The organism is Nocardia sp. NPDC003183, from assembly GCF_053590715.1.
This window is the reverse complement of record NZ_JBSFTG010000004.1, coordinates 1-55,380: the sequence shown is the minus strand read 5'-3', so window position 1 is coordinate 55,380 and position 55,380 is coordinate 1. Positions and strand designations below refer to the sequence as shown.

The 55,380-nt window shown below is 64.5% G+C and carries 61 protein-coding genes and 1 tRNA gene; 48 read left to right on the top strand and 14 right to left on the bottom strand.

Annotation, left to right across the window (positions count from 1 at the left end; genetic code table 11):
* Window positions 1-16: 16 nt before the first annotated feature.
* The 12 genes from ACWDXS_RS16200 (at window position 17) to ACWDXS_RS16145 (ending at window position 7,498) form a co-directional block, all read left to right on the top strand.
* A complete protein-coding gene (locus ACWDXS_RS16200; RefSeq protein WP_449966377.1) occupies window positions 17-709 on the top strand; it encodes a hypothetical protein in 693 nt (230 codons plus the stop codon).
* A 750-nt stretch (window positions 710-1,459) separates the two neighbouring features.
* Window positions 1,460-2,029 (top strand): hypothetical protein, encoded by a 570-nt coding sequence (locus ACWDXS_RS16195; protein ID WP_449966374.1) that lies wholly within the window; start codon window positions 1,460-1,462, stop codon window positions 2,027-2,029.
* A 276-nt stretch (window positions 2,030-2,305) separates the two neighbouring features.
* Window positions 2,306-3,073, top strand: coding sequence for an alpha/beta fold hydrolase (locus ACWDXS_RS16190; RefSeq protein WP_449966371.1), 768 nt, complete (start codon window positions 2,306-2,308; stop codon window positions 3,071-3,073).
* Between the two features lie 32 nt (window positions 3,074-3,105).
* Entirely contained in the window at window positions 3,106-3,336 is a 231-nt protein-coding gene (locus tag ACWDXS_RS16185; RefSeq protein ID WP_449966368.1) for a hypothetical protein, read from the top strand.
* 19 nt (window positions 3,337-3,355) lie between these two features.
* Window positions 3,356-3,610 carry a hypothetical protein gene (locus tag ACWDXS_RS16180; RefSeq protein ID WP_063005185.1) on the top strand — a complete coding sequence of 85 codons (255 nt, stop codon included), beginning with the start codon at window positions 3,356-3,358 and terminating at the stop codon, window positions 3,608-3,610.
* A gap of 228 nt (window positions 3,611-3,838) precedes the next feature.
* Complete coding sequence (locus ACWDXS_RS16175) at window positions 3,839-4,615, top strand: peptidoglycan recognition protein family protein (protein WP_449966365.1); 777 nt, start codon at window positions 3,839-3,841, stop codon at window positions 4,613-4,615.
* Window positions 4,616-4,790: 175 nt separating this feature from the next.
* A complete protein-coding gene (locus ACWDXS_RS16170) occupies window positions 4,791-4,931 on the top strand; it encodes a hypothetical protein (protein WP_378870702.1) in 141 nt (46 codons plus the stop codon).
* Window positions 4,928-5,368, top strand: a complete 441-nt coding sequence (locus tag ACWDXS_RS16165; RefSeq protein ID WP_378989177.1) for a hypothetical protein — start codon at window positions 4,928-4,930, stop codon at window positions 5,366-5,368. Before ACWDXS_RS16170 ends, ACWDXS_RS16165 begins: the two co-directional genes overlap by 4 nt.
* Before the next feature lie 93 nt (window positions 5,369-5,461).
* Window positions 5,462-6,403 carry a hypothetical protein gene (locus ACWDXS_RS16160; protein ID WP_449966360.1) on the top strand — a complete coding sequence of 314 codons (942 nt, stop codon included), beginning with the start codon at window positions 5,462-5,464 and terminating at the stop codon, window positions 6,401-6,403.
* 95 nt (window positions 6,404-6,498) lie between these two features.
* The gene (locus ACWDXS_RS16155) at window positions 6,499-6,660 is read left to right on the top strand and encodes a hypothetical protein (protein ID WP_378989175.1); all 162 of its coding nucleotides are present in this window, start codon (window positions 6,499-6,501) and stop codon (window positions 6,658-6,660) included.
* Window positions 6,661-6,695: 35 nt separating this feature from the next.
* Window positions 6,696-7,040 (top strand): hypothetical protein, encoded by a 345-nt coding sequence (locus tag ACWDXS_RS16150; RefSeq protein ID WP_378989174.1) that lies wholly within the window; start codon window positions 6,696-6,698, stop codon window positions 7,038-7,040.
* A 161-nt stretch (window positions 7,041-7,201) separates the two neighbouring features.
* A complete protein-coding gene (locus tag ACWDXS_RS16145) occupies window positions 7,202-7,498 on the top strand; it encodes a hypothetical protein (protein ID WP_378989173.1) in 297 nt (98 codons plus the stop codon).
* Window positions 7,499-7,516: 18 nt separating this feature from the next.
* On the opposite strand, the gene ACWDXS_RS16140 is transcribed toward ACWDXS_RS16145, so the two are convergent.
* On the bottom strand, window positions 7,517-7,921 hold the full coding sequence (locus ACWDXS_RS16140; protein WP_379314741.1) for a hypothetical protein: 405 nt from the start codon (window positions 7,919-7,921) through the stop codon (window positions 7,517-7,519).
* Between the two features lie 364 nt (window positions 7,922-8,285).
* Here ACWDXS_RS16140 and ACWDXS_RS16135 point away from each other — a divergent pair, with 364 nt between their 5' ends.
* Both ACWDXS_RS16135 and ACWDXS_RS16130 read left to right on the top strand, forming a co-directional pair.
* Window positions 8,286-8,489: a transposase gene (locus ACWDXS_RS16135; protein WP_378989171.1), complete on the top strand. Its 204-nt coding sequence runs from the start codon at window positions 8,286-8,288 to the stop codon at window positions 8,487-8,489.
* 53 nt (window positions 8,490-8,542) lie between these two features.
* Window positions 8,543-9,514, top strand: a complete 972-nt coding sequence (locus tag ACWDXS_RS16130; RefSeq protein WP_449966354.1) for a DUF6301 family protein — start codon at window positions 8,543-8,545, stop codon at window positions 9,512-9,514.
* Window positions 9,515-9,662: 148 nt separating this feature from the next.
* Here ACWDXS_RS16130 and ACWDXS_RS16125 read toward each other — a convergent pair whose 3' ends face one another.
* Together ACWDXS_RS16125 and ACWDXS_RS16120 are read right to left on the bottom strand one after the other, a co-directional pair.
* A complete protein-coding gene (locus ACWDXS_RS16125; protein ID WP_378989529.1) occupies window positions 9,663-9,902 on the bottom strand; it encodes a transposase in 240 nt (79 codons plus the stop codon).
* 43 nt (window positions 9,903-9,945) lie between these two features.
* Window positions 9,946-10,383 carry a transposase gene (locus tag ACWDXS_RS16120; protein ID WP_449966351.1) on the bottom strand — a complete coding sequence of 146 codons (438 nt, stop codon included), beginning with the start codon at window positions 10,381-10,383 and terminating at the stop codon, window positions 9,946-9,948.
* Window positions 10,384-10,991: 608 nt separating this feature from the next.
* Between ACWDXS_RS16120 and ACWDXS_RS16115 the strand changes: the two genes are divergently transcribed.
* The 20 genes from ACWDXS_RS16115 (at window position 10,992) to ACWDXS_RS16020 (ending at window position 29,801) form a co-directional block, all read left to right on the top strand.
* Window positions 10,992-13,139 (top strand): hypothetical protein, encoded by a 2,148-nt coding sequence (locus tag ACWDXS_RS16115; RefSeq protein WP_449966348.1) that lies wholly within the window; start codon window positions 10,992-10,994, stop codon window positions 13,137-13,139.
* Window positions 13,140-13,217: 78 nt separating this feature from the next.
* Entirely contained in the window at window positions 13,218-14,690 is a 1,473-nt protein-coding gene (locus ACWDXS_RS16110; RefSeq protein WP_449966345.1) for a hypothetical protein, read from the top strand.
* Window positions 14,677-16,317 (top strand): hypothetical protein, encoded by a 1,641-nt coding sequence (locus tag ACWDXS_RS16105; protein WP_449966342.1) that lies wholly within the window; start codon window positions 14,677-14,679, stop codon window positions 16,315-16,317. Before ACWDXS_RS16110 ends, ACWDXS_RS16105 begins: the two co-directional genes overlap by 14 nt.
* Before the next feature lie 31 nt (window positions 16,318-16,348).
* Window positions 16,349-17,767, top strand: a complete 1,419-nt coding sequence (locus ACWDXS_RS16100; protein WP_449966340.1) for a hypothetical protein — start codon at window positions 16,349-16,351, stop codon at window positions 17,765-17,767.
* A 51-nt stretch (window positions 17,768-17,818) separates the two neighbouring features.
* Entirely contained in the window at window positions 17,819-18,130 is a 312-nt protein-coding gene (locus ACWDXS_RS16095) for a hypothetical protein (protein ID WP_449966337.1), read from the top strand.
* 66 nt (window positions 18,131-18,196) lie between these two features.
* The gene (locus ACWDXS_RS16090; protein ID WP_378989162.1) at window positions 18,197-18,682 is read left to right on the top strand and encodes a hypothetical protein; all 486 of its coding nucleotides are present in this window, start codon (window positions 18,197-18,199) and stop codon (window positions 18,680-18,682) included.
* A 29-nt stretch (window positions 18,683-18,711) separates the two neighbouring features.
* Window positions 18,712-19,242, top strand: coding sequence for a hypothetical protein (locus ACWDXS_RS16085; protein WP_378989161.1), 531 nt, complete (start codon window positions 18,712-18,714; stop codon window positions 19,240-19,242).
* A gap of 128 nt (window positions 19,243-19,370) precedes the next feature.
* Window positions 19,371-19,826 carry a hypothetical protein gene (locus ACWDXS_RS16080; RefSeq protein WP_378989160.1) on the top strand — a complete coding sequence of 152 codons (456 nt, stop codon included), beginning with the start codon at window positions 19,371-19,373 and terminating at the stop codon, window positions 19,824-19,826.
* Window positions 19,827-20,022: 196 nt separating this feature from the next.
* On the top strand, window positions 20,023-21,714 hold the full coding sequence (locus ACWDXS_RS16075; protein WP_449966332.1) for a hypothetical protein: 1,692 nt from the start codon (window positions 20,023-20,025) through the stop codon (window positions 21,712-21,714).
* Between the two features lie 34 nt (window positions 21,715-21,748).
* A complete protein-coding gene (locus tag ACWDXS_RS16070) occupies window positions 21,749-22,138 on the top strand; it encodes a hypothetical protein (RefSeq protein ID WP_378989158.1) in 390 nt (129 codons plus the stop codon).
* Window positions 22,139-22,188: 50 nt separating this feature from the next.
* The gene (locus tag ACWDXS_RS16065; RefSeq protein WP_449966329.1) at window positions 22,189-23,085 is read left to right on the top strand and encodes a phage tail protein; all 897 of its coding nucleotides are present in this window, start codon (window positions 22,189-22,191) and stop codon (window positions 23,083-23,085) included.
* A gap of 5 nt (window positions 23,086-23,090) precedes the next feature.
* A complete protein-coding gene (locus ACWDXS_RS16060) occupies window positions 23,091-24,755 on the top strand; it encodes a Gp37-like protein (protein WP_449966326.1) in 1,665 nt (554 codons plus the stop codon).
* 14 nt (window positions 24,756-24,769) lie between these two features.
* Window positions 24,770-25,177, top strand: coding sequence for a phage gene 29 protein family protein (locus ACWDXS_RS16055; RefSeq protein WP_378989156.1), 408 nt, complete (start codon window positions 24,770-24,772; stop codon window positions 25,175-25,177).
* A complete protein-coding gene (locus ACWDXS_RS16050; protein ID WP_449966323.1) occupies window positions 25,164-26,414 on the top strand; it encodes a glycine-rich domain-containing protein in 1,251 nt (416 codons plus the stop codon). The genes ACWDXS_RS16055 and ACWDXS_RS16050 overlap by 14 nt, the downstream gene beginning before the upstream one ends.
* Window positions 26,414-27,013, top strand: coding sequence for a hypothetical protein (locus ACWDXS_RS16045; protein ID WP_378989154.1), 600 nt, complete (start codon window positions 26,414-26,416; stop codon window positions 27,011-27,013). The genes ACWDXS_RS16050 and ACWDXS_RS16045 overlap by 1 nt, the downstream gene beginning before the upstream one ends.
* A gap of 15 nt (window positions 27,014-27,028) precedes the next feature.
* Window positions 27,029-27,304: a hypothetical protein gene (locus ACWDXS_RS16040; protein WP_378989153.1), complete on the top strand. Its 276-nt coding sequence runs from the start codon at window positions 27,029-27,031 to the stop codon at window positions 27,302-27,304.
* On the top strand, window positions 27,301-27,636 hold the full coding sequence (locus ACWDXS_RS16035; RefSeq protein ID WP_364714266.1) for an LtfC-like domain-containing protein: 336 nt from the start codon (window positions 27,301-27,303) through the stop codon (window positions 27,634-27,636). The genes ACWDXS_RS16040 and ACWDXS_RS16035 overlap by 4 nt, the downstream gene beginning before the upstream one ends.
* 86 nt (window positions 27,637-27,722) lie before the next feature.
* A complete protein-coding gene (locus tag ACWDXS_RS16030; RefSeq protein WP_378989152.1) occupies window positions 27,723-28,085 on the top strand; it encodes a phage tail fiber protein in 363 nt (120 codons plus the stop codon).
* Between the two features lie 13 nt (window positions 28,086-28,098).
* Window positions 28,099-29,295 (top strand): hypothetical protein, encoded by a 1,197-nt coding sequence (locus ACWDXS_RS16025; protein WP_449966316.1) that lies wholly within the window; start codon window positions 28,099-28,101, stop codon window positions 29,293-29,295.
* A gap of 116 nt (window positions 29,296-29,411) precedes the next feature.
* The gene (locus ACWDXS_RS16020; RefSeq protein ID WP_449966313.1) at window positions 29,412-29,801 is read left to right on the top strand and encodes a hypothetical protein; all 390 of its coding nucleotides are present in this window, start codon (window positions 29,412-29,414) and stop codon (window positions 29,799-29,801) included.
* Window positions 29,802-29,921: 120 nt separating this feature from the next.
* Here ACWDXS_RS16020 and ACWDXS_RS16015 read toward each other — a convergent pair whose 3' ends face one another.
* A complete protein-coding gene (locus ACWDXS_RS16015; protein ID WP_449966310.1) occupies window positions 29,922-30,503 on the bottom strand; it encodes a cysteine hydrolase family protein in 582 nt (193 codons plus the stop codon).
* A gap of 74 nt (window positions 30,504-30,577) precedes the next feature.
* Here ACWDXS_RS16015 and ACWDXS_RS16010 point away from each other — a divergent pair, with 74 nt between their 5' ends.
* Window positions 30,578-31,552 carry a GlxA family transcriptional regulator gene (locus ACWDXS_RS16010; RefSeq protein ID WP_449966307.1) on the top strand — a complete coding sequence of 325 codons (975 nt, stop codon included), beginning with the start codon at window positions 30,578-30,580 and terminating at the stop codon, window positions 31,550-31,552.
* Window positions 31,553-31,827: 275 nt separating this feature from the next.
* On the top strand, window positions 31,828-32,091 hold the full coding sequence (locus ACWDXS_RS16005) for a hypothetical protein (RefSeq protein ID WP_194829395.1): 264 nt from the start codon (window positions 31,828-31,830) through the stop codon (window positions 32,089-32,091).
* 54 nt (window positions 32,092-32,145) lie between these two features.
* On the opposite strand, the gene ACWDXS_RS16000 is transcribed toward ACWDXS_RS16005, so the two are convergent.
* Window positions 32,146-32,859 (bottom strand): helix-turn-helix domain-containing protein, encoded by a 714-nt coding sequence (locus ACWDXS_RS16000; protein ID WP_378989147.1) that lies wholly within the window; start codon window positions 32,857-32,859, stop codon window positions 32,146-32,148.
* A gap of 404 nt (window positions 32,860-33,263) precedes the next feature.
* The gene (locus ACWDXS_RS15995; RefSeq protein ID WP_378989528.1) at window positions 33,264-35,099 is read right to left on the bottom strand and encodes an acyl-CoA dehydrogenase; all 1,836 of its coding nucleotides are present in this window, start codon (window positions 35,097-35,099) and stop codon (window positions 33,264-33,266) included.
* A gap of 211 nt (window positions 35,100-35,310) precedes the next feature.
* On the opposite strand from ACWDXS_RS15995, the gene ACWDXS_RS15990 reads away from it, so the two are divergent.
* Window positions 35,311-35,907 (top strand): alpha/beta hydrolase family protein, encoded by a 597-nt coding sequence (locus ACWDXS_RS15990; protein WP_378989146.1) that lies wholly within the window; start codon window positions 35,311-35,313, stop codon window positions 35,905-35,907.
* Here ACWDXS_RS15990 and ACWDXS_RS15985 read toward each other — a convergent pair whose 3' ends face one another.
* From ACWDXS_RS15985 to ACWDXS_RS15975, 3 genes are all read right to left on the bottom strand, one after another.
* A complete protein-coding gene (locus tag ACWDXS_RS15985; protein WP_378989145.1) occupies window positions 35,908-36,579 on the bottom strand; it encodes a class I SAM-dependent methyltransferase in 672 nt (223 codons plus the stop codon).
* A 28-nt stretch (window positions 36,580-36,607) separates the two neighbouring features.
* Window positions 36,608-37,657: a DUF4185 domain-containing protein gene (locus tag ACWDXS_RS15980; protein WP_378989144.1), complete on the bottom strand. Its 1,050-nt coding sequence runs from the start codon at window positions 37,655-37,657 to the stop codon at window positions 36,608-36,610.
* 223 nt (window positions 37,658-37,880) lie between these two features.
* Entirely contained in the window at window positions 37,881-38,630 is a 750-nt protein-coding gene (locus tag ACWDXS_RS15975) for a crotonase/enoyl-CoA hydratase family protein (RefSeq protein WP_449966301.1), read from the bottom strand.
* Between the two features lie 114 nt (window positions 38,631-38,744).
* Here ACWDXS_RS15975 and ACWDXS_RS15970 point away from each other — a divergent pair, with 114 nt between their 5' ends.
* The 5 genes from ACWDXS_RS15970 (at window position 38,745) to ACWDXS_RS15950 (ending at window position 42,641) form a co-directional block, all read left to right on the top strand.
* Window positions 38,745-39,062, top strand: a complete 318-nt coding sequence (locus ACWDXS_RS15970) for a hypothetical protein (RefSeq protein WP_378989142.1) — start codon at window positions 38,745-38,747, stop codon at window positions 39,060-39,062.
* A gap of 93 nt (window positions 39,063-39,155) precedes the next feature.
* Window positions 39,156-40,271 (top strand): dimethylsulfone monooxygenase SfnG, encoded by a 1,116-nt coding sequence (gene sfnG, locus ACWDXS_RS15965; RefSeq protein ID WP_358067178.1) that lies wholly within the window; start codon window positions 39,156-39,158, stop codon window positions 40,269-40,271.
* The gene (locus ACWDXS_RS15960) at window positions 40,271-41,596 is read left to right on the top strand and encodes an acyl-CoA dehydrogenase family protein (protein WP_449966297.1); all 1,326 of its coding nucleotides are present in this window, start codon (window positions 40,271-40,273) and stop codon (window positions 41,594-41,596) included. Before sfnG ends, ACWDXS_RS15960 begins: the two co-directional genes overlap by 1 nt.
* Window positions 41,597-41,623: 27 nt before the next feature.
* Window positions 41,624-42,151 (top strand): NADPH-dependent FMN reductase, encoded by a 528-nt coding sequence (locus tag ACWDXS_RS15955; RefSeq protein WP_378635212.1) that lies wholly within the window; start codon window positions 41,624-41,626, stop codon window positions 42,149-42,151.
* On the top strand, window positions 42,144-42,641 hold the full coding sequence (locus ACWDXS_RS15950) for a flavin reductase family protein (protein ID WP_194829384.1): 498 nt from the start codon (window positions 42,144-42,146) through the stop codon (window positions 42,639-42,641). Before ACWDXS_RS15955 ends, ACWDXS_RS15950 begins: the two co-directional genes overlap by 8 nt.
* Window positions 42,642-42,751: 110 nt before the next feature.
* Here ACWDXS_RS15950 and ACWDXS_RS15945 read toward each other — a convergent pair.
* Window positions 42,752-42,822 (bottom strand) — tRNA-Gly (locus tag ACWDXS_RS15945).
* A gap of 157 nt (window positions 42,823-42,979) precedes the next feature.
* On the opposite strand from ACWDXS_RS15945, the gene dcd reads away from it, so the two are divergent.
* The gene (gene dcd / locus ACWDXS_RS15940) at window positions 42,980-43,579 is read left to right on the top strand and encodes a dCTP deaminase (RefSeq protein WP_067455312.1); all 600 of its coding nucleotides are present in this window, start codon (window positions 42,980-42,982) and stop codon (window positions 43,577-43,579) included.
* Here dcd and ACWDXS_RS15935 read toward each other — a convergent pair.
* Window positions 43,498-44,007, bottom strand: coding sequence for a hypothetical protein (locus tag ACWDXS_RS15935; protein ID WP_378635220.1), 510 nt, complete (start codon window positions 44,005-44,007; stop codon window positions 43,498-43,500). The genes dcd and ACWDXS_RS15935 overlap by 82 nt on opposite strands.
* Before the next feature lie 202 nt (window positions 44,008-44,209).
* Between ACWDXS_RS15935 and ACWDXS_RS15930 the strand changes: the two genes are divergently transcribed.
* The 3 genes from ACWDXS_RS15930 (at window position 44,210) to ACWDXS_RS15920 (ending at window position 48,576) form a co-directional block, all read left to right on the top strand.
* Window positions 44,210-45,469: a helix-turn-helix domain-containing protein gene (locus ACWDXS_RS15930; RefSeq protein WP_449966288.1), complete on the top strand. Its 1,260-nt coding sequence runs from the start codon at window positions 44,210-44,212 to the stop codon at window positions 45,467-45,469.
* A gap of 155 nt (window positions 45,470-45,624) precedes the next feature.
* Window positions 45,625-46,869 carry a pyridoxal phosphate-dependent aminotransferase gene (locus ACWDXS_RS15925; protein WP_378996913.1) on the top strand — a complete coding sequence of 415 codons (1,245 nt, stop codon included), beginning with the start codon at window positions 45,625-45,627 and terminating at the stop codon, window positions 46,867-46,869.
* 435 nt (window positions 46,870-47,304) lie between these two features.
* Window positions 47,305-48,576, top strand: coding sequence for a YibE/F family protein (locus tag ACWDXS_RS15920; RefSeq protein ID WP_449966284.1), 1,272 nt, complete (start codon window positions 47,305-47,307; stop codon window positions 48,574-48,576).
* Between the two features lie 61 nt (window positions 48,577-48,637).
* On the opposite strand, the gene ACWDXS_RS15915 is transcribed toward ACWDXS_RS15920, so the two are convergent.
* Both ACWDXS_RS15915 and ACWDXS_RS15910 read right to left on the bottom strand, forming a co-directional pair.
* The gene (locus ACWDXS_RS15915; RefSeq protein ID WP_449966281.1) at window positions 48,638-49,879 is read right to left on the bottom strand and encodes an Hsp70 family protein; all 1,242 of its coding nucleotides are present in this window, start codon (window positions 49,877-49,879) and stop codon (window positions 48,638-48,640) included.
* Between the two features lie 207 nt (window positions 49,880-50,086).
* Window positions 50,087-51,409 (bottom strand): UDP-glucose dehydrogenase family protein, encoded by a 1,323-nt coding sequence (locus tag ACWDXS_RS15910; RefSeq protein WP_449966278.1) that lies wholly within the window; start codon window positions 51,407-51,409, stop codon window positions 50,087-50,089.
* A 247-nt stretch (window positions 51,410-51,656) separates the two neighbouring features.
* Here ACWDXS_RS15910 and ACWDXS_RS15905 point away from each other — a divergent pair, with 247 nt between their 5' ends.
* On the top strand, window positions 51,657-52,187 hold the full coding sequence (locus ACWDXS_RS15905; RefSeq protein WP_449966275.1) for a YdcF family protein: 531 nt from the start codon (window positions 51,657-51,659) through the stop codon (window positions 52,185-52,187).
* 67 nt (window positions 52,188-52,254) lie between these two features.
* Here ACWDXS_RS15905 and ACWDXS_RS15900 read toward each other — a convergent pair whose 3' ends face one another.
* Window positions 52,255-52,980 carry a hypothetical protein gene (locus ACWDXS_RS15900; protein WP_378996925.1) on the bottom strand — a complete coding sequence of 242 codons (726 nt, stop codon included), beginning with the start codon at window positions 52,978-52,980 and terminating at the stop codon, window positions 52,255-52,257.
* Between the two features lie 457 nt (window positions 52,981-53,437).
* Here ACWDXS_RS15900 and ACWDXS_RS15895 point away from each other — a divergent pair.
* Window positions 53,438-55,380: (Fe-S)-binding protein (locus tag ACWDXS_RS15895; protein WP_449966271.1), on the top strand; the 1,943-nt coding region annotated here is incomplete at its 3' end.

Here is a 55,380-nt window from a genome sequence, read left to right as displayed (position 1 = left end):
TGAGGATTCATGCGGCGTGACCCCCCTGGACAGGTGGGCCGATGACAACCACCTGTACCTGGATCGGGAAGCCGCGCGGGATCTGGCCCGGATGCTCGGTGACATCCCCGACCTGGCCGAGGACCTGTCGGACGCGCGCACGCGCCAGACCCGCTTCGGCGCGGTGGACTACCGCACGCGCAGTGGCTCGCAGGAGCAGCGACTTCCGTTCAATCCCGTCGCTGCTCGCGCGGCCGACCACCTCCAGTCGGTCTTGGTGGCCTGGGTTCGGTTGGTCTGCGAACAGCGCGGCATCGACTACACCGGGGTCGCGACCATCAGTGGCATGGCGGAATGGTTGCAGCGCAACATCGTCGCGCTGGCGATGACGGAAGGTGTGGAGGCCGCGCCCGCTGAGTTCGCCGCGGCGATCGAGGCCGCGGAAGCGGTGGTGTGTCCGCCGGTCGATCTCGCTCCCGCCGATGCGGCTCTGGTCCTGCGCGCCAGGGCGGTTCGCCTCCATGCGGCCGCGATCGGCAAACTCGCCGAAGAGCTGGGTGACGGTTTCCGCAACCTCACCGCTCGGCGGGTGCGCACACTGCGCAAGGCTGGTCTGATCAGTCCCGTCCCGGGGCCCTGGTCGCCGGACTGGCCGGAGCTCTTCATCGTGGGTGAGGTTTTGGATGCGCACCGTGCCCTTCCGGCGCGGCACCGGGCGAAAGATGCATAGCGAACAGAGTGACCCAGCGGGGCGTCGGCAGATTGTTGCCGGCGCCCCGCTGGCGTTGTGGGGACCCGGCACGGCTGGATCCACGTGCCCGAAGTGCTTAGGCCGCATGAAGTTCGGGCTCGTCTCGTCGCGTCGGTGTATCGAAATACCCACGCCTACCTGGGATTTGGCCTCTTGTGAAAGTCGGTGTTGACAAGTTGTGGCCGATGACGCAAACTAGTGCCAGCGGGATTCGTCGTGCCCAAAATCATTTTGGGACAAAGCGATTCGATGTCAGCGAGCGCTGACCCCGCAGATCCTGACCGGGACTCGGTTCACGTCAACGCTAGAATGGGCGCGTGCTCTCGACCGAGAGTCTCGACATTTCGGCTGCTGGGTGAGGTTCTACTTGTGTCAGGTGCATTCGATGCATTTACTCCCGATGAATCCGGTAAGCCGACCGGTGAGAGACCTACTCGCGAAGGCGAGTCCCTCTATCGAGTAGACGACTCGATACCAGGCCGAAGGAACCGTGTCGGCCATGTCGATCTCTCCGACATCTGCGTAGAAGACCTCCAGGTTGTCGCTGGTGCGGTGGATCGCTGGCGCTCGCTCCGGGCGCCGACCACGGTGACGCGTACCACCTCTCGGTGACCTGACACACGGCATCTGACACCGTCTCCGGTGGTGATGATGCGACGGGTCGTGGTCAGTTCCGAGTTGTGAGAGTTGTGTATTGCCATGGGTGATGAAGGTGAGTCGGATGCCTCGATGCCGGACCGACAAGATATCGCGGTGCAGCGCAATGGGTTCAACGCCCAAGAATCTGCGTTCAACCAGGGAATCCGGGTCGATTCGGCCGTGGTCTTCGACTTCGTGTCGTATTGGTCGGTAGTCGACCGCGCAGTCCTTATCCAGGCCGACCTGTCCGGTCACGTACGAAACGAAGTCATCGCCCACGCCGTCGCCCACATCGAGATGGCCGAATCACGCGAACTGGCAGCAGCACTCGACGGCGAGCGATGGCGGGGCCGGATCGAGATGCAGGTGCACGATGTGGTGGCACAACGCCTCATCCCCGTCGCCCACCTGCGTGACGCGCTGGAGGTGGCCGACAACCTCACCGATGTCTCCGCGCTCCTCGGGGTCACCGAGTTCCTGCTCGGTTGGCGATTGCAACACCTGGCGAACGAGGAGTTCGCGGTGATCCCGGTGCACCTGCTGAACCGCCTGGGCTGGCTGCCCGGGATGCCCTCCGAATACCCTTATCGGTGCTTGTGGCCGACATCCAGCTCGGGTGAGATGCTTCGCCAGCTGGCACCCGGCCGACACCACCGGTAGCCACAGTCTTCCTCAGCCCTCGTTCCGTGAAAACGGCACGGGGGCTTTGTCGTTGGCGCGTGCCGCCGATTCAGAACTCATGCGGCAGGCCCCCGGACACGAACACCTCGAGCCAGCGGGTTCAGAGCCCGCCGCATGCCCGCCCCTGACGCGCCCGTCTCCCGCAGCTCGCTGCGGTCGAAAGGCGTTGTCGCAGCGCAGGGGCGCATCGGTCCCGCTCCGGCGGAGCACTCCGTCGGAGCGGGACCTCCACTCACGTCCCAGAGAGGTACGAACATGTCACTGTGGTCTCCGAAAGGATCGCCCCGCACGATCGATGTACTCGTGGTCGGCGGAACCTGGAATCCTGGCGGCGACGGCGTCACAGCTGCCTTCACCGACGCGCTGAACAAGTCGATGTTCACCCCTCGGATGGTCCCGTATCCCGCCGACTACGGGTCGCAGGTGAGCTACGCCGAGAGTGTTGCCGAAGGCAAGCGCGCGCTCCTGGCGGCTGTCGACCGGTCGCCGAACCCTGTCGTGCTGGCCGGATATTCGCAGGGTGCGGCGGTTGCCGGTGACCTCGCGGCGGAGATCGGCTGCGGTGAGCATCCGGGCCGTGCGGTGATCGCCTGCGCGTTGATCGCCGATCCGCGCAGACCGGCGGGCAAGTACCTCGGCGACACCGACCCCGGCGGCTACGGCGTTGTCGGTGAGCGGCCCATCGACGGCATCCCCGCCTATTGGGCCGCGGCGCCCGGCGATCCCATCACCGCACTGCCCGCCGGCAACCCCTTGCGGACCATCGCGGATCTGAGCGCCTTCTTCAGCTTCGCCAGCGCGAACTCGGCGGTGCGCTGGGCACAGCGGATGCTCGACACCGCCACCCGAAATCAACTGCAGCGCTGGTGGTCACCATCCAACTGGAGCCACTGGACCGGCGCCATCGCCTATGCCCGCGGCTACCTGTTCGACGGCAGGCACACCAGTGACTACGTCCGATACGGCCACGCCCGCGCACTCGCCCAGGCACTGAACCGCGATGTCGCCGAAGGGCGCATCTGAGACCCGCGAAAACCTGTGGGAAGGAACACATCATGAGAATCAGCAAAACCCCAGAGCCCGCGCTGGTCCGGTCGGTGCTCGTCGCTGTGACGGGTGTCCTCGCCTATCTGCTCGGTCGCGAGATCGATACGGCATGGATCGAAACACTGCTCACCCTGTACGGATTGGCGACGCCGCTGATCGCGGGCGTGCTCATCAGGCCCGCCGTTACCCCGCTGACCGGATCGGTGGGTGAACCGGATGGCATCGTGGTTAAGCCCTGAACTCGTACAAGCGGCAGGGATGGCCCTTGCGACAGTCATCGGCGCGGTGACCGCATGGCAGGCCCGCGAAGTCGCCAAGTTGCGTGAGCGGGTAGTCGCGCTCGAGGAACAGGCCGCCGACGATCACCTCCGATTCCGCGACGCGATCCGGCTGATCCGCGCACTGCAGCGACACATCGACGAACTGCTCGGCTTCCTGCGCCTGCATGTCCCTGGCATGGAGCCCCCGGTGGCGGACTACAAGATCCCCGCCACCCTCCAAGAAGAAATCTGACGGCGACCCCGCCGTTTCCGAACTGCATGCGGTCGGCCCCCGGAGAACACTCGATACGGTGCGGGATTCGAGCCCGCCGCATGCCGCGCTCCTGACGCGCCCGTCTCCCGCAGGTGGTCTGCGGTCGTAGACGTCGCCGCTGCGTCAGGAGTGACGGTCCCGCCCTCGGCGCTTCCCCTCGTCCACGAGGGCGGGACCCCGAACCTTCACTCACACAAGGAGATACCTATGGCCTGGACAGGCGACCCGGTATGGCTGGCCGATGTGCTGCGCGCTGCCGGGCTGGACGTCATCGAACACGAGGGCTGGCGCGACCGAGGCCACGGCGACTTCCGTGACCTGCGCGGCGTGCTCTGCCACCACACCGCGGGCGGCGGCAAGAACGACTGGCGCATCGTCCAGGACGGCCGCGCCGACCTCCCCGGCCCGCTGGCCCAGCTGGTCCTCGAACGCGACGGCACCTTCCGCGTGATCGCCGCAGGCGTGTGCTGGCACGCGGGCCGCGGCTCCTGGCCCGGCTGGCCCACCGACAACGCCAACTACCACGTGATCGGCATCGAAGCCGTCTCCCGCGGCGACGGAACCGACTGGACCCCAGCCCAACTCGACGCCTACAAGCGCGGCTGCGCGGCCATCCTGGCCCGCATCGGCCGCGACGCCGAGGACTGCGTGGCCCACCGCGAGTACTCCCACGAAGGAAAAATCGACCCCGCCGGCATCGACATGGACGAGTTCCGTCGCGAAGTGCAGGCATTCATCGACGGAGAGGACGCTCCGATGAGCGCATCCGAAGTAACCCAGATCCAGGATTTCATCACCGCGTTCTGCGGCCCGATCGGCACCGATGTCAAAGACATCCGCGAGCAGCTGTGCGGTAGCCAGCAGCGGGATGCGGGCATGTTCGCGGGCTGGGAACAGCTCGACGGGATGACCGTGGTCGACGTCCTCGCCGACATCCTGGACCGCCTGAAGGCCCTCGAAACGCCCGCATCCGAGGGGAGGTGAATCCATTGCTTCCCATCCTTCTCGAACTGCTCGAGCTGGCCATTGTGCTCGCGCCGGTAGTCCTGCCGCTGCTCGGCCTCTGACCCCACAACGGACCGCCTCGATGGCCCGCACCGCCACATCGCGAATGCGGTTGATTCCCAGCGGCATCCGTTCCCAACTCCCGGAGATCACCATGACGGAATTGACTACGTTCGCCGCGAGTTCCGCGCTCGGCGCTGAGGAAGCCACCGCGTCGGAGCCATCGGAATCCTCGACGGGCGTACTTCACGCCGCTGTCGAGATCGCCCCGGCACTCGACGACGGTGTCGCATGACCAGCCCATACGCCGGGCAGTTCCCGGACTTCGAGCAGTTCATGATCGGGCTGCTCACACCTATCGCACCGACCGTGAGTTTCCTGCCTGCGCTGGCGAGCCAAATCACGCTGCCGCTGATCTGGGTTCGTACGACGGGCGGCACGCTCGATCACAACGCGATCACCTACCAGGCGAAGGTGCGGGCGGCCGTTTTTCACAGCAGCAGGCAGCAGGCGCAGACCATGGCGATTCAGGTGCGCGATGCCTTTCTGAACGCCTCGGCCGCACGCTTCAACGGCGTGCTGGTCGATTACGTGGAGGAAATCGCTGCTGCTGAACCGCGTTTCAGTGCCCCGAATCTGCGTCGCAGCCGCGGGACGAGCGAATTCCCAGACCTCGACCCGCTGCACCAGATGGTCGAGCTCGCCTTCGCCATCGACGCTCGCCGTCAGTAGACGGCATATCACCGGCACCCACGCACATATTCGATCGCGTGGGTGCCCTTCCTTGTCCAGCCCGTTTCACCGGGCACATGAATGGAGAAAGTCTTGCCTCCCATCTCGTCCACCCCGTTGACCACGCTGAAGGCCGCCCAGCGCCAGCTGCTGCTCAAGCCGCTGGATGCCGCGGTGTTCCTGGCCCCGTGGCCGAACTCGACCCCCGTCACCCCGGGCAGCATGACCGACGCCACCGGCAACCTGCTCGCGCTGCCCGTGTCGTACCAGTCGGTCGGCCTGATCGACAAGAAGTCCGGTGTCAACTTCGCGCGCGCCGTGACGGCATCGCCGATCGAGGCGTACGGCGAGATGCAGCCGGTCCGCGACGACATCACCAGCGATATCACCACCATCGAGTTCGAGCCGCAGCAGACCAACCTGCTGAATCTGGCGCTGACCAGCAACACCAACCTGGCGTCCACCCAGGCCGCGGCCAACGGTGAGGTCGGCTTCTGGCAGCCCGCGACCCCGCAGATCAACTACTATTCCGCGGTCGTGATCGGCAAGGACGGCACCGACGCCAGCCCGATCTACATCTTCAAGATCATGCCGAAGGTCGCCGTCACAAAGTGGGGTGGTGAGCAGTGGACCCCCACCAACCTGATGGGCGAGAAGCTCACCCTCACCGCCTTCAAGGACGACACCCTCGGTTACGCCGTCGCCCACGGCTTCGGCGGCACCGGCTGGCAGAAGCTGCTGTCGGCGACCGGCATCAAGTACACCGTCTCGGCGATCACGCCCGCGCCGATCAGCGTGACCCGTGGCACCACCACGTCCGCGCCGATCGTGGTGACCGACCAGTTCGGCGGCATCCTGCCGAACGCCAATTGCGCCTTCACCCCGGCCGGTGGTTCGAACATCACCGTGTCGGCGTCCGGTTTCGTGACCGCCGCCGCGAACGCCACCGTGGGCAACACCACCGTCGGCATCGTGTACACCCCGACCGGTGGCACCGCGTTGGCCTCGGTCAACTGCGTCGTCACCGTTGCGTAGTCGACGCCCATGAAACGTGGTCGCGTGCCGTGCTTCTCCGGTCGCGGCACGCGGCCACTTCTTGTCAGCTTCCGGAGAGAAAGCGGGGCTATCCCGTGTCCTTTATCCCCACCCAGTTCCCGGTCACGATGACCGATGGCACCCACGATTACCAGGTGTTCGACGCCTCGGCGTTCGGTGACGCCATGTTCGGTCTCGGCCACCGCGTCAAGGAAGACGTCAAGCAGGCCGTCGCCGCGGCCAAGCCCGCCAAGTAACTACGTTCCACCACTACGAAACCGGAGATCCCCTGATGGCAGCACCCCGCAAAACGTCAACGGCTACGAAGGTGGCCGGCGGTGACGAAGGCCGCTTCTACGAGATCCAGCGCGAGCTCGCAGCCAAGCGACGCGGCCCCTACCACCTGACCGCCGACATCGCGATCCAGCCACTGACCCGCCGTCAGGCGCGCATACTGGCCGAAACCGACGACGAAGAAGACCAGCTGCGGATCCTGCTGGGTGACGTCTACGAGGCGGTCGACGACTTGTTCGCCGACCGCCCCATCGACGAATGGGTCGCCTTCCAGAACGATCTGTACGCCCACTTCTACGGCGAAGGCGCCATGGAGCTGCCGGGGGGATCCGAGGGCTCGTAGAGTTCTGGGACAAGTTCGGTGCCGCGCTCGAATACGACCTACTCGAGCGCGGCATCGACGTCCGAGACTGCTTCGGGCCCATCGAGTTCCGCACCCGCGACTGGCGAACCATCTGGCGCTTCAAGGACCGCCTACCCCGCGGGTCGCACTACAAGACGGCCTTGGCGTTGGACCGTGAACTCGCCGAGTACTGGCTCGACATGGAGGAATCCGACCCCGATCCCGACGCCGAAGAGCCACCGACCCCGGAGGGCTACACCCTCGACACGTATCTGCTCCTGTCGATCATCGACGGGTTGCAGGGCGTCCAAGCGGCCGTGATCGCGGCAGCCGGCGCGGATCCACCCCAGGTGAAGCCGATGCCGCGTCCGCAGACAGCAATGGACGTAGTCCGCGAGGAACGGCGCCTGTCCACGATGAACAGCATCGTCGACATCTTCAAACCGGCCGCCGGCTAGTCCCGCGCCAGCGGTCGATCAGAACGCCCCGCCGGAGAAGCACTTGACGACCGGCGGCTGACCGCTGGCGTCCGCGTCCGGCATCGGAGCGCTGCTGCCGGTACTGCCACCGACCACCCCGCCGATGATCGCGCCGGGAAATGCTCCGATAGCCGAACCTGCGACAAACCCGCCGATGGCGCCCAGGCCCATGCCGATCAAGCCGTTCGTGGTGATGTTCTGGCAGTAGGCCCGTTGCTCGGGCGTCAGCGCGATCGGTGCAGCCTGAACCGGGCTGCTGGTGACTGCGCTGCGATCGAATCCAGGTGCCGGCGCGGCGTGCGCAGTACTGGCGAACGCCGCTGTTGCCGCGATCGCAAGACAGGTCGCGGCAATAAACTTCTTCAATTTTCTCGAACTCCCAGAGAGATAGCCATCAAACATGTTGTCTCCCAAAACATCTCAGCCTTGAGAGCACACGAAGCTTAAGCTGATACGGCCGCGCCGACACAACAACGTCGATCAATTGTGGGGCTCATCACGTTTACTGTGAATTATCCTCGCTACCAGCCAGTTTCGTTGTGATGCTGATGATTCAGTCGAGCGATCGTCCACGCGACCCCTGGCTGATTCCATGATGTGAGGTCGCGGCGCGGGCCACGCCAGCGCAAACCCGCGAAGTTGCACGCGGACAGTGCCTACGACATCGCCGAGTTGCGCCGCTGGGTCGCCGACCCGCAGTATCGGAGTCCGTTTCGCCCGCAGGTGAATCGAGCGTAGTGACCGCCTCGGCCGACACTGGTGGGTCGTGGAACGCACCTTCTCCTGGCTGACCGGCTACCACCGGCGCACCCTGCACTACGACCGCAAAGCCGAACACTTCTTCGGATTCCTGACCCTCGCCGCCGCGCTCACCTGCTTCAAGAAGCTAGCTAAGCCCGATCAGCGACATGAGACGCGATCTAAGGCTCCTGGTGAAGATCATCAGGCACCGAGCCAACGCGCTGAATGACCCTCAATTCTGATGTCGCCAACGCTGCCCTTCACAGGAAGTAGTATCCAATCATGCAAGTTGACGTCGCCGGTGCCATCCGTGTCGCTCGCCTAGCTGTAGATTTTGGCTGGAGCTGGACAACGGAAGATGTGCATCGCTTTTGCGATACCGCTGGCTGGCAACTGGAGCCTTTCGGCTATGACAGTGCTGACCTACGGACCAACCTCGGAACGGCGCAACCCATAGGCCGCGTCTATCGCGATCTTGAATTCTTCGAAGACGAAGGTCTTCCCGAGCAGGAAATCACGCAGATTTTGGTGCGTGTGGCTGATGATGGACCCCGTCACGCTAGTCCCGAATCGCGGGCGGACCTGTCGGATCTTTTCGCCGAACTTGCTGATGGATTCACTGGGCATTTAGGGGATCCAGCAAGGCGGTTTTCTGGCGGCACTCCAATGATAGCTTGGGAGAGGCCGGACGTTGTCATTGTTTTGCGCGCCGTGACGGAATCGATTTCGCTAAGAATTATCAATCCCATATACCAGGCTTCTGCAAAACAATTAAGACGTGGTAGTGATGGTGAGAAGCTAGAACAACCGGTGCGGACGGTTCGCCCTTCCCAGGATAATTGGCTTGATTTCTCCACTGCATTGGCTTCGACGCTTGTTCGCATGGCTAGCGGTGGAAAGCTTCTGTTAGGTGTGCCTGAAGGGCGCGGTGCGCTTTTTTCGATGGGCTGGTTTGATTTGGAGTGCCAAATTGCTCTTGGCGAAGATTTGGCGGTGGCGAAAACAAATTTTGTCCAGCAGCGAATGAATATGACTGAGCAAGGGTGGGAGTCTCCACCTGGCACGAGTTGGTTTCGGTCAATTCGATGGCCGTCGAAATACCAAGAATATGAGTCGATGTCTGATCACGCGATAGATGCCCTTCGAGCGGTGCTTCAGGTGGCTCATCCCCATGATCTTGAAATCAGCGCCTGGCAGGAGTCGCTAGATTCTCCAAGTTCAGTTCCTGACATTACGGCATTTCGCGGCAACTGACGCAGACAATTCCAATTTCTCGTTTGTGTCAGATTGTCAATTGATCTGGCGGAGCGGTTCTCGTCGGCGTCGCGCTCGATTCCAGTAACTTCCTGGGAGATTACGCTCTGCTGGGGAATTCCCCGCTAACGACTATTAGGAGCGTGTTTCATGTGGCGGTCCGTGCCTTGGCAAGATTCTTGTAGCAGGTCAGCGTTGCTGCCAGCGTAAGGAACCCGCAGTAGTGAGTGTCCTTGCGGTCGTAGCGAATCGAGAGCCGGTGATAACCGCCGAGCCGGGCGATGGTGTGTTCGATGACCCACCGGGTTCGGCCAAGGTTTTGGCCGGACTCGATTCCTTTGCGGGCGATACGGACACCGATTCTCCGATCACGCACCCAGCTCCGCAACTTGCGGTGGCCATAGGCCTTGTCCGCGTGCAACTTTCCCGGTTCACGCCGGCGTGGACCACGCCGCGGGGATTGTGCGTACCAACGGTCGAAGGGCCTCGGCGTCGGGGGTGTTCGCGGCCGATACCGCGACCGTGATGGGTATGCCCGAACGGTCGGATAGGACGTGCAGTTTCGAGCCCGACTTGCCTCTATCGACCGGATTCGCCCCGGCTATCGGGCCTCCCTTTGCTTCGAACCTGACGCACCGTCGACCACGACGCGCGACCAGTCGAGCAACCCCTGACTGCCGAGCTCGTCGAGCACGGCGCACTGTAGTCGTCGCCATAGGCCCGCTTCGGTCCATTTCGTGAACCGGCGATGGCAGCATCCGCCACGCACATCCGCTGGTCAGCACGTACACGACTGCGGTGAACGCGGCCCGCTCGTCAGTCGGTGCGGTCCCGCCGCCCTGGCGGCGCGGTGAGAACGCCGGTGACAACGGCTCGACCAGGTCCCACAGCTCATCGGGACCAACCGTAACGACAATTTGTCAGTCACGACCGAACATCATGCACCACAGCCGATTACAGTCAGGCCGCGACTACCCGGCTACGACGTGAGACATCCTCTAGGTGTTGTGTGCTGTGCTCGCAGATTTGATCTGCCGAGACTCTTGGACACGCAGTTGGGCCGGTAATTGCCGAAGCATCGGTTATGCGGTGGATCCCTACCGTGGGGAGCCGAGAAAGGCGCGCGATTATGCCAGCCCGGCGTTCAGATTGCGCCTTTCACCTTCGGGGTGAGACGCACGTCCCTATACCGCACACCCAATTTGGGTGAATTGCGCAATGTGATTCATAGCGCACCGCATTTGGACAAATATTGCCCGTAATTCAGTATGTAAACTATTTGCTTGTCTCGCATTCCCGCGAGACAGTGCCTGAATCGCGAATAATTGCTGACTCAAGGTATCGAGTGCATCCGCAAATAGTTCGTCGGTTTGAATGCGACGCTGCGAGCTGATCAGTTCTGGAACCTGTACAGGTCATGCGTAGGGGTCGTTGACACGGGCTTCGACTGCCTGCAATGACGGTAACGAGGCGATTCATGAATAATCCTAAACAAGATTTTCCTAGGCCAAAAAAGGCCGATAAGATCACACCTGTTGACAGAAAGGCCAACAAGGGTGATCCGGAAGAATTTGAACTCGATCCCGAGGAGGAGGAGCGGCTAAACCAGCAGATTCAAAAGAACGACAGGCGTGCAAGTGTCGCGAATAGCGAAGAGAGGCAAGACGCCCTCGCTTCCAGAGCTGGTGAGCTCAATATAAAATGGGATGCCCTGAAGGGCGTGAAGGAAAATGGAAAGGTTGATGACAAAGGCTATAGAAATACGCTTCGCGATGCGCTGATTAGGGCGCACCGGGCAGACGGCAGCACTCCGCCCGAGAACCAGGAGTTGAAGCGTTCCTGGAGAGGTAAAGATCGAGATTGGATCGCCGACACCCTCGATCTTGACGAGAATGATGGTCCAAATGTGGCAGCCGTCAAAAAATATGGACGTTCTTTCCTTAAAAACAGGGATGATAAAAATGCCAGGGCGACGGGAGGCGATCTCGTTGGTACGAGGATTGCGGAACTCTATCTTGAGAAGCTGATAAAAGATGCTGGTGGCGGCGCAATTGTTGCCACTGGCGCTCGCGGGAATGAGACCTTGGACGTTGTTGCCGTCGTTGGGACCGCAGCTACGGGCTACAAACTTGTCGTTATTGAAGCAAAAGCTGGCTCCAGTCAACTTCAACGGGCCAATGTTCACGATGACCGGGGAAGGTGGTACAAGGTCTGGCAAGGTACCCGTATCTACTTACGTTTCAAGCTTCGTCGGGATCAAGAGCTTCTACATAACCTCAAAACGAAGAATAATGGAGAGTTTAAGCATCTCTACGATGCGCTAGTTGGTGGGAAATCTGTTCCTCTCGAATATAGGCTTCTGGAGGCGCGGTATAACGACGATCGAACATTGGCGACGCCCAGCGTGTCACGATTTAATATCGGTACGAGGCTTTCCCTGATCAAGCGACCTGCCTCGATATATGCAGCGCCCAAAGGACGTCCTCGTAGTGGTGGCGGTCGTTCGCGTACGGGGGCCGTCGTTGGCGTCGTTGGCGTCGCTGGAGCGGCAGTGGCTCTGCATGCGGCTGCTTCGTTCGTCGCCCCATCTCCAGCTAACGCTGCACCCGTGGCTACCCCTCCTGAACGGACGTCATTCGAGCCGTCGACAGATTCTTTGACGGCGTTTTCTGAAATATACGTAAGTGGTTCAGTTGAAGACTCTGTCGACAATGTGATCGTCGCTGGATTGAAGGCAAGTATTGGCGAATTGGCGCGGATGGCAACGTCGTTTACCAATTATGTTCAGAGTGGTTTGAACGAGTTGGTGACAATGGTCGGGGCCGCTGTTTCGGTCGTGTCCGGTTTTGTTTCTGACGTTGTTGATTCGGTCGGAGCGCAGGCGATTATCGATAAGATTTCCGATGACTGGGCATTTGCGCAAGAGCTGTTGAATATTGCGATGTTGTTTTCGCCGGTGGGTACGGTGGCTGCGGCTATTTCGGCTGCAGTGCCGATTATTCAGTTGATCGTTGAGCATTGGGATCAGATTCGGGCCGCGTTCGATTGGGTGTTGAAGAATGTTTTGACGCCGGTGGCTGAGTTCTTCATGACGGCGTTCAAGGTTTATATGACGCCGTACCGCGCGGCTTTCAACGCGGTGATGGCTGGGTTCAATGGGATGGGTGGGGTTGTCGGTACCGCGGTTGGGACGGTGCGGTCGACGGTCGTGGGGATTGTGAAGGCGATCGGTCAGATTTTCCAGCGGCTCGAGGTCAAGATCCCAGGCGTCGGGTCATTCGGGTTGAAGAGTGTCGGTGATGTGATGGTTGCTTGGGCTTCAGAGCGGATGGCCGACGGCGGCTTGGTGGGTGGGCAACGTGGGCCCGCGCCGCGTAGGGCATCCGGTATCGAGGTGATGGCCGTGATCGATCGGTCGGTTTTGCGTGCGGCCCAGGCTGAGGAACGCAAGATCGGGTACGCGTATCGGCCGCCGTTCCTGCACGACGGTGCGTTGCCTCGCACGGATAGCGGGCCTGGTCCGCGCACATTTGATGTCCGGGTCGCTGATGTCGATGCGGCGTTCGCGCAGATTCGAATGTTGCAGGCCGTGCAGGATGCGCGGTTCAGTCCGGTTGGCGTGTAGCCGGGTGATGGCTATTCGGCTGACTCGGTATTGACAGTAGACGTCGGTAATTCACAAGAGATCGGAAGGTTGGAAACGATGAGTGATCCGAAACCGGAGGGTGTTCCGGACCCGTTGGCCGGCTTCGACATCGAGATCCATCCGGTCTCTTTGGACGGGCTCAACGATTCAACGGATCAGAGGCCGAAAAAGGCGGACAATACGAAGGAGCCGAGTAAGAGCAGGAGTCCTTCGCGTCGGCCTTCCGCGTCCAGACCTGCTCGGCAGCAGAAGAATCCGCCCAAGGTCGATGATCACCCTAAGGGCACAAGCCCCACGGCTCGGCCGCCGAAGAAGCCGATTCAGCCGCGTGAGAGCGGCAAGCGAGAGCGTGGCGCTGCGCCGAAGTCGCCACGCGGAGGTGGTCCGGGCGCGAAGCCGCCCGGTGTCGACCGGAAGCAGCCGGCAAAGAGCCAGATACCGGCGTCCGCGAGACCGGAAAGGCCTGCGGCACCGCCGAATAGGAGCAAGCCGGTTGACCTGGCGAAACGTCCACCTGCCAAGGCTCCGCTGGCCGGTAAACCAGGAGGCCCAAAGGGAAGCAAACCCAAGGGCGGCAAGGTCGACACCAAAGGGCTCAAGGATGAGGCGACCGCCCTCAAGAACCTCGGCGGCGCGTTCAAGGACAACCTCGCGGCCATCAAGAACCACACGGGCGCCGGCAAGAAGATGGTCGGCAAGGTCGGCGGCGTCGCCAAGAACCTCAAGAAGCTGACCGGCGCGATTCGCACCGCGTCTGCCGTGCAGAAGATCATCGGTGGCGCGTCCAAGCTGTGGTCAGTGGCGCAGACCGCGTTGAACCTGGTGTGGAACGCGTCGCCGGTCGGCTGGTTCACCCTCGCCCTGGGGGCCGCGATTCTCGCGATCACGCTCATCGTTGAGCACTGGGACGAGATCAAGGCGGCGTTCAGTGTCGTCAAGGAGAAGGTGCTCGATCCGGTCGGTAGATTCTTCCAGGACCAGTTCGGCGAGGTCCTGAAGCCGTTCACCCACATCGGCACGGCTGTTTCCGGCGCGTTCAAGGCGTTGTGTTCGACCGTGGGTGGGGTGTTCCAGAAGATGGTTCACTACATCGCCGTGGTCGTCGGCAAGGTCGCCGATCTCCTCGGCAAGTTCCGAGCGTTCCCAGGTGTGGGCGGCATCGCCGACGCCATGTCCGAATGGGCGCAGGCGCGTATGGCAGACGGTGGTCTTGTCGGTGCGAGTCGTGCCAAGGCACCGGCCGGCTCGACCGATGAGATCGTCGTTGACGCCGGCAGCCCGAAGCGGGCGGTGATGGCCGCGGTCGACAGTGATCACCTGCGGGTAGCCGGCACCGATACGGGCCGGTCAGCGCTGAGCAAGAGTCCGCATATCGCCCCACTGCGCGGCGTGCGGCGGACCGGCGCGACAGTTCGCGCGATCGACCATTCGACCACCATCGCGCTCAACCGCGGGACCGACACCAGTTTCGCGCGGTCGCGCGCCGTGCACGCGCAACGCGCGCTCACCTACGCGGGTGGGTCGCGCTAGCCCAACCTTTCAGACACCTCAGGGAGTGGTTAGAACGATGAGCAGTAAAGGCGACGCGCAGTTCGACGCCGCATTGCGCGCGGCGCTGGCCGCGAGCGATCCACTCGATGCCGGCGACAAGGGTAAAGGCGGCGCGGCCAAGTCCGATGGGAAGGGTTCGGGGGAGTCGTCGAAAGCCGATGTGGCTCACTCCGATCATCCACGGGGCGGCCAGCCGAGCATCGAAAGACACGACGCACCAGCACGAGACGAGAAGGAGCACCGCCCGGCTCCGGCCGAACCGCCGAGAGGTGTGCGACCAACCGCTACACCGCCGATCCGGTCGGTCAAGCCGCGCAGGCCATCGAGGCCTCAGGGCAGACCTCGGGGCGGGCTCGGCTCGAAGGTGCGCGGCGGCGCCGGCCTGGCCGGTGGTCTGGCGATGGGCGCGCTGGCGTCGGGAGTTGACTGGCGCCGAGCCGTCGCCGACCCGAAAGCCGCGCTGAGCGGGCTCGGTAGCGCCGCCCTCTCCCAGGGCAAGGACTATCTCGCCGGAATGGCTGATCCGGCGAATCTGTCGGACGCCGTCTCGCAGGTCAGGGACACGGCGGGTGGGGCGAGGGATAAAGCGTCGCCGGGCAAGTCCAATGACGCCAAACCGATCACCGATGAGACCAAGGCGCTCAAGGATCGAACCTCAGCGCTGCGCGGCGACGTCAAGAACCTCGGCACGCACGCGGCGACCAGCCAGAAGATGACCGAGAACGTCGACAAATCGTCGAAGGGTTTCGACGATCTCGCCAAGGCGCACAAAGACTCAGCGGGTGCCCAGAAGAATGTCGAAGGCGCGTCGAACAAGTGGGACAAGTCCCAGGGCAAGCTCAACAAGGCCGTCGGCAAATCGGTGATCGGCAAGATCGTCGCGGCGATCGAGGTCGCGATTGTCGTGATCGGGCTGCTCATCGAGCATTGGGACTCCGTGAAGAAGGCCTTCGACACGGTGAAGAAGAACGTGCTCGAACCAGTTGGCGACTACTTCAAGAAGGTGTTCGCCGCGTGCCTCGCGCCGTTCACGACGGTGATCGACGAGGTGAAAGACGCGCTCGGCAGCTTGGGGAGCGGGGTCGGTGGCCTGTTCGCCGGGGTGGTCAACCAGGTGGCGGACATCGTCGCCGTGATCGGCTCGGTGGTCGCCAAGATCGAGTTCAGTCTTCCCGGTTGGCTCGGTGGCGCGACGCTCAGCCTGGCCGGGCTCGGTGGGGCGATGACGTCGTGGGCGGCGTCGGCGCGGATGGCCGATGGCGGCGTGGTGCGGGGGCCAGGTGGTCCGCGCGAGGACCGGGTGCCGGTGCTGGCTTCCAACGGCGAGTTCGTGGTCAACGCCGCGGCGACGGCTCGCTACGGGCCACAGTTGGAATCGATCAACAAAGACACTCTCAATGTCGGCGGGCGAGACGCGCAAGTTGTTGCCTCACTGGGCCTTTCGCGCGTCAAACCGGCGCGAGCGCTGCCCGATGTGGCGACCACGCACCGATTCGATCGGTCGACCACGATCAACCTCACGACGACGCAGCACGACGGCGCCTACCTGCGTTCGAAAGCCGTGGCCGCGCAACGAGATATCACCTACGCGGCTGGACGGCGGTAAGTCGCGGCGACGCACGACCAAGGAGTAGACGATGGACCGATCCCGGCCCGAAGACGACCTCGACGCGGACGAAGAAGAACTCGACGATCTCGATCCCGGGGAAGATGAACTCGAAGACGACGGCGACGACTCGGCCGAGGACGACGGTGGTGTGGCGGCGGCTGGTGGCGTCGCCGGCGCCGCCGCGCTTGCCGCAGCGGCGCCGATGGGTATGCGGGCACGTCAACAGCAGTCCCCCGGGGGCGTGGCCAAGTCGACAGCCAAACCCGCTCAGCCGGTTGGGAAACCGGGGGCCGCGCGTCCGGCACCGGGGGGCAAACGGCCCGGCGGAAAACAACCAGCCGGAGCCGCCGGACCGCGGGCACAGAAGAAGCCCCCTGGCAAGGGCGGCCCTGCGGAGAAGGGCCAGGGTGACGATGCCAAGGCGATAGCGACCGCGCAGCAGGAACTCGACGCCGCGCAAAAGGCCAGCGATGCCCTCGAGACCCCCCACACCACGGCGACGAAGAAGCTGGTCGACTCGGCGAAGGCCGCCGCGACCGGCATGTCTCCACTCGCGGCCGCGGTCAAGCACTCGAGCGGCGAGCACAAGAACGCCGCGAAGGACCACGGCGAGCACGAGAAGCAGCAAGGCGAGCTGGACAAGGCCCTGAGCGAGGGCGGTCTCGGCATGATCATGAAGATCGTCGACGACCTCAAGCCATGGATCGACAAGATCATGAACTGGCTGAACAAGCTCAAAGACGCACTGGTCAAGGCGTTCGAGAAGGCGCTCAAACCGGTCATCAACTTCTTCGAGAAGGTATGGAGCCAAACGGTTGTCCCGGCGTTCAAGAAGACCGTGCAGGTGGTCTCGGGAGCGTTCAACTCGGTTGGCGATATCGTCGGCAAGGTCTTCAACGCCCTGAAGAAGGCGTGCGCGACCGTACTCAAAGCCGTCGGCGAGGTACTGAAGAAGCTCGACTTCACCATTCCCAGTTGGGTTCCCGTCGTCGGCGGAAACAGCCTCGGCCTGGCCAAGATCGGCGACACCCTGATCGAGTGGTCGACCAAGATGCGCGATGGTGGTCTGGTCCGTGGACCGGGCGGACCGCGCGAGGACGCGGTCCCGGTGCTGATGTCCAACGGCGAGTTCGTCGTCAACGCGGCTGCCACCGCCAAGCACCGCAGTGTGCTCGAGGCGATCAACAACGAATCCAGGTCGACCACCGGGTCCGGCTACGCGGCCACCGCGCGCTCATTGCCGGCGACCGCAGGCGCCCAAGCCCGGGCACTGGCCCTCGCCGACCGCCCTCAACTGGCGATTGTCAGCCCGATCACGCCGAGCGGCGATCGCCTCGACCGCTCCCTCTCGGTCAACATCAGCGCGCCGACGTCCGGTCACGCGCATACCCACGACACCGCACTGGCCGCCCGAAAGGCATTGACCTACGCCGCGGTTCGGCGTTGATATCCTGGGTGCGAGCTCAGGTTTTCGACGACGCTGGAACTAAGGATTGATATGGAGTTCAAGGCGCTCTACAGCATGGTGCAGGCTTCATATCTTGATAGCGTGGAACAAATTCGGCGACTTCCTACGGAGTCGGATATTCCGACGAAATGTTATAGCGAGGTTCTCGACGACTACATTGCTGACGGATGGCGTGTCGTATACGGATACGATGGTCCTGATGCGGGTATCGATTACAACCGCACTCACCTGAAGCGCGGAAAGAGCATTCTCAGATTCAGCTGGTGGCCCGATGAAGGAGGTCGAGTGGCCGGCTCCAAGAGCGATATCGAGGAGATCTCCCGGTACATTCGAGATCACTGAGTCAGTCGCTGCGGTTCGGGTACGTTGGGCCGTCGGCCCTTTCAAACTAGTTCGGGAGTCGTGTCAGTGGAGAACATGCAGCGTGCCGCTGAGTTGGCCGGCGAGATGATCGCGCAGGCGGTGCAGTGGGTTTCAGAAGGCACGGCCGGTCCGTTCCTGGCCTATCTGGGCGCGAGCGATTCCCGGGTGACGCTGGTCGATCTGTCGCAGGGAGGCGACCAGTCTCCGTTGGACTACGGACGCGGCCTCATGGTCGTCAGGTCAGCCGCACGCGGCGTCATCGTCTACGACGGAACCATCTCGAACAGTGATGGTGAACTGTACGCCGCCCTGATCGGCAAGGCATACGAATTCCAGCATGGTGAAGGCACTTTCGATGTTTTCGTGCCTTACCGCCCGGCGCGCCGGGCGCAGAGCTTCGGTGTCTACGCCTTGGTTCTCGATGACCAAGACGGCCAACCGGTCAGTGACGAGATTCTCGACGCGTTCCTCGAAGGTACGCGCCGGGACGCGGAGGTCGGCGAGTTCTTGCGTCAGCATCAGTTGCAGTAACTGCACCGCACCAGGAAGGAGGAGCTGGCATGGGCGGCTTCCGTAAGTGGACCAAAGCGGAGCTCGAGCAGCGGGAGAAGGACCAGCACAACCCCGAGTGGTTGGCCTGGTTGGCGGACATGGATGCCGGGCTCGAGACGTTCTTCGCGGTGGATGTGCGGGATATGCCAGTGGAGCCATTCACTGCGGCCGGGTTGGACCACGCCGAGCAGGCTTTGCTGCACAGATTTTCCTCGTCTGATTCATTGCTGGACGTCAAGAACGCTGGGATGGTCGACCGTTTTCATCGATACCTCGGGGAGACGTTCATCAAGAGTGGATTCGAAGGACGGTGGATGAATGTCCGTATCACCAGCGGTCGCGGTACGGGAGTATTTTTCGATCGACGTGGTTTCGAGCCCGTTGTCCGGGAACCGTTTACCGATTCCTACCTCGAGGTAGTGATGCTCGCGTTGGCCGCAGTGGAACGCCGAACTGGTCATGAATGGTCGTGGGTCTATAGAAATGCCGAGGAGGACTACGCGGAGTGGGTGGATAATGGCCGTCCCAACATTTCGTGATCGGCGCGCTATCCACTGATAGCCGTTTTCCTGGATGTGACAGGTAGGGGACCGGCATGGGTCGCGTTCGCAAGGTGAGTAGGGCCAGGCTTCGGCAGCGTGAGAAGGATCAAGGCGCCCCCGAGTGGATGGAGTGGTTGGCGGAAATGGATGCAGCGCTCGAGACCTTTTTTGCTGCGGATGTGCCAGATATGCCTGTTGAGCCGTTTACCGCAGCGGGGCTGGACCATGCCGAGCGGGCGTTGACGGACAGGTTTTCCACTGCTGAGCCGTTGCTGGAAATCGATAATGCTGGAGTCACTGACCGTTTTCAAAGATTCCTTGGGGAGACCTTCATTAGGAGCGGTTTCGGAGGCCGCTGGATGAATGTCCGTATCATCGATGATGACTCGGATGTCTTTTTCTGCCGCCGGGGCTTCGAGCCGGTAATTCATCAGCCATTTACTCCTGCATTTCTTGATGTAGGGTCGCTCGTGCTGGGGGCAGTACAAGCGCGAACCGCTCATGAATGGTCATGGGTGTATGGCAACTGCGTGAAGGATTACGAGAGTTGGGTGGCTGAAGGCCAACCAAATACTTCCTGATCGGTAGCTTCTGCCACTGCCATATCAACCGAATATTAGTGTGGGTAGAACCCGCAAATAGATAGGCCAACGACGCATGCGTCGTTGGCCTATCTATTTGCGGGTCCTTTACTGATTCGGCATCGCGATGTGCGCCCAATTCGTTGCGCAGACAGATTCTTCCGGCCCGCCGGATCGTGAAGTGGAGTACATGTATATGAGTGACGGTAAGGAATGGCTGGACGAAGATCCGGTAGATGATCATGAACTATCGGCGAACCAGGAAGCAAAGTATCAGGAATATCTCAAGAAGCCCGATCCGTCAGAGGGGGTCCATAAGGATAGAAAGTCCTGGCTGCGCAAAAATCTATCGTTTCGCCATGCTGCGGTCTACGGTGACGATTTTCGAGATGGACTGGCCATTACTCGTGGATGGACTCACGATAAGGGCTGGACGGTAGAGCAGGGTGTCCGAACCGGCGCTGGGCAGAGGTACTACGACGTCGGCAGCGATAGCAAAGTTCGAGAAACCAAGTACGGTGCTGTCGGCCCAGGTAGGACGTTGGGTGCGCGCGGCCAGTTGGTAAAGGACGCGTGGTCGGTTCGGCGAGGGCGCCAAGTCCATTGGCATGTTTCCGACCTTTCGAAGGTAGATAAGAAGGTACTCGCCAAGCTCAGATCCATGGAAACAAAGTATCCAGGAAGATTCACTGTTGAGCAGGTGAGTGAGGCTGAGACCAGGCTAGCCCTGGCCATCGGCAAGGAAATGCGCGATCATCGTGCTGGAAATGGCAAGCCACTCCCGTCGTACTATGCCGCGCAGCGTGAGCTGGCAAAGAGGCACGCAGGCACTATCGCAAAACTGGGCGGAAGAAATTTGGGTGCCGCCAATCGTCATGCGATGGACGGTGGAAAGAGTCTTGTAGCCGAGGTCAAGGCTAGAACAAAAGCGCTCAGAGGCAAGGAATCGGCTCTCAAAGAGAGCATCAAGGCACTCCGGGATCATGCCACCGCTCACGCGAAAATGGTTGGGGGATGGGCGAAGGCGCCAAAGGGGCTCACGAATCTCACCAAGGCGATGAAGAATTCGTCGACCGCGCAGAAGAATGTGCAAGGTGCCGCCAAGTCGTGGATCGGCGCCCATGGCAAGATCAACGCTTCGATGATGAAGTCCCCGTTGGGCATGATCGCGATGGGGATTACGGCGCTGATCGGCGTTGTGACGTTGATTATCGCCAATTGGGACACGGTGCAGAAAGTCTTCGAGGCCGTGCGTAAGAACACGCTCGAACCGGTGGGCGCGTTCTTCCAGAATGTCTTCGCCTCGGCGACCGCGGGGCTGAGCAACGTGACGAAGGGTATCTCGGACTCGTTCAGCGGCTTGGGCTCGGGGGTCGAAGGCGTGTTCAAGACGGTGATCCACTATGTCGCGGTCGTGGTGAATGCGATCGGGTCGGTGCTCAAGCGCCTCAATATTCCGCTGCCGGACTGGCTCGGCGGGGGCAGCATCGGATACGGGTTCATCGGTGACGCGATGGTCGAATGGGCTGTGGCGCATATGGCCACCGGTGGCGTCGTGCGTGGTCCGGGTGGTCCGCGCGATGACCAGGTGCCGATTATGGCGTCCAACGGTGAGTTCGTGGTGAATGCCGCGTCCACCAGTCGGCATATCGCCTTGCTGGAAGCGATCAATAGCGACTCGCTCACTATCGGTGGTCGGGACGCGCAGGTGATCGCGGTACGGCACGACGCCTTCACGGTCCCGTCACGGGCGCTGCCGCACGTGGTCAACCGGCATCATTTCGATCACTCGACCACGGTCAACCTCACGACCAATCACATCGACAGCGCGCATGTTCGCGCGAAAACGCTGGCTGCACAACGCGAAGTCGCCGCGTCGTGGGCGTAGCAGCGATGTCGCGACAACAGAGAACGGAAAACACATGATCTATTCGGCAATCCTGCCCGCGCAGGCCGCCGGCGGTGCCGACGTGATCGGCGTCGCCGGGGTGTACAGGTCGGCCTTCTATAGCGGCGACACCGTCACCGACGTAACTCTCGTTGCACCAGCCGGATTCGTCACTGTGACGGGCGCGGCGACCAACAACGCCACCTTCACAGTTCGGCACTTGCGGTCGGGAGTCGTGCAGCAGAGCTTCGCCTCGATCACGCTCACCGCCGGCACCAACCTGGCCGCCGAGATGCCGTTGACCGTGCCGATCACGGTCGCGCCGGTGCTCCAGGCCGATGACGTGATCGACGTGCAAGTGCACCAGAACGGTACCGGACTCGCGATCGGCGCGGGCATCATCGCGGCCGTCTACGTCAGCTGACGGCGCAACCACATTCATTGCAGCACAAGGGAAAGAGTTGAGGTGAACCAGTGGGGACTAGTCCTGCGCTGATAACGATCACCGGCGTCGATGGTTCGACGTGGACGATCAGTGGACAAGGCCGCGGCCGGGAAGGCGTCGACCTCGGGACCGCGCCGAGCGGCCTCTACGACGCGCCGGTCACGACGATCTGGAACCAGACCGCGTTCCAGAACGGCGCGACCTACGGCGGGTACAGCACCAACCGACGCGAAGTCGTCTTCGGCGTCAATATCTTCGAAATCACCGGTCGCTCTTGGGAATCCGTGGACAGCGCCTGGCGCAAAGCCTGGGCCTACGACGCGGATTCGATCATGACGGTGACCACCGACTACGGCTCGCGCTCGCTCGCGCTGCGGATGTCGCAGCAACCCGACTTCAAACCGAACAAGGACCCGCACCTGAACCTGTGGGGTCAGGTCACCATGACCTGCACCGCCGGCTTGCCGTGGTGGGTGGAAGAACCCGCGACGAGCACCTGGGTCTCGACCATCAGCACGACCAACGGCACCACACAATCCGGCACGGTGACCGTCGCCAATCCGACCGATCAGCCGATGTACCTGCAATGGGTGTGCTCGGCGCCGGGACGCTGGACCTTGCCCGACTTCTCCTTCGGCAACAACTACCACAACCGCGCCGAAGAGGACGCGGACCGTGTTGTGGTGCTACCGAACACGGTCGTGGGTCAGGATCTGGTCGTCGACACCGACCCGGCGCGTGAAACTCTCGTCGCGGCCGACCGATCGCAGATGTGGGCGCTCATGGGTGGCCGTGGATTCGAGTACATGATCCCGCCCTACACGCCGGCAACCGTTGTGCCGGTGAAGGTGACCGGCGCGCCAGCGGGCGCCTCGGTCATGGCCGTGCAACCGCGCAGCTGGTCGCGGCCCTGGGGGCTGCAATGACAACGGTGAACGACCTGCCTGTTATCTACAAGAACGCGCTGAAAGACAAGGCGCAGCGTGAGGTGTTACGAACCAAACCGCCGCTCATTCGGTTCTGGGATGGCGACTGGCAGCTGCGCGGAACCTGCGCGGGCGAGATCAGCGCCAATTTCACCTGGATGCTGAATGAATCCGGGACCGGCGTCATCGTGCTGCCCTACGAGCATCATCTTTCGCAGTGGGCGATCTCGCGCACGCGGACCACCCAGAACATCCACATCACCGTTGACAAGGATGGCGCGCGCTGGGACGGCCGTCTGTCGAAAGCCGTTGTCAAACAAGACGAATACGGCGTCACCACGGTCGAGATGTCGTTTCTGCACTCCTATGAGGAGCTCAAGCACATCTGCGTCTGGGCTAACCCGCTGCTCCCTGCCGCCCTGCAGATTCCGCAGCACTTCATTCTGGCTGGGCCATCGGCCTCCTCGTTGAAGCTCGCCCTGTTCTTGAACGTGCTGCGGCTGGAAACCTCATTGTGGGCGCTGCCGGACAACCCGCTCGATGCATCCGAGTGGTTCAACCTGGACATGTCCAACTGGTCGATTGTGGTGAAACCCCATGATCTGCTGACGGATTCGTCGGTGTGGACGTTGCTCAACTCCCGGTTCAAGATGTTCCACGACCTGGCGAAGGACACCCTGGCCACCGCGCAGTTGATGGTCACCACCCGGCGGTGGCTGGTCGGCGATCCGCCACCGTGGCCGGGGGCGAATCTGCGCAACGGCGCGCTGGTGGTCGACATTGTCGACAAGAGTGGATTCACCACTGGCACGAGCGAGGGCGGCAGCGTTCTGGACGGGCTGGTCTACACCGCTCAGGTGTACACCGAGGATTACCTCGGCACGACGCGGAATGTCCTGCCCGATCCCAATGCCGAGGAGTACCAGCAGCCGGGCTGGTTGGGAACGTTGTCGAAGGCGCCATGGGTGATCTTCCGACCTGACCGGAACACGGGTGTGCAGACGTCGTCGTTCACGATCACGCCGTTCACCGATGTACAGATCCTCACGGGTGGGCATTCGCCGGAGCAGGTGAACGCCGGCGTGAAGCAGGCCATCACCTCGGCAGGTCAGCTCGCGGGCGGTTTGCTGCAGATCGCCACAGCGGGTCTGGGCGACTGGTCGGCGATCGGCGGTCAACTTGCCGAGACCTGGCTGTATCCCGGGTTCAAGGACACGTTGCTCGCCTGGGTTTCCTACAAGGATCCGATCCGCGCCGCGCAGGCCGGCTGGTCGCACTACTACGAGCATTTCCAGGACGGTGCGGACGACGCTTACAGCTTGAACTCGCTGACCGCGTTGAGCTCGGCGCTGTGGGCGACGAGGTCGTTCTACTCGCACGAACTCACCGTCGCTGACGGTCAGCCCTACTTCATCGGCGATCAGGGCCACGGCCACTTCTTCCTCGGTGACCGAGTGGGGGCCACCGTCCATGGCATGCCCCCGGACGAGATCTACATCGACCAGGTCACTCAGCTGGAACTGGCCTGGGCCCGCGACCAGACCCCAGCCTGGCAAATCACCATCGGCACCAATCAGGAAGTCGAAGAGCCGCTGGTGAAGTCGATGCGCAAGATCGACGAAATCAAATCGACCATGCACGACCTCGGCGTGAAAATCAACTTCGACTAGAGACGGCGATTCCCATGTCAATTCCACAGCAGCACGAATGTGATCCGAACAATCCCGAAGAGGCCATTTCCTGGGCCTTCGTCGGTTTGCCCGGCCCGAAGAACGCCCCGATGATCGTTCATCCCATGGTACTCAAGCAGTGGTCGAAACATCTGTGGGACTTGGGGTTCCGGCATCACCCCGAAGAGCAGACCAAGGAATACCACCCGCCGATCCGGGGCCACCACCATTGGCTCAACTCCGCGGGCACCTGGGTGGAGAAGGGGACACCGCAGCCAGCCCGGATCACCGCGCCCGATGTGGCGATGTTGACCCAGCAGGAGCGGGCCGACCTGGTCAGCCAGTTGCGTGAGCACGGCGACCTCAACCATCTGCTCACCCGATCCATCCAGGCGGAGGCGACCGAGCATGACCGCGCCTGACCGGAAGGTCCCAGACGGGGCTCAAGTCGTCGGCAGCTTCGGTGGACTCACCGACTCCCGTGACATCGCGTTCAGCGGCAATGAAACCCAGATCAGCAACTACAGCCAGCAAACCTTCCAGGCGATGACCAACGCCGCGGTCTCGAGCGTGGTGCGCAAGGCCGATGCCCAACTGGGTTCGTATGTCGGCGTGGCGATCGACCGCATGCTGGCCAATCTCTGCCGGGCGCTGGCCGGGGTCGAGGTGCTCGGCATCCATCCCTTGGCGTTCCTCAACGACTGGGCCACCCAGCTCGATGCGAAGGCCAGGGAGGCCTTGTCGGGCGTGGACTCGATTTCCAAAGGCATTACGGGCCCGATCACAGGCACGATTTCGGGAAATCCGGATGATGTTCTTCCTGCCATGACCCAGTTGCAGACACGATTTCAACAAATCCTGTTGCAGGGCAATGCCACTGTCATCACCGCCGACCAATATTACACGCCGACAAAGGGAATCCTCTCTCTCGACGTCATCTTGATCGGTGCCGGCGCCGGTGGTGGTGGCGGACGTTGGGACCTGAACGGGCCAGACCGAGGCGCCGGTGGTGGCGGTGGTGGCGGTGGTGAAGTGCACTACAACATCCCGGCATCGCTGCTTCCTTCCGACGCCGAAAACAACTTCCTGCCGATCCCCATCACCGTTGGGGTCGCCGGAGTGGGCGGCCCGCCGGGCGGCTGGCACGGTTCGAACGGCACGAATACATCATTCGGTTCATGGCTGACGGCAGGCGGCGGCCTCGGCGGCCTCTGCCAGCGCGGGCACAGCGCCGGATCGGGTGGCAGGGGCGGAACCGGGATGATCCCCGGCGGCGATGGCGGGAAATGCGGCGCGAACGGGGTGGACGACCCCAACCCCGGTCCCGGCCGGGGCGGCAATTCGATCTCGTCGCACGATCTCCATGGCGGCGGGGGCGGCGGCGGAGGTGGTGCCGGTTACACCGGCGGATTGGGCCAATCCGGGGGACAGGGCGGGATCTCGCCTGGGGGCGCGGCGGGATATCCCGGGCAGTCTCCGTCGGCGGTCGTCTCGACCGGTGGTGGTGGCGGTGGCGGCGCGGTGACCGGCGCTGACTCGGGTGCTCCGGGTGCGTTTCCCGCAGGCGGTGGCGGTGGTGGCGGTGGCAACGTCGTCAGCGCCGGTAGCGGCGGAAACGGAGCCGCGGGGATCGTGTACTTGATCGAGCGGACGAGCTGATGTTCGTCGCCAACCTCCGCGTCTTCACGGCCTCGGAAACCTGGTATCCGCCGATGAACTTGTTCGCTGTCGAAGTCATCGCGCGCGGTGGTGGTGGTGCGGGCAGCTCGACAGTAGGCGGCGGTGGCGGACAGGCGACGCAAACCTCCCGACGGATCCCGCTCGCGCTCCTGACCCAACCGGTGCCTGTTGTTGTCGGGGTCGCTGGCAGCAACGGCGGCGACGGAGGAACCTCGAGCTTCGGCCCCTGGCTGGCTGCGGTTGGCGGCAGCGGTGCGAACAGCGGCGGTGCCGGTGGGGGATTCGGTTTCCAGCGTGGCGGCAATGGTGGCGTGAGCGGTCAACGTGGTGAATCGGTGTCCGGTGGCGCGGTCAGCTTGCTGGCGGGTGGCGGCGGCGGTGCCGGATCCGGATCCACCGGTGGTGCGTCCGGATTGGTGCCCGCCGGTACCACCAATCCTCCCCTGTGGCAGGTGGGCCAGTCCGGCGGCGGTGGAAACTCCGGCGGCAGCGGCGGCTTCCCCGCCGGAGGTGGCGGGGCGGGCGCTGTCGGTGCGGCCGGACTGGTCACCGTCATCGAATATCTCTTCACCTATTGAACGGAATTGTGCGAAATGAACACAGCAACAGCAACTTCCATCGAAGCCACTGGTTTCGCCGGACCCGCACGGCACTACCAACTCTCAGAGCCTCTCGTGGGAAATCACCACGTGATCGTCTGGACGCAGAATGCGTTCGGTCAGCAGGCAGCCGAGGCGGTCATCGTGCCGGCGCGACCTGACGGTTCGGCAGTCACGATGACCAAACTGCCCGGCTCCTATATCCACCCTGACGCGACTCACGAAGGCGCCCTCTGGCTGGCCGGCTACGAAACAAAGGAAATGCCATGACATCACCGGTCGACCCCGGTTATCTGGGGTATCAGCCCACCGTCGAACCTCTCATCCTGACCACCGGCGCGAGCTTCGTGCAGACGATTCAGCCGTCGGGCGGTGCGGTATTTCCCACTGGCACCACCATTTCCATCGGGTTGACCGCACCGAGCGGTGTTCCGCTGGCCGCTTGGTCCGCGACCGTCACCCCGACCGCCGCCTCCTGGGCGGTATCCAGCGCCATCTGCGACGCGATTCCCGCGAATTCGCGGTACACGATGCTCGTGACCTATCCGACCACGCCCGCGACCACTTACGCGTGGTACGTGGGCTCGGTCATTCGGACATAGAGCATCCGCGTCGCTTGAAAAACGTTGAGATGCAATGTCATCTCAACGGCAAACTCACCCTCGAATATCTGAAATTAGGAGCTGTCATGGCTATCGCCGTTGCTACCACTCGCCAGGCTCTCGCCGACGCTTACAAGAACGTCGCGGGCTCGAACACTGTCTACATCAGCGTGCACATCGCCGATCCCGGCACCACTGGCGCCAACGAGGCGAGCGGCGGTTCGCCCGCCTACGCCCGCAAGCAGTCGGCCTGGACCTCCGGCACCGGTGGCGTGGTCACCGGGTCGCAGGTCACCATCGACCTTCCGGCCGGCTCGTACACCTACGTCGGTCTGTGGAAGACCCTCGCCGGTGGCCCCGCGGACTTCATCGACAAGGTCGCGATCAGCTCCACCACTCTGGGCGCCCAGGGCCAGCTGCTGATCACCCCCACTTTCACCCAGAGCTGACGGAGGGCGCCGCATGGCTACGCAACAACCGACGCGGGCCACCCTGCCGGCGCCGTCCACAGCCGCGGTGGGACTGCCCGGTGTCTCCGTCACCACATCGAGGTCACCGGCGGTGCCGACGGTCGTTCTGCGCGCCGTTGTGCCGATCATCAAGCCGTACATTGTCGCCGGGTATGTCGGACATGGCGGCGTCGCCGCACATCTGGACAAGGTGCGAGCTCAGGTTTCGTTGTCTCCGACCGCGCTCGGTCAGGCCACCGCGGCCATCTCGCCTCGTTCCGAGGCTCTCGGCGCCGCAGGCGCTCTGGGAAAACTGGTCGCCAAGGTTGTGGTCAAATCGGGGAAGGTTCTGCTCGGGGCGGGTCTCACCGGGCTCGGTGGCTCCAGCGCGTCGCTCAACACGCACCTCCCCTTGGCCTTCCGAGCCGAAGGAACCGCAGGTACAGACCTGGTCGTGATCGGCAGCGCGGAAGCGTTGTTCGGTAGTGATGGTCGGTTCTCCGGTCTCAAACCGTTCGATCTCGCGTTCTCCGGCGGCGGCAGCCTGGGAGTCGAGGCGGCGGCAGCCGGGGCTGTGGTCGTGCCCGGCGACACTGCGGGAGAAGGCTGGTTATCGGTGTCGACGGGACAGCCGATCGCGCTCGGCGGCGGTGGGCAGCTCGCGGTATCTCAGGGCGCGCCCGTGGACACCACGGGTTCCGGTGGGCTGGTCGCGGTGACCAGTGCGAAGGCGGGCGTCGACATGGCGCATACCGGTATCGGGCAGCTGTCGATGGTCACGGTGCCGAGTTTCGCTCCCGCGGGGATGACCAAATCGACGCCGGCGTGGACGCAGATGGCCAATGACTGGTTGACGGTGGCCGGGTGGGCAGCCGATACCGGCACCTACCCCGGATCGACGGTCAACACCGACGGCATCGTCGCTCAGGCGGCGAAAGCCGCAGCGACGCTGGCAGCCTCGATCGTCTTCACCGCGGCGGGAGCGGTCACGGTCAATGTCACGTTGCGGCTGACAGTCAACGGAGTCGTTGTCGCGACAGGTACGGCGACGCCCGTTCCCGCCAGCACGTCGGCCACCGTGACTGTCTCGATGGTCCGTTCCATCGCGGCCGGCGATGTGGTCCGGGTCCAGGCAATGGGCAATCAGTTCTTGAATGTGTACAACCCGACAGCGCAGGTGAATTCGGCGTCGTACGTGCGGATCACCTGAGGCCGAGAGTTCTCGGTTGTCGGCCACATTGCTGGTGCTTCGGAAGACGAACTTCGCCGATCGGCCAGCGCCGGCGATATTCCGGCTGCTCTCATTCGATAGAAAGGAATCGAACAATGTCGAAACTTGTTCGTATCGCGGTGAATTCCAATCCTGAATGGACGACCATTCGGGTGCCTCGGCAGGCTCGGCCGGTTAGGGCGCGGCGTGCCGGTGGCGTGGTCGTCGGCTGGCCGCCGGGCTCTGAACCTACTTCCGATATCGTCGTTTACAGCACGTACTGGGAGGTTCCGAGTAACGCTCTGGCGGGTGAGGAGACCTATCTGATTCGTCGCGGTGTTCTGCCCGACCAAGCGGCCGGCCACCCCGGTGAGCCGCCGAGCGACGAGGTGAGTGAATCCGGGATGTCCGGTGCCACCGCGTTTTTCGCGGAGGACTCCGAGTTCTTCTGGATCTATCGTGACCTGTTCCAGTCCGGTACCGGCTACCCGCCCAACCGCGTCTGACAGATCAGAATCGACCAGTTTCGCTACGGAACTGGTGTGCACTGGAATCAGTGCTCGGCCCGCACCCCATTACCGGGGTGCGGGCCGTTTCGTCGTTTCCGCACCTGGAGTCGGGCGGGATCAAGAGCTGAGGTCGGTGGGGGTGGGGACGACGATGCCGTAGAGGTCGGTGATGGTGGCCAGGGCGCTGGTGTGGAGTTGAGCTGCGGGGATGTCGCCCAGGGGGCGGGTGGCGCAGGCGTTGGCGACCACGGTGGGGGTGTTGCCTCGGAGGAAGGCGCCTTCGGTGGTGAAGGTGACGCACATGTGGGTCATGAAGCCGGCGATGATGAGGTTGGTGTTGCCTGCGGCGTCGACCAATTCGGCGAGGTCGGTGTTCACGAAGGCGTTGGGGACGGATTTGACGACGGTGGGTTCGTTCGAGGTTGGGGACAGTTGGGGATGGATTCGGCCGATGTCGGTGGTGATGTCGTAGGGGGTGTCCTTGCCGCCGTCGTTGATGACGTGGATGACGGGGGTGCCCGCCGCCCTGGCCGCGGTGAGGAGTTCGGCGGCCGCGTCGAGGGCTTGCTTCCAGCCGGTCAGTTCCATGACGCCCTGGGTGTAGGTGTTCTGGTAGTCGACCAGGACGAGGGTGGAGTTGGTCAGGGAGGCGGGGGTTTCGTCGAAGCCGTTGAGTGCGCGCAGGGTCGTGGAGGTCATGGGATCCACGGTATGGACGCCGCGATATGTCGGCAATGTCATGTAACCTGCAGATTCGGACATGGAGGTGGTGGGTGGCTGAGCGGCTCGTGGTGATCGTGTTGTTCGATCGGGTGGATCTGCTCGACGTCACGGGGCCGCCGGAGGTGTTCTCGCTGTTGCAGCGGGAGATGGACGAACCGACGGGGTATCGAGTGGTGCTGGCCGCCGAGTCGATGGAGGCGGTGACCACCTCGGCGGGAGTGCGGATTCTGCCGGATGTGACGTTCGCCGAGCTGGGGCGGGTGGACACGGTGGTGGTGCCGGGGGCGGTGGAGACGGACAGTCATCGGCGGGTCAGCGCGGTGGTCGATCCGGGGGTGGTCGCGGCCGTGTCGCGGTTGGCCGAGGGTGCTCGGCGGGTGGCTTCGGTGTGCGTCGGTGCGCATATTCTGGCGGCTGCGGGGCTGCTCGACGGGAAGCGAGCGACCACGCATTGGTCGACCGCGCAGCAATTGGCCGCCGAGCATCCGGAGGTCATCGTCGATGCGGATCCGATCTACATTCGCGACGAAAATGTCTGGACCGGAGCGGGACTCACCGCGTGCCTGGATCTCACGCTGGCCTTGGTGGCCGACGATTTCGGGGACGAATTGGCGTTGCGGGTTGCTCGCCAGCTGGTGATGTATCTGAAACGGCCGAGTGGGCAGAGTCAGTTCAGTGTGTCGCTCGAGCCGGTGTCGACCACGCGCCGGATCGAGGATCTGCGGCACTACATCGCGCGCAATATCGCGAAACCGCTCTCGGTGACCGACCTCGCCGAGCAGGTCCATGTCAGTGAACGTCAGCTCACGCGCATCTTTCGCACCGAACTCGGGATGACGCCCGCGGCCTATATCGAGTCGGCGCGGGTGGAAGTGGCGCGCCACCGGCTCGAGACGAGCGACGAAACGCTCCAACGGATCGCTGCCGCTTGCGGTTTCAACACCATCGACACGCTCGCCCGCGCTTTCCGTCGCCAGCTCGATACGACCCCCAACGAGTACCGTCGCCGATTTCGTATCGGGTGACTCACTATGATCTCTGTCGGGACGTTTGCCGGTGAGGATATGAGTAACAAGGGGTTTCGAGTATGGGAACGGGTATCGCGGAGGAATGGTCGACGGGCTCGGCTACGCCGGTGTTGTGGGGGTTGACGAACTTGATTCAGCTGGTGGCGGGCCTGTTGGCCTCCTGAGGATTTGTCTTGCCCCCCTTTCATCGGTCTTCTGGCGGGGGTTCCTTCGCTGTTAGACATCTTGTGCGGCGGAAATCCGCGGCAAATCTGAACAACGAGGGGTTCACAATGAGCAAGATTCGTGTCTTCGGTGTGGCTATGGCTGCGGCGGCGAGCATCGCCGTACTCGGTGCGGGTACGGCGTCGGCGGAAGAGCCCGCACCCAGCACCGGGTCGTCGGAGCAGCTGGCCGCGATCCTGGCCTCGCTGACCTCGGGGTCGGGCGAGGAAGCCGAAGACGTTGTCGAGGAAGAGGCCGAGACCGGGTCCGCCGACGGTCTCGCCGCGCTGCTGGAGCAGCTGACGTCCGGGTCGGGCGAGGCTGCCGAGTAACTCCCGAGGATTCGCGGGCCCCTGTCGCTGCGGCGATGGGGGCCTCGCTCTGTTTCACCGCACCGGGATCAGGCGGTACAGCCACCAGGGGCGGCTCGGGAACGCGGGGTCGTAGATGCGCAGCATCATGCGGCGCTCCAGGCCGGTGCTGCGTTCGCGCAGGCGCAGGTGGCGCCGCGCGATGTCCTGTGGGCGAACCTCGCTGGTCCAGATCGGATCCCAGTCGGGGGACTGACCGCACGATTCGGTGATGGCGGTGACGCGCTGGGTGGGGGCGAGGGGGGCGAGCATGCGGAAGGCGTGGACCAGGAGCTGGGCTTCGGTGGTCCAGTCGAGGTAGACCTTCTTCGCCACGGGGTTGAGGAACATCCACTCGAGCACGTTCACGCCGGCGCCGAGACCGGGGAAGAGGCGCTGATAGTCGGAGTTCGCGGCGAGCATGTCCATGGTGGGGAAGCGCGTGAGGCAGGCGGGGTGGGTGAGGCTGGCGAGGTCGGCGAGGTCTTCGGCCGACGGAGCGGTAGGGGCTGCGCCGGATTCGACGGCAGGTAATCCGAGAACCAGGATGGGCTTGCGATACCAGAGTGGCACGTCCAGTCCGTCGAAAAGTCGTTGCAGCATGGCGGGATTCGGGACGAGGGTCCCGGATTCGATCTGGCTGATCAGGAGTGGTGCGAGCTGTGTGCGGTGGGCGAGCTCGGTCCGCGCGAGTCCCGCGGCCAGCCGTCGTTCGCGCAAATACACACTGAGCGCCGTGCTTTCAGCCATCCCAACCCCCGAGCCTCACCCCGACCGACGGTAGATCCCAGGGTACGCCGGGTGGGTCGCCGAACGGCGGTGAACCGGCGTCCGAAGAAGCTGTTCGGTGGCACGACCGCCGAGCGCGTCCGCCCGCTGTGTCCGGGTGCTCACCGCGTCGAAAGCGGATTGAGCGGGCATGTTCGCTCGGCGTTCATCTCGTCAAGGTTGTACGTAACCAGCCCGTGATAGGAATGGCCGACCCACTTCGAAGGAGATTTTTCATGGATGGCCTGATGTACTTCCTCACGACGCTCGCGGCACTCGGTAGCGGCTCCGCTTAGAATCGCGCGACACCACCGTCCCGTGAGGGAGACAAAACGGGCCGGAGCTGAATGCTCCGGCCCGTTTTTGCGTGGATCAGGTGAGAAACCTCAGAAGGCGGCCTCGTCCAGTTCCATGATGTCGTTGTCCAGGTTGGCGAGGATCGCGCGGGTGGCGGTCAGCTCGGGCAGGACGTTGCGGGCGAAGAACTGCGCCGAGGCGACCTTGCCGGTGTAGAAGGCGACGTCGGAGCCGGTGGCGCCGTTGTCGAGGGCGGCCAGCGCGATCTCGGCCTGGTTCAGCAGCATCCAGCCGATGAACAGGTCGCCGACCGACATCAGGAACCGCACCGAACCCAGGCCGACCTTGTACAGCTCGGTCGGCTGCTCCTGCGCGCCCATCAGGTGGCCGGTCAGGGTGGCGGCCATGGTCTGCACGTCCTCGAGCGCGGTGGCGAGCAGCTTGCGCTCGCCCTTGAGACGCTCGTTGGCCGAGTCGGACTCCAGGAACTTCTGGATCTGGCCCGCCACGTGGGCCAGGGCCACACCGCGGTCACGCGCGATCTTGCGGAAGAAGAAGTCCTGCGCCTGGATGGCGGTGGTGCCCTCGTAGAGCGAGTCGATCTTCGCGTCGCGGATGTACTGCTCGATCGGGTAGTCCTGCAGGAAGCCCGAGCCACCGAAGGTCTGCAGCGAATCGGTCAGGTACTGGTAGGCGCGCTCGGAGCCGACGCCCTTGACGATCGGGAGCAGCAGGTCGTTCACGCGGAACGCGACGTCCTTGTCGGCACCCGAGACGACCTCGGCGATTTCCGGGTTCTGGTGCGCGGCGGTGTAGAGGTAGATCGCGCGCAGGCCCTCGGCGTATGCCTTCTGGGTGGCCAGCGACCGACGCACGTCCGGGTGATGGGTGATGGTCACGCGGGGCGCGGCCTTGTCGGTCATCTGGGTCAGGTCGGCACCCTGGACGCGGGTCTTGGCGTACTCCAGCGCGTTCAGGTAACCGGTCGACAGGGTCGCGATGGCCTTGGTGCCCACCATCATGCGAGCGTTCTCGATGACGTCGAACATCTGCGCGATGCCGTTGTGCACCTCGCCGACCAGCCAGCCCTTGGCGGGCACGCCGTGGCCGCCGAAGGTGACCTCACAGGTGGCCGAGGCCTTGATGCCCATCTTGTGCTCGACGTTGGTGACGAAGACGCCGTTGCGGTCGCCGTAGGTCTCGGTCTCGAAGTCGAAGTGGGTCTTGGGCACGTAGAACAGCGACAGGCCCTTGGTGCCCGGTCCGGCGCCCTCGGGGCGAGCCAGCACCAGGTGCATGATGTTCTCGAACATGTCGTCGGAATCACCCGAGGTGATGAAGCGCTTGACACCCTCGATGTGCCAGGTGCCGTCTTCCTGCTTGATCGCCTTGGCGCGGCCGGCGCCGACGTCGGAACCGGCGTCGGGCTCGGTCAGCACCATGGTGGCGCCCCAGTTGCGGTCGGCGATCTTGGCCGCCCACTTCTTCTGCTCTTCGGTGCCGTTGTTGAAGAACACCTGCGCGAAGCCCGCGCCCGCGGCGTACATCTGGATGGGCGGGTTGGCGCCGAGCACCATCTCCGACAGGGCCCACGCGACGGCGGACGGGGCGCCGAGGCCGCCGAGCTCCTCGTTCAGCGGGACCTTGGCCCACTCGCCGTCTTCGAGCGCCTTGTAGGACTTCTTGAAGGACTCGGGGATGGCGACGGTATGGGTGTTCGGGTCGAACACGGGCGGGTTGCGGTCGGCGTCGGCGAAGGACTCGGCCAGCGGGCCCTCGGCCAGGCGGCGGACCTCGGAGAGCATTTCCTTGACGGTGTCGGTGTCCAGGTCGCCGAAGGCGCCTGCGTCGAGCACCTTGTCGATGCCGAGGACCTCGAAGAGGTTGAACTCGAGGTCGCGAACGTTTGCCTTGTAGTGGCCCATGTGAGTACTCACTCTCCATTGAGTTCTGGTGCGGTCGGTGGTGTGCCGTTCCCGCCCGTCGCCGGTTTTCCGCATGCTACTCGCGGGTAACTTATTCACCATATTACCGGTGGGTAATCGTCTCGGCAAAGGGGTGGGCAGCAATGTGATGTGAAAAACACGCGCGGCTGCGGAAACGTTGCTCGCCGCGACCCCGGGGCTACCGTGAGATGTGCGCATCGAGACGACTGTGGGACCGGCCGAGATCGAGCTCGACGAGGTGGGTGATCCGGCGTTCCTGCTGGTGATCACGCACGGAGCCGGTGGCGGTGTCGATGCGAAAGACATTCTGGCCGTGCGTGACTCGGCCGTCGAAGCGGGCGGGGCGGTAGCTCGGGTGGTGCAGCCCTATCGGGTTGCCGGGCGGCGGGCACCGGGGAACGCGGAGAAACAGGACGAGGCCTGGCTCGAGGTCGTCGCGGCTTTGAAGGCCCGGTTCCCCGGAGTACCGATTGTTCAGGGGGGTCGCAGCAACGGGGCCCGGGTGGCGTGCCGGACGGCCGTGGAGGTCGGCGCACGGGGTGTGATCGCGCTGTCGTTCCCGCTCCATCCGCCGGGCAAGCCCGAGAAGAGCAGGCGCGATGAACTGCTGGCGCCTGGGGACATCGCGGTGGTGGTCATCAACGGGGGTAGCGACCCGTTCGGGGTGCCCGACGCCGCCGACGCCGCCGAAGTGCGCGTGATCCCCAAGCAGGCGCACTCGTTCCGCACCGGATTCGACGTCATCGCGGCGACCGTTGCCCCCTGGTTCGCCCGCTGGGCGCAGTGATCAGACGGTGGGCTCTGGGACCGGGCGTTCCGCGATGAGCAGGGAATCTATGGCGTCAGGGCCTTCGGTGGGACGGAAGACCTCGTGGGCGACGGTGATGGTGACGTCGTCGCGGGCCAGGTCGTCGCGGAGGTCTTCGGGCGAGAACAAGATCTCCGGTTCCTGCGGGCCGCCGTAGCCGTCGGCGATGTTGCGAGCGGCGTGACCGAGGACCAGGAGCATGCCGCCGGGGGCGAGCATGGCGGACAGCTGGTGCAGCAGAGCGCGGCGCTCGTCGGCGGGGAGGTGGACGAACACCATGAGGATCAGCTCGAACGGGCCGGTGATGTCGGCGGCTTCGAGGTCGGTGATGTCGGCCGTCTGCCAGTGCACCCGGGAGCGGACCGATCGCGACAGGCGAGCCGCGACTGTCCGGCCCTTGTCGATCCCCACCTGGGAGAAGTCGACAGCTGTCACCTGCCACCCATGGGTGGCCAGCCAGAGGGCGTGACGACCCTCGCCGCAGGCCAGATCGAGGGCACGGGGAAGCGGCGGCACCACCCCCGACTCGTCGGGCAGCAGAGAGATCCGGCGGTCCAGCCCGTAGACGTGTTCGACAACAGTGCTGTTCGGCGGTGCGCCCCACACCAATTCACTCCGCGCGTACCGCGCATCCCAATCCGCCGCGTCCATGAGTCGAGTGTAGGACCGGCGAACGCCGTCAGAGGGTGGTGCGCATCAATACGACGTTGTACTGGGTGTGGATGGTGGTCATGAAGTACAGGTCACGGCCGGTTTGGTACGGGAAGATCGACGGGGCGTACGCGGTGGGAAGTTCACGGGCGTCGATCAGGACTTCGGGAGCACTCCACGGGCCCGCGGGAGAAGCCGCGCGGCGCATCACGATGGAGTTGAACGGGTCGGTGGTGAGGGAGATGAACTGGCCGAGGTACTCGTTGTACATCACCGAGAGTTCGCCGACGCCGCCCATGATGGGGGCTGCCGCGTTCACGTCGTTGAGCTTCCACTCGTGGCCGTCCCAGTACTCGTAGGCGGCGAGGTTTTCGATCTGGGCTTCGGGAACGCGGGCGATGAAGGCCTCGTTGTTGCGGCCGGCGCGGGTGCCGTATTCGTAGACGAAGCCGCCGTCCTTCACGAAGCTGTTCATCTGGAAGTTGGCGTTGCCGCCCTCGTCGGGACGGCGGGTGTGGCCGAGATCGGCCCAGGTCTCCCCGTTGTCGGCCGACGCGGCCAGGCCGGAGAAGCTCGTGGTCCACTCACCGGGGGCGTCCCAGGTCTTCACCGACATCAGCGACATGTACTGCACGCCGTTGGCCGAGATGCCCGCGGTGGGGATGCGGCTGATCTCGAGGAAGGGGATCTTGGGGCTGGGGATCAGGTCGCGCGCCTGGCCGATGACATCGCGCACGACACTGTCGAACATGACCCCGTCGGCCGGGTTCTGGTCGTGGCTGCGGACCAGGATGTTCGAACGCCACGCCCAGGTGCTGCCCGCGAGCAGGTTGGGGAAGCCGATGCCCGCGGTGTCGCCGAAGGCGGTGAGCATCTCGCCGCGCCCGTTGTCCCACATGATGCCGAGGTCGGTGCCGAGGACGTTGTAGTTCTGGGTGTTGTTGGGGCTGGCCATGCCCGTGACCTGGAACACCGCCTGGGTGCGCCCGTGCAGGACGGGCAGGCCGTTGGTCCCGTTGAGAACGGGAATCGGGTTGATGGCGTTCGGGTTCGCGACGGCGGGAGGTGCTGTGCTCATCAGCAAGGCCGTAGTACCTGCGAGTGCGGAGAGCAGGATGGATCCGGTCTTGTTCACAGGTGCTCGAGCCTCCGGGTCGGGCCGAAATCCGGGAACGTTCCGGGTTTGCCGTCACGTACCACTCTTCGACTGGTCAGCGATCGAAGCGATGCTAACAGCCGCTAACAGTGATGTGCGGTACATCCGGTGGGTAGCTGACATGAATTCGCAGGTCGATTGCTTGTCAGTCGCTACTACTCATGGCCTTACGCAGCAGCAATGGCAGTTGGGCCATTCGCTCGGCGGCGAAGGTGGCGCGCGAACTGCGGTGCCACGAACGGTCGAACAGGTGCTTGGCGGCGGCCACGGCGTTGCGGTCGCGGGCGGTGACGCGGTCGGCGAGGGCGTGCGCGGCCTTCACCGGGTCGTCGGCGATATCGGTGATCAGGCCGATGCGCAACGCGTAATCGGCGTCGATCGGGTCGGCCGTCATGGCCAGCAGCATGGCCTGGTCGATGCCGATGAGCTGTGACAATGTGGCGGGGCCTGTCATATCGGGAATCAGGCCGTGGGCGGCTTCCATCACCGAGAATTCGGTCGTGGGGGCGGCGATCCGGAAGTCGGCGGCCAGTGCGATCTGGAGGCCGCCACCGAAGCAGCGCCCATGGACCGCGGCGATCACCGGGACGTCGAGGCGGCGCCAGGCCCAGCAGGCTTCCTGGAAGGTGTTGGTGCCGCGCAACGGCCGCGGAAGGAATTCTCTGACGATAGCCACCGGATTGCGGGTGGCGGCCGCGATATCGAGTCCGCTACTGAAACTCGGGCCGTTCCCGGTGATGATGACGGCGCGGGTTGTCTTGTGGTCGGCCACCTTTCGGGCCGCGTCGACAAGATCGCCGAGCATTTCCAAAGTAAGCCCGTTGTGTTTGCCGGGCCTGTTCAGCTCGACATAGGCGCGGTTGTTGTCGAAGCGGACGGTGATGTGGTCTCCCATATCGCTATCTTACTCGCGAGTCAGTTCGAGCGGGTGGCCACGCGGACGATGGTGCGGCATGATCCGAACCGCATCGCGCGTCGTCGGCGCGCGACGATCGAGAGGACTCACCGAATGCGGATCTGTCTGATGGCCGCGGCGCTGCTCGCGCTGCCCGTGCTGGCGGCCTGTGGCAGTAGCGACGAAGCACCGGCGGTTACTCAGGCCGAGCTGTCGAAATCGTTGCAGGACAAGGGTTTGAGCAATCCCGCGCTGGCCGACTGCGCCGCGCAGGTGTTCCTCGACTCCGGAATGTCGCAGGACGGGCTGCGGGTGATGGTGTCGAACGCGAAGTCCGACGATCCGGCCAAGCTGCTCAGTGAGGGCGACGCGGCCAAGGTGAGTGCGGCGCAGTCGAAGATCGCGGCGGACTGCGTGCGCGTGGGCAGCTGACCCGCGCCCGTATCGATCGCGCCGATTCAAACCCTCGTCGGGGTCGGCTGCCGGTGTTGCACTGGAACAGCCGACGACGAGGAGGAACTGCCCGTGACCACGGAGAGAATCGCCGACCAGGTCTCGTTCGCCTACTGGGTACCCAACGTCAGTGGCGGACTGGTGACCAGCGATATCGAGCAGCGCACCAGCTGGGACTTCGACTACAACAAGAAGCTCGCCCAGACCGCGGAGCGCAACGGTTTCGACTACGCGCTCACCCAGGTGCGCTACACCGCTTCCTACGGTGCCGAGTTCCAGCACGAGTCGACCTCGTTCAGCCTCGCGCTGCTCGCCGCCACCGAGCGGCTCAAGGTGATCGCCGCCATCCACCCCGGGCTGTGGCATCCGGCGGTACTGGCCAAGTTCGGTGCCACGGCCGACCATCTGTCCGGCGGGCGGTTCGCGATCAACGTGGTGTCGGGGTGGTTCGCCGGCGAGTTCAAGGCGCTCGGTGAGCCGTGGCTCGAACACGACGAGCGGTACCGGCGCAGCGCCGAGTTCCTCGAGGTGATCCGCAAGATCTGGACCGAGGACGCGGTGAACTTCGGCGGCGACTTCTACCGGATCCGGGACTTCACCTTGAAGCCGAAGCCGCTCAACACCCCCGAACGCCCCAATCCCGAACTCTTCCAAGGCGGTAACTCGACGGCGGCCCGGCGCAACGGCGGCCGCCATGCCGACTGGTACTTCTCCAACGGCAAGGACTTCGACGGCGTCACCGAGCAATTGGACGATCTGCGCGCGGTGGCCAGGGAAAACGATCGCGAGGTGAAGTTCGGGCTCAACGGGTTCATCATCGCCCGCGACACCGAGAAGGAAGCGCGCGACACCCTGCGCGAGATCGTCGAGAAGGCGAACAAGCCCGCGGTGCAAGGGTTCCGCGACGCGGTGCAGCAGGCAGGCGCGTCCACCGGCGACCGCAAGGGCATGTGGGCCGACTCCACCTTCGAGGACCTGGTCCAGTACAACGACGGATTCCGGACCGGGCTGATCGGCACGCCCGAACAGATCGCCGAGCGGATCGTGGCCTACCGGGCGCTCGGCGTCGACCTGATCCTGGCCGGCTTCCTGCACTTCCAGGAAGAGGTCGAGTACTTCGGCGCCAAGGTGCTGCCACTGGTGCGTGAACTGGAGGCCGCCGCGACGCCGGTCGCGGCGGGACGCTGATGACGGTGGTGACCGCCGAGCGGATCACCACGGCAGACCAGGCGGTGCGGATCGCGACCGAGTTGGCCGAGCTGTTCGCCGCCGGCGCCGCCGAGCGAGATCTCTCGCGTCGGCTGCCGCACGAAGAGCTCGATCAGCTCTCGGCCAGTGGGTTGCTCGCGATCACGGTGCCCGCCGAGTTCGGCGGGGCGGACCTGCCGCCGAGCGTGGTCGCCGAAGTGGTGCGAATCCTGGCCGCGGCCGATCCGAACATCGCGCAGGTGCCGCACAGTCACTTCGTGTATCTGAACCTGTTGCGGTTGGCCGGAACTCGGGCCCAGCAACGCGACTACTTCGGCAAGGTGCTCGCGGGTGCGCGGATCGCCAATGCGCAGTCCGAGCGGAGTGGGGCGACGGTGGCCGACATTTCGACGGTGCTGCGGCTGGGCGACGAGACGAGCGCGGGCGATGCCGGGTCGTCGCGGGCCGTTGTCACGGGCGGTGCCGATGCGGCGCGTATCGAGGCTCGGCGGTTCGTGGTCGAGGGGACGAAGTACTACTGCACGGGGTCTCTGTTCGCCGACGTGCTCGCCGTGCTGACCAGACTCGATGACCCGCAGGGTATTTCGGGGCTGGAGCCCGGGGAGTATGTGGCATTCGTGCCCGCGCTCGAACCAGGGGTGCGGATCGTCGACGACTGGGATGCGCTGGGGCAGCGGACAACCGGCAGTGGGACGGTCGAGTTCGCCGCGGTGAGGGTCGGGCACGAGCAGCTGGTCTCGCGGGCATCCGCGGTGAACGCGCCGACCGGATACGGGGCGTTCGCGCAGCTCCTGCACGCCGCGATCGACGCGGGTATCGCGCGCGGCGCGCTGGCGGCAGCGGCCGAGTTCGTGCGCACGCGCAGTAGGCCGTGGTTCGAGGCCGAGGTCGCGCACGCGGCTGACGATCCGCTGGTCGTTCAGCGGTTCGGGGAATTGGCTGTCGCTGTCGCGGCCGCGGAATCGACGTTGATCGTCGCGGGTGCGGCGGTGGACGCGGCGGTCCGGCCGAGGACGGTGGCAGAAGCGGTGGACGCCCATCCCGATGCTTCCATCGATGGCGGCGCACACGCGTCGATCGCGGTCGCGACGGCCAAGATCCTCGCCGATCGTGCTGCGAACGAGGTGTCCGCGGCGATATTCGAAGTAGGCGGCACCCGCAGCGCCGCGGCAGGCCATCGACTCGACCACTTCTGGCGCAACGCGCGCACCCACACGCTGCACGACCCCGTTCGCTGGAAATACCAGCACATCGGGCGGGCCGTCCTGCACAACCGGCCGCCGCCGTTGCACGGCGTCATCTAGAACCACCACGCGAGACAAGGACAGCCCATGACAGTGACGGTCGTCGTCGGAAACCCGAAACCCGCCTCGCGCACCCTCGCCGCGGCGGTGCAGGTCGCGCGGGCGCTTCGCCCTGATGCCGAGCCGCAGGTGATCGACCTGGTCACCCTCGGGCCCGGCCTGCTCGGCTGGGGTGACCCGGCGGTCGCGGCCGCCGCGCGCACCGTCGCGTCGTCCGAGCTCGTCGTGTTCGCCAGCCCGACCTTCAAGGCCACCTACACCGGACTGCTGAAACTGTTCCTCGAACAGTTCGACGGCGGCACCGGGCTGGCCGGTGTGGTGACCGTGCCGGTGATGCTCGGCGCGGGTCCGGCCCACGCGCTCGCGCCCGATCTACTGCTCAAGCCCGTGCTGGTCGAAATCGGTGGCACCGCCGCGCTGCCCGGGCTCTATCTGTCCGACCGGACTTTCGGTGAGGACGGCGTCATCGAGGAATACGCCCGGCGATGGGGACCCGTCGTCGCGGCACTGACAGACCCGGCCGTGCGGCCGGTGGAGGCAACGAATCATGCATGAGCTCTTGGACTTTCCCGCCGACGGCAACGGCTTACGCCGCGCCTTCGCCAACTTCCCCAGCGGTGTGGTGGCCGTGTGCGCCGAGATCGACGGCGTACCACACGGTTTGGCGGTGAGCACCTTCGTGCCCGTCTCCCTCGACCCGCCGCTCGTCTCGTTCTGCGTCCAGAACTCGTCGTCGACCTGGCCGAAGCTGGCCGGCGCCGGCCACCTCGGGCTCAGCCTGCTCGGCACCGATCAGCAGGCCGCGGCCAAGGCACTCGGCGCCCGCAACGGCGACCGCTTCCGGGAAACGGCGCTGCATCGCGGAACCGGCGAGGCGGTGTTCATCGACGGCGCGACGGCCTGGATCGAAGGGGTGCCGGAAACGCAGGTCAGCGCAGGCGACCATCTCGTGGTGATCCTGCGCGTGAACCGGGTCGCCGCACGTGAGGACATCGACCCGCTGGTGTTCCACGGCAGCAAGTTCCGGACTCTGCACACCGGCTGAACCCGCCGCGACGACGGTGCGGGATCGAGCCTGATCGGCGCCTGCGAGCACCTCGGCCGGACCGACAGAAACAACAAAACCCCCAGGATGACCTGGGGGTTTTGTCGTTGAGCCGATGACGGGAATCGAACCCGCGCCATCTGCTTGGGAAGCAGAAGTTCTACCATTGAACTACATCGGCACTGCGCCACTGGGGGCGTTCGCGACTCTATCAGAACTCGTGCCGTGCGATGCAAGTGTTGATCGTGCTCGTGCTGGTGGCCGGGGTGACGCGGGTACGGGTCGGGTGTCGTAGGGGTGGGGGTCCTACCTGGGCCGTAGCTGCCTACACTGGGCCGGTGCTGCTCTCCGATCGTGACATCAGGGCCGAGATCGCCGCTGGGCGTCTCGGTGTCGAACCGATGCTCGAGTCGATGGTTCAGCCGTCGAGCATCGACGTGCGCCTCGACGGGCTGTTCCGGGTGTTCGACAACAGCCGCTACACCCATATCGATCCGGCGCAGCAGCAGGACGAGCTGACCAGCCTGGTCGAGCCGAAGCCGGGTGAGCCGTTCGTGCTGCATCCGGGGGAGTTCGTGCTCGGGTCCACGCTCGAGGTGTGCTCGTTGCCCGACGATCTGGCGGGGCGGCTGGAGGGCAAGTCGAGTCTGGGGCGGCTCGGGCTGCTCACGCATTCGACGGCGGGGTTCATCGATCCGGGGTTCAGCGGGCACATCACCCTGGAGCTGTCGAATGTGGCGAATCTGCCGATCACGCTGTGGCCGGGGATGAAGATCGGGCAGCTGTGCCTGATCCGGCTGTCCAGCCCGGCCGAGCACCCGTACGGCAGCGCCAAGGCCGGGTCGAAGTATCAGGGTCAGCGGGGGCCGACGCCGTCGCGGTCGTACCTCAACTTTCCTCTCTCGCCGGATTCCCTGAGCGCGGTCGAGACCCGCTGAGGGCCCGCCGCCACGGCGATGCTCAGCACCAGCGACAGCGCGGGCAGGGTGTCGCCGCCCCCGGACGGCGGCCGCACCCAGTGACAGCCCTCGCGACTCCAGCGGCCCAGGTTGGTCGGCAGCATCACGGCGCTGCCGGTGCCGGGGATATCGATATCGAGCCCCGCGAGCTCGGCGGCCTCTTCCTCGGAGGGCCGGGCGTCGGGTACGGCGAGCACGCTCCAGCGGATCTGACGCGCCAGCACCGGACCCTCACAGCGTTGCTCGCGCAGCGCCATGAGCACCTTCTCGGCGCGTGTGGTCGGTAGATGCACCACGCACAGCCGGTCGGTGATCGGCAGCATCACAAAGCCGCCGCGCTCGCGGACGGGCAGCCGGAATTCACGCTGGTAACACCGCACCCAGTCGTCGACAGTTCTGGCTTCCACGCTTCCAGAATCGCGCACGCACGTGCGCGTGACCACTGCCCCGCACCGCCCTTTCACTGCCTCTGGCAACCGATTCCACGAACTTGTGGCGTGTCTCACTGTCACGCTCGTACTCTGGGGGGAGTTGTCCGTCGGATGAGGTGACGCCGTGGTCGGGGAGTGGACAGGGAGAGAGGCCAGAGCTCTTCGCGATGCCAAACGAATGAGCATCCGGGAGTTCGCGGCTCATCTCGGTGTGCACGAACGATTGGTGTCGAAGTGGGAGGCGGGCGGGGTGCGGGTTCGCCCGCGTCCGGTGAATCAGGCCGCGCTGGATACGTCACTGGCCCGATCCGATGATGTTGTGCGCGCACGATTCTCGACCCTGCTGGCGCCCGCGGGTGATGCCGACCTGCTCGCGTTCGTCGATGCGGGAACTGTCAAAGGTGCTGTGCCCGAGGTGTTGTCGGAGAGGGAGTTGATCATGGCGGCTGCGCACGAGGCCAGCGAACACGCGGCCGCCGCGGAGGGCACCAATGTGGGGGCCACGACGCTGGCCCAGCTCGACGCCGACGTGCGGCGCATCGCCAACGAATACGTCCACGCCGCACCGGCACCGATGATGGTGGAGATGCTGCGGGTGCGCAGGCGGGTGTATCGACTACTCGACGGGCAGCAGAAGCCGGTCGACACCAGCCACCTATATCTGCTGGCGGGGACACTGTCCGGGCTGCTGGCCAACGCGAGCACCGACCTCGGCTACCTCGACGCCGCGGGCGAACAGATCAGAGCCGCTTGGGCTTACGCGGAACTGAGCGGGCACAACGGGTTGCGCGCGTGGACGCGCGGCATGCACGCGCTGATCGAGAACTGGTCCGACCGGCCGCGCAACGCCGTCCAATTAGCGCGCAGCGGGCAGGAATTCGCCGGGCCGGGACTGGGGCGGGTGCGGCTGCTCAATATCGAGGCGAGGGTGTGGGCGCGGCTCGGCAGCGACTCCGAGACCGACCGGTGCCTGCGCGCGGCCGAGGTGGCGGCCGGTGACCGCCGCGACGAACTGCACGACGAGATCGGCGGGGTGTTCGGCTTCGGCCCGCCCAAGGCCGCCTACTACGCGGGCGCCACCTGCATCCAGCTCGGCCGCGCCGAACAGGCACTGGCCGCCACCGAACGCGCGATCACCCTCTATTCGAGCGGCCCGCCGCTGCAACGTTCCTACGGCGCCGAATCGCTGGCCCGCGTCGACAACGCGGCCGCCCACCTGATCAACGGCAGCATCGACGGCGCCGCCGACGCCCTGCGCCCGGTCCTCGACCTGCCCGAGGACAAACGCATCGCCCAGCTCGGCGAACGCCTCGTCGGTCTGCGCCGCCGCATCGCCGCCCCGACCTATCGCGACGCGGTGGAAGCGCGCGGCTTGGACGAACGCATCGAAGAATTCTGTGTGGCGACCGCGGCGCTCGGCAGCCACCCCCGACCGTAGCTGATCACGTAACGCCTGGTCACCCACGAACATGGGTAACTCGCCGGGTACGAGCCGGCTGCCCGTCAGCCGTCAACACGCGTCTCACCGGCCCGGGCCCGGCCGATAGCCGCGGGGAGGCGGAAAGAGTTTGCCCCGGATGGCAACATGGACGCGTGAGTCCTCAATCGCCGCATGTGCCCCCGCGCGTTCTCGAGCAGTCGACGAAACTGCAGAACGTGGTCTACGAGATCCGTGGGCCGGTTCACGCACAGGCAGCACGCCTGGAGGCCGAGGGCCACCGCATTCTCAAGCTCAACATCGGCAATCCCGCCCCGTTCGGGTTCGAGGCCCCCGATGTGATCATGCGCGACATCATCGCCGCGCTGCCGTATGCCCAGGGGTATTCCGAGTCCAAGGGGATCCTGTCGGCGCGGCGAGCCATCGTCACCCGGTACGAGCTGGTGCCGGGCTTCCCCGAGCTCGATGTGGACGACGTCTACCTCGGCAACGGGGTGTCCGAGCTGATCACCGTCACCATGCAGGCGCTGCTCGACAACGGCGACGAGGTGCTGATCCCGGCCCCCGATTACCCGCTGTGGACGGCCATGACCAGCCTGGCCGGCGGTACTCCGGTGCACTACCTGTGCGACGAGGAGAACGGCTGGCAGCCCGATATCGCCGATATCGAATCGAAGATCACCGACAAGACCAAGGCCCTGCTGGTGATCAACCCGAACAATCCGACGGGTGCGGTGTACTCGGCGGAGGTGTTGCAGCAGATCGTCGACCTGGCGCGCAAGCACCGGTTGCTGCTGCTGGCCGACGAGATCTACGACAAGATCCTCTACGACGACGCCAAGCACATCTCGCTGGCTTCGCTCGCTCCCGATCTGCTGTGCCTGACGTTCAACGGTCTGTCGAAGGCGTACCGGGTGGCCGGTTACCGCTCGGGCTGGCTCGCGATCACCGGGCCGAAGGACCACGCGGCCGGTTTCCTGGAGGGGATCGACCTGCTCGCGTCCTCGCGGCTGTGCCCGAACGTGCCCGCCCAGCACGCCATTCAGGTGGCGCTCGGCGGGCATCAGAGCATCGACGATCTGATCCTGCCGGGCGGGCGCTTGCTCGAGCAGCGCGATGTGGCGTGGGAGCGGCTCAACATGATCCCCGGTGTGTCGTGCGTGAAGCCGCGTGGCGCGCTGTACGCGTTCCCGCGGTTGGATCCGAACGTGCACGAGATCCACGACGACGGGAAGCTCGTGCTGGATCTGCTGTTGCAGGAGAAGATCCTGATGGTGCAGGGGACCGGCTTCAACTGGCCTGCGAACGACCATCTGCGAATCGTGACGCTGCCGTGGGCGCGGGATCTGGCCGTGGCGATCGAGCGGTTCGGTAATTTCCTGTCCAGTTACCGGCAGTAGAGTTACAGGCGATGCTCACCTGTCACGGCTTTGACCAGTGAGTTTATGGGCTCTGGGCAGGATGGTCATCCTGGTATGCCAGGAAAAACAGACTGTGAGTTCGGAATGTTGGATGTTTTGAAGATCTACTAGTGCAAAAGTCCATCTTTTGTGTACAGTAGACCTCGGCGCTTCGGCGCCCTGGCCCGGTTGTCTACCCCCCCTGGACAACCGAGAGCCTTAGGTACGCGCGCCTACCCCCCTGGGCGCCTGCCTCCGGCGGCGGAGACACCCCCCTGCTCTCCGCCGCCCACAAACCCGCCTCCCCGGGTCCAGGTCAGACCTGGACCCGGGGAGGCTTTTTTGTGCGGCCAGGGGTACTGGAGTTGTCCATGTTGTCGCGAGATCTGGTGTTGCGGGCGTGTTATTGAAAACGAGGTCCTTTAAGCTCTGGTCGTGAGCGAGCATCATCACCATCACGACCATTCCGGGCCCATCGCCATCAGTGACACCGCGGCGAAGGTTGTCGTCGGGTTGTTGGCGATCATCGGGGCGGTGGTGTTGGTCGCGACGGTGATTCTGTGGCCGAGCGCGCAGCACGTCGAGATTCCGCTGCCGATGCAGACCATGTCCGGTGGGGCCGTGGAGACCGAGGCCGGAACCGTTGTCATGCAGGACATCGGTCCCTGCGGGAGTCCATCGAACGGCAAGGTGTTCGCCGACAAGCCGGAACCGCCGCGGACCTCCTCCTACACCTGTCAGCGCAGCATCATCGATATCAGGTCGGGACCCGACGAGGGCAAGAAGACGCTGTTCGAGATCGCGCCGGGGCCGGGGCAGCCCGATCTACGGACAGGCGACGACATCCGGGTGGTGCGTGCCGCGGATCCGTCCGGGGTCACCATGTACGCGTTCGAGGACTACTCGCGCGGGCTGCCGCTGACCTTGATCGTGCTCGCCTTCGTCGTGGTGATCTGTGTGGTCGCGCGGTGGCGGGGATTCCGGGCGCTGGTCGGGTTGTGTTTCGCGTTCGGCGTGGTGGTGATGTTCCTGTTGCCCGCGTTGCTCGACGGGAAGTCGGCGATCCCGGTCGCGCTGGTGTCGGGGGCGCTGATTCTGTACGTGGTGCTCTACCTCGCCCACGGGGTGAATCTGCGGACAAGTTCGGCATTGCTCGGCACGCTCGCGTCGATGGTGGTGGCGGCCGTGCTGTCCTGGCTGGCGATCGAGGTCACCCATCTCACGGGGCTGTCCGAGGAACAGAACACCAACGTGGCGACCTACATTCAGCACGTGAGCATCACTGGGTTGCTGCTGGCGGGATTCATCATCGGCTCGCTCGGTGTGCTCAACGACGTGACCATCACGCAGGCCTCGGCGGCCTTCGAACTCGCCGCGCTCGATGAAGGAGCGTCGCGGCGCGAGATCTTCACCGCGGCCATGCGAGTCGGGCGCGACCACATCGCCAGTACCGTCTACACGCTCGTGCTCGCCTACGCCGGTGGGGCGCTGCCGTTGCTGCTGTTGTTCAGCATCGCGGGGCGATCGATCACCGATGTGCTGACCGGCGACGCGGTGGCCATCGAGATCACGCGATCGGCGGTGGGCGGTATCGCGTTGGCGTTGTCGGTGCCGTTGACGACCGCGATCGCGGTGATGCTGGCCCGGCCGTTCGGTGCGAAGCAGGCCGCTGTGGCGCCCGCGCGGGCCCGGCACGCGCGGAACTGAGACTGTTCGGCGCCGGACCGGCTCGCGGAGCTCGGTTCGGCGAACCGGAAAGCAGGAACGGTTACTGACCGGCAGGCGGGAAGCCGGGCAGGACCACCGGGGGCAGGGTGGGCAGCACCACCGGGGGCAGCCCGGGGACGACGGTGAAGGTGTTGGGACCCTGCGACGGCGGCGCGGCGGTGGTTTCCTCGGCTTGGCGCGGGTTGACCGGTGGCGCGGCAACGGTTTCGTGCTGGGCCTCGGTCGTCGCGACCGAGGCCGTCGTCGGGCCGACGGCGGTGGGGCGCGGCGCGGTGGTGGCGGGGACGGCTTGCGAACCGTCGCTCGACGAACCGCGCTCGAGTACTTCGGGGCCGTAACCGAGGCCGAGGCCGATCGCCGCGACCACCACCAGCGAACTCACCGTGAGCACCGCCACGTTCAGTTCCCGGCGCGAATGCGCGCGGCTGGTGAGTGCGCTGAGCGGGCGACGACCACGGGTCGGCGCGGTGAGCCAGGCGGGGGTGGCGTCGTCGTGGTCGCCCATCGGGATCGGCGCCGGGGCGACGGGGGCCTGCTGGACCTGGGCGGGGCGGGCCAGCAGCGCGGCACCGCGGGCCAGCGCCGTCTCCGGCTCGGCGGGCACGATCACGGGCACGCCGATCGTGCGCTCGAGCACGCGCGCGATCAACGGAATCCGGGCGCCACCACCGAGCACCAGCACCGCCTGCACCGGATGCTGCGCGCGGATGATGACATCGCGGGTCATCCGGGCCGACGACTCGATCGCCAGCATCATCAGCGCTTCGAAATTCTCCTGGGTGAGCAGCACCAGGCCCTGCTCGCTGGGTAGGGCCACCGCGTTGCTGTTGGACAGCTGCTCCTTGGCGGCCCGGCACAGACCGTCGAGGGCGGCCAGACCCGCCGGGTCGGCCGGATGCGCGATCCGGCCCGAGGCGATCTGCTGCTCCCTGATCAGCGAATCCAGGTAGTCGCCGCTGATATCGCTGATCCGCTCGCACTGGTACACATCGCTGGTGCGGGCGTTGATCACGCTCACCGTGAGACCCGAACTGCCCAGGTCGTAGACGGCCAGGGTGGACACTTCCCGCATATCGCTGGTGGCATGGGCGAAGTGCACGGCGGCAACGGCTTCGGGAACGAGCTGGTAGTTCGTGAGCTGGCGTCGCGCCATCGCCGCGCGGACCGCCCTGGCCTGCGGTTCGCTGCGGAAGGTGATGGTGGTGGCGGCGATCTCCGGCGACGCGGCCAGCGTGGCGGCGATCGCGTCGGCGGCGGACTCCTCGGCCTGCTGTTCGGGCATCGAGATCGATTGCACCTCGAACGAAGACGGCGGAACGGAATCGTGCGGGCCACCGTGCTGCGGACGAGCGAGGCGCACCGTCCCGGCCCCCACCGATATTCCCAGAACCGAACTCATCCGCTGCCCATCTCGTCCGTGCTGCACGACATGCGAGGGACTGCGATAACGCGGACCGAAATCCGCCCAGCCCCCGCTTGGCTCGTTACTCTACGGGGTGCCGAGTCCGGCGTATACCCACCCGGCCGCACGCCAGGTTGTGCTGTCCAAGCAGTTGCGACCGTCGATGATCGAACGGGACCGTACCACCGGGTCGAGGTCGGCCGGCGTCAAAGCGGTGAATTCGTTCCACTCGGTAAGGACCAGCACCACATCGGCGCGATCGCAGGCCTCCGAGACCGAAGTGGCGTAGTTCAACGTGGGGAACACCCGGCGCGAATTCTCCACTGCCTTGGGGTCGTACACGGTGACGACGGCGCCGTGCAGCTGGATCATCCCGGCCACGTTCAAGGCGGGCGAATCGCGCACATCATCGGATTCCGGCTTGAAGGCCGCGCCGAGGACCGCCACATTCGCGCCGAGCAGGGAACCCCCACAGGCGCGGGCGGCCATGTCGACGACCTTCGTCCGGCGGCGCATGTTGATGTTGTCGACCTCGCGCAGGAACGCCACGGCGTGATCGGCGCCGAGCTCACCCGAGCGCGCCATGAAGGCGCGGATGTCCTTGGGTAAGCAGCCGCCACCGAAACCGAGTCCGGCATTGAGGAACCGGCGGCCGATGCGGGCGTCGTACCCGAGCGCGTCGGCCAGCATGGTCACGTCGGCGCCGGTGGCCTCACACACCTCCGAGACGGCGTTGATGAACGAGATCTTCGTCGCCAGAAAGGCGTTCGCCGAGACCTTCACCAATTCGGCGGTGGCCAGATCGGTGAGCAGGAAGGGGATCTCGGCGGCGATGAGGTCGGCGTAGATCTCGCGGATGTGCTCCTCCACCCACGCCGAGCGTTCGCGGCCGTGATCCAGTCCGAGGACCAGGCGGTCGGGGCGCAGGGTGTCCTGCACCGCGAAACCCTCGCGCAGGAACTCGGGGTTCCAGACGACCTCGACGTCGACCTTCGCCTGCTCGCGAGCCCGAATGCCGAGGGCCGCGGCGGTTCCCACCGGAACGGTGGACTTGCCGACGATCATCGCCGGGCGTTCCAGCATCGGGGCGAGCGTATCCACCACCGCGTGCACGTATTTCAGATCGGCGCCGTACTCGCCCTTCTTCTGCGGTGTCCCCACCCCGAGGAAGTGGACGTCGGCATGGGCCGCGGCATCGGAATAATCCGTGGTGAACCGCAAACGACCGGAGGCGAGGTTGCGTTGCAGCACTTCCTCGAGTCCAGGCTCGTAGAACGGCACCACACCATCGGCCAACTTGGCCACCTTGCCGGGATCGATGTCCACCCCGACCACGTCGTGTCCCAACTCGGCCATACACGCTGCATGCGTGGCTCCGAGGTACCCCGTTCCGAAGACTGTGCATCGCATAGTTCTGTTGGTAAGCGATGCGCGTGGCTACGCCGCGTCAGCGAGGCAAGAGGGGGCGCAACATCTGGTGTACAGGGGGAAACGCGAGCGGGGGTGATCGGTGTGCGGGGCTCTCACCTGCGAAAACGCGATAGCTGCCGGGTGCACGGTTCGAATCGTGGGCCTGCACTCGTGGCGTGCCGCTCGGGTTCGCGGGGATTGGCATAATCGTGCGGGATCGCCTGAATACGCCATCGCGGATGGAGCATTGACTGTGCGTCGGGTCCTGTTCGCCACGGGTGGAGCGCTGGTGGTGGTGCTGATCGCGGTGGTCGCGTTGTGGCCGGTGTACGTGCGCCCGCGCACGGACGACCCGCAGATCGCCGACGCGATTCTCGTTCTCGGTGGGGCGCACGACGGGCGCGAACAACTCGGGCTGCGGCTGGCCGCGCAGGGGTACGCGCCTCGGGTGCTGGTCTCCAACCCCTACGAACGCAGCCCGATGGTGAATCGAATCTGCCACGGGGGCTACAGCTTCGAGGTGATCTGCTTCGATCCGAGTCCGCGCACGACCCTCGGCGAAGGCCGAGAACTGGCGCGCCTGGGGGCCGGCTGGGACCGCGTCATCGTGGTCACCTTCACCCCGCACATCTCCCGGGCCCGCTACATCCTCGGTGAATGCTGGGATGGCGAGTTGCTGTTCGTCGACCCGGAACCGCGGCTCTCGCCCGCTCGCTGGGCTTGGGACTACGCGTATCAGTCGGCGGGATTCGTGAAGGCTTGGTTCGCCGACTGCTGAATGCGTAAGGCCCCGCTCCGAAGCGGAGCGGGGCCTTACGTGGAAAACCTGTGGGGGGTAAGCCCTATCAGTTGGCCGGAGCGAGCTCGGGAGCCGGAGCCGCGACTGCCTTCGGCTTGTCGGCCCACACGGTGGTGCCGTCCGGAGCCTGCAGCACCTGCAGCAGCTCCCAGCCGGTGACGGCCATGGTCGGACCGCCGATGGCGATCATGCCCACGATTCCGCCGACAGCGGCACCGACGGTCAGACCGGGGATGCAACCGACGGGGATGGTGACGACGCAACCGATCAGCGCGCCGACAGCGGTGCCGACGAACGTGCCGATCGCGGTGCCGATGCTGAACTTGCTGGAGAAGTCGTTGATCGCCTTCTGGTTCTCCTGCGCCGACGCGATGTCCTTGAGGACCGGCTTCGGGCTGACCACCTGCTGGCCGATGGCCACGCCGGCGGGCTTTTCCGGAGTGAGCTCCAGAACAGTGGAGTCCTTGACGACCTCGGTCTTGGTCGGGATCTCCGCGCCACCGATCGAGAAGGCGATCGGCAGGGCGATCACGACCGCGCCGCTGGTGTCCTTGATCTCGGCGACCTTGGTCTTGGGTGCTTCGGGGGTCTCGCCGTCCTGCTCGACGATCGAGAAGGTGCCGTTCTTCACGGTGGCGACAACGGTCTTGTCGACCAGCTTGACCGAGTACTTGATGTCCTGCGGCGCCTCTTCGGCATGAGCGGTGCCCATGGCCACGGTCATCGCCCCGATAACCAGTGCGGCAGCCGCAGTGGTCCTACGGAAGTTCATTCAGGTTCCAATCCATCAGGTGTGGTGCGGAGTGCGATCCAGCGACACGCGAGACTCGTCAAGCGAGGCATCTCTATGAGATGTCCCCTACTTCTCCCCGAGCAGTGTGAAGACCGGCACAGCATGCAGAACAGCTGGAGCTTAATGGACCGAATCCCCTGAGGCCAGAACGAATTTCGATGGGCTTAGTAAGCCTGACCTTAGCTTCGCCGCAGTTCACGGACGGTTTACGGTGTTCAACAGTCGCTACGGGAACCCCGCAGCAAACATTTTTGTGATATTGCTCACAGGCAAACCACAGGTCAAGTCCCAGTAAACAAGGTCAGACGGCAAATGCCGATCCTACGGTGGACAGCGGTAGTTACTGGCCGGTAACTTAGTGGCGGTTACGATACGAGCAACCGGGTGAGGTCTCCTCGCTCAGACCCTCGTGTTGCCTCGAAAGAAAGGTCGCGACATGAATGCCCTGACTATCACGTTGGGCACGATTGGAGCTGTGCTCAGCCTGTTCTGTTGGGCGTCGTTTATCGGCGGCGCATGGAACATCGGCAAGGCCATCACCATCGGCCAGACGGCCCCCGATCGTTGGCGACCGTTCTTCCCACGGTTCAAGAACATGTTCGTCGAGGTCGCGGCCCACACGCGGATGAACAAGTTCCGCACGGTCGGCTGGGCGCACTGGCTGGTGATGACCGGCTTCATCCTCGGCGCGATCCTGTGGTTCGAGGCCTACGGCCAGACCTTCGACGGCTCGTTCCACTGGCCGATCATCGGCAACTGGGCGATCTACCACCTGGTCGACGAGATCCTCGGCATCGGCACCGTGGTCGGCATCGGCGCGCTGATCATCATCCGTCAGCTGAACCACCCGCGGATTCCCGCGCGCCTGTCGCGGTTCAGCGGCTCCAAGATGGCGCCCGCCTATGTCATCGAGACGATCGTCTTGATGGAGGGCCTCGGCATGATCTTCGTCAAGGCCGGCAAGATCGCCACCTACGGCCACGGGCACGCCTCGACCGACTTCTTCACCATGCAGATCGCCAAGCTGCTGCCCGCGAGCCCGACCATGGTGTCGATCTTCGCGTTCATCAAGCTGATGTCGGGCATGGCCTTCCTGTACCTGGTCGGCCGCAACATCACCTGGGGCGTCGCCTGGCACCGGTTCTCGGCCTTCTTCAACATCTACTTCAAGCGCGAGGCCGACGGCAGCGTCGCCCTCGGCGCGGCCGCGCCGATGATCTCCAACGGCAAGGTTCTCGACATGGAGAACGTCGACCCCGAGGTCGACACCCTGGGCGCCGGCCGCATGGAGGACTTCTCCTGGAAGGGCTGGCTCGACTTCACCACCTGCACCGAGTGCGGTCGCTGCCAGTCGCAGTGCCCCGCCTGGAACACCGGTAAGCCGCTCTCGCCGAAGCTGCTGATCATGTCGCTGCGCGACCACGGGTACGCCGCCGCCCCGTACCTGCTGGCCGGTGGCCGCAAGGACGCCGGTGGCGACGAGGTCGGTCTGGTCGACGCCGACGGCAAGCCCGACGAGGCCGCGCTGGCCAAGATCCCCGAGGCCGCCCGTCTCGAGGCGGATCGTCCGCTGGTCGGTGGCGAGGATGTCCACGGCATCATCGATCCCGAGGTGTTGTGGTCGTGCACGACCTGTGGTGCGTGTGTCGAGCAGTGCCCGGTCGATATCGAGCATGTCGATCACATCATCGATATGCGCCGCTACCAGGTGTTGATCGAGTCGGAGTTCCCCTCCGAGCTCGCGGGTTTGTTCAAGAACCTCGAGAACAAGGGCAACCCGTGGGGGCAGAACTCCAAGGACCGCCTCAACTGGATCAAGGAAGTCGATTTCGACATCCCGGTCTTCGGGAAGGACGCCGACAGCTTCGACGGCTACGAGTACCTGTTCTGGGTCGGGTGCGCCGGTGCCTACGAGGACCGGGCCAAGAAGACCACCAAGGCTGTGGCCGAGCTGCTGGCGACCGCGGGCACGAAGTTCATGGTGCTGGGTGCGGAGGAGACCTGTACCGGTGACTCGGCGCGTCGTGCGGGTAACGAGTTCTTGTTCCAGCAGCTGGCGTTGCAGAACATCGAGGTCATCAACTCGGTGTTCGAGGGTGTCGAGCAGTCCAAGAAGAAGATCGTTGTCACGTGCGCGCATTGCTTCAACACGCTCAACAACGAGTACCCGCAGGTCGGTGGGACTTACGAGGTTGTGCACCATACCCAGTTGCTGAACCGGTTGGTGCGTCAGAAGCAGCTGGTGCCGGTCGCGACGGTTTCGCAGAACATCACCTATCACGATCCGTGCTATCTGGGTCGGCACAACAAGGTCTACGACGCGCCGCGTGAGTTGATGGAGGCCTCGGGGTCGAATCTGATCGAGATGCCGCGCCATGG

What these genes read in the sequence shown, in the direction of transcription:
- ACWDXS_RS16195 (WP_449966374.1), top strand. Translation starts at nt 1,460, where the DNA reads ATGCCGGACCGACAAGATATCGCGGTGCAGCGCAATGGGTTCAACGCC.
- ACWDXS_RS16190 (WP_449966371.1), top strand. Translation starts at nt 2,306, where the DNA reads ATGTCACTGTGGTCTCCGAAAGGATCGCCCCGCACGATCGATGTACTC.
- ACWDXS_RS16185 (WP_449966368.1), top strand. Translation starts at nt 3,106, where the DNA reads ATGAGAATCAGCAAAACCCCAGAGCCCGCGCTGGTCCGGTCGGTGCTC.
- ACWDXS_RS16180 (WP_063005185.1), top strand. Translation starts at nt 3,356, where the DNA reads ATGGCCCTTGCGACAGTCATCGGCGCGGTGACCGCATGGCAGGCCCGC.
- ACWDXS_RS16175 (WP_449966365.1), top strand. Translation starts at nt 3,839, where the DNA reads ATGGCCTGGACAGGCGACCCGGTATGGCTGGCCGATGTGCTGCGCGCT.
- ACWDXS_RS16170 (WP_378870702.1), top strand. Translation starts at nt 4,791, where the DNA reads ATGACGGAATTGACTACGTTCGCCGCGAGTTCCGCGCTCGGCGCTGAG.
- ACWDXS_RS16165 (WP_378989177.1), top strand. Translation starts at nt 4,928, where the DNA reads ATGACCAGCCCATACGCCGGGCAGTTCCCGGACTTCGAGCAGTTCATG.
- ACWDXS_RS16150 (WP_378989174.1), top strand. Translation starts at nt 6,696, where the DNA reads ATGGCAGCACCCCGCAAAACGTCAACGGCTACGAAGGTGGCCGGCGGT.
- ACWDXS_RS16140 (WP_379314741.1), bottom strand. Translation starts at nt 7,921, where the DNA reads ATGTTTGATGGCTATCTCTCTGGGAGTTCGAGAAAATTGAAGAAGTTT.
- ACWDXS_RS16130 (WP_449966354.1), top strand. Translation starts at nt 8,543, where the DNA reads ATGCAAGTTGACGTCGCCGGTGCCATCCGTGTCGCTCGCCTAGCTGTA.
- ACWDXS_RS16115 (WP_449966348.1), top strand. Translation starts at nt 10,992, where the DNA reads ATGAATAATCCTAAACAAGATTTTCCTAGGCCAAAAAAGGCCGATAAG.
- ACWDXS_RS16110 (WP_449966345.1), top strand. Translation starts at nt 13,218, where the DNA reads ATGAGTGATCCGAAACCGGAGGGTGTTCCGGACCCGTTGGCCGGCTTC.
- ACWDXS_RS16100 (WP_449966340.1), top strand. Translation starts at nt 16,349, where the DNA reads ATGGACCGATCCCGGCCCGAAGACGACCTCGACGCGGACGAAGAAGAA.
- ACWDXS_RS16095 (WP_449966337.1), top strand. Translation starts at nt 17,819, where the DNA reads ATGGAGTTCAAGGCGCTCTACAGCATGGTGCAGGCTTCATATCTTGAT.
- ACWDXS_RS16085 (WP_378989161.1), top strand. Translation starts at nt 18,712, where the DNA reads ATGGGCGGCTTCCGTAAGTGGACCAAAGCGGAGCTCGAGCAGCGGGAG.
- ACWDXS_RS16080 (WP_378989160.1), top strand. Translation starts at nt 19,371, where the DNA reads ATGGAGTGGTTGGCGGAAATGGATGCAGCGCTCGAGACCTTTTTTGCT.
- ACWDXS_RS16075 (WP_449966332.1), top strand. Translation starts at nt 20,023, where the DNA reads ATGAGTGACGGTAAGGAATGGCTGGACGAAGATCCGGTAGATGATCAT.
- ACWDXS_RS16070 (WP_378989158.1), top strand. Translation starts at nt 21,749, where the DNA reads ATGATCTATTCGGCAATCCTGCCCGCGCAGGCCGCCGGCGGTGCCGAC.
- ACWDXS_RS16055 (WP_378989156.1), top strand. Translation starts at nt 24,770, where the DNA reads ATGTCAATTCCACAGCAGCACGAATGTGATCCGAACAATCCCGAAGAG.
- ACWDXS_RS16050 (WP_449966323.1), top strand. Translation starts at nt 25,164, where the DNA reads ATGACCGCGCCTGACCGGAAGGTCCCAGACGGGGCTCAAGTCGTCGGC.
- ACWDXS_RS16045 (WP_378989154.1), top strand. Translation starts at nt 26,414, where the DNA reads ATGTTCGTCGCCAACCTCCGCGTCTTCACGGCCTCGGAAACCTGGTAT.
- ACWDXS_RS16040 (WP_378989153.1), top strand. Translation starts at nt 27,029, where the DNA reads ATGAACACAGCAACAGCAACTTCCATCGAAGCCACTGGTTTCGCCGGA.
- ACWDXS_RS16035 (WP_364714266.1), top strand. Translation starts at nt 27,301, where the DNA reads ATGACATCACCGGTCGACCCCGGTTATCTGGGGTATCAGCCCACCGTC.
- ACWDXS_RS16030 (WP_378989152.1), top strand. Translation starts at nt 27,723, where the DNA reads ATGGCTATCGCCGTTGCTACCACTCGCCAGGCTCTCGCCGACGCTTAC.
- ACWDXS_RS16025 (WP_449966316.1), top strand. Translation starts at nt 28,099, where the DNA reads ATGGCTACGCAACAACCGACGCGGGCCACCCTGCCGGCGCCGTCCACA.
- ACWDXS_RS16020 (WP_449966313.1), top strand. Translation starts at nt 29,412, where the DNA reads ATGTCGAAACTTGTTCGTATCGCGGTGAATTCCAATCCTGAATGGACG.
- ACWDXS_RS16015 (WP_449966310.1), bottom strand. Translation starts at nt 30,503, where the DNA reads ATGACCTCCACGACCCTGCGCGCACTCAACGGCTTCGACGAAACCCCC.
- ACWDXS_RS16005 (WP_194829395.1), top strand. Translation starts at nt 31,828, where the DNA reads ATGAGCAAGATTCGTGTCTTCGGTGTGGCTATGGCTGCGGCGGCGAGC.
- ACWDXS_RS16000 (WP_378989147.1), bottom strand. Translation starts at nt 32,859, where the DNA reads ATGGCTGAAAGCACGGCGCTCAGTGTGTATTTGCGCGAACGACGGCTG.
- ACWDXS_RS15995 (WP_378989528.1), bottom strand. Translation starts at nt 35,099, where the DNA reads ATGGGCCACTACAAGGCAAACGTTCGCGACCTCGAGTTCAACCTCTTC.
- ACWDXS_RS15985 (WP_378989145.1), bottom strand. Translation starts at nt 36,579, where the DNA reads ATGGACGCGGCGGATTGGGATGCGCGGTACGCGCGGAGTGAATTGGTG.
- ACWDXS_RS15980 (WP_378989144.1), bottom strand. Translation starts at nt 37,657, where the DNA reads ATGAGCACAGCACCTCCCGCCGTCGCGAACCCGAACGCCATCAACCCG.
- ACWDXS_RS15975 (WP_449966301.1), bottom strand. Translation starts at nt 38,630, where the DNA reads ATGGGAGACCACATCACCGTCCGCTTCGACAACAACCGCGCCTATGTC.
- ACWDXS_RS15970 (WP_378989142.1), top strand. Translation starts at nt 38,745, where the DNA reads ATGCGGATCTGTCTGATGGCCGCGGCGCTGCTCGCGCTGCCCGTGCTG.
- ACWDXS_RS15960 (WP_449966297.1), top strand. Translation starts at nt 40,271, where the DNA reads ATGACGGTGGTGACCGCCGAGCGGATCACCACGGCAGACCAGGCGGTG.
- ACWDXS_RS15955 (WP_378635212.1), top strand. Translation starts at nt 41,624, where the DNA reads ATGACAGTGACGGTCGTCGTCGGAAACCCGAAACCCGCCTCGCGCACC.
- ACWDXS_RS15950 (WP_194829384.1), top strand. Translation starts at nt 42,144, where the DNA reads ATGCATGAGCTCTTGGACTTTCCCGCCGACGGCAACGGCTTACGCCGC.
- ACWDXS_RS15930 (WP_449966288.1), top strand. Translation starts at nt 44,210, where the DNA reads ATGAGCATCCGGGAGTTCGCGGCTCATCTCGGTGTGCACGAACGATTG.
- ACWDXS_RS15915 (WP_449966281.1), bottom strand. Translation starts at nt 49,879, where the DNA reads ATGCCCGAACAGCAGGCCGAGGAGTCCGCCGCCGACGCGATCGCCGCC.
- ACWDXS_RS15910 (WP_449966278.1), bottom strand. Translation starts at nt 51,409, where the DNA reads ATGCGATGCACAGTCTTCGGAACGGGGTACCTCGGAGCCACGCATGCA.
- ACWDXS_RS15900 (WP_378996925.1), bottom strand. Translation starts at nt 52,980, where the DNA reads ATGAACTTCCGTAGGACCACTGCGGCTGCCGCACTGGTTATCGGGGCG.